Raw genomic sequence first — 54,326 nt, forward strand, 5'->3', positions numbered from 1 at the left:
TCTACTGGGACGTGATCCTCACCACCGACCAGGGGGAGAACGCGGTGCGCGACATCTTTATCTTCGTGGAGGATGATTGCGACCTGAAGATCCAGGTGGTGGCAGAGCACAACCGCTACGACGAGCAGCAGGACTACAAAAAACTCGGGGAGATCCTGCTGGAGCGGGGGGACATCACCACCGACGAGATGACGGCCGTCCTTTCCCGGCAGCGGCGCTTTGGCGAGCTCGCGGTCTCCGAGGGGATCCTGGACGAAGGGAAGGTTCAGGCCGCCCTGGCGGAACAAAAGCACGTCAAGGAGGTGCGCCAGGAGAAACAGGTGGCGGACGCCTCCTCCAGCATCCGGGTCCCGGCGGAGCGGCTCGACCTGCTGGTGAACCTGGTGGGAGAGATGGTGACGGTGCAGGCGCGCTTGTCGCAGACCGCCGCCCATCGCGACGACGCCGATCTCATCGCCATCGCCGAAGAGGTGGAGCGCCTGACCGCGGAATTGCGCGACAGTGCCCTCAACATCCGCATGCTCCCCATCGGCAGCACCTTCAACAAGTTCAAGCGCCTGGTGCGCGACCTCTCCGCGGAACTGGGCAAGCAGATCGAGATGACCACGGAAGGGGAGGAGACCGAACTGGACAAGACCGTGATCGAGAAGTTGAACGATCCGCTGGTGCACCTGATCAGGAACAGCATCGACCACGGCATCGAGCTCCCCGAGGTGCGTGAGGCGGCCGGGAAACCGGCGCGCGGCACCGTCCACCTTTCGGCGGTCCACTCCGGCGACAGCGTCCTCATCACCATAGCCGACGACGGCGCTGGGCTGGACAAGGAGGCGATCCGTACCAAGGGGATCGAGCGGGGCATCATCTCGCACAGCGCCGAACTCTCCGAGAAGGAGCTCTTCGGGCTCATCTTCGCTCCCGGCTTCTCCACGGCCAAGACGGTCTCGTCGATCTCGGGTCGCGGCGTCGGCATGGACGTCGTGAAGCGGGCCATCGAAGCCCTGCGCGGCAGCATCGACATCACCAGCGTGCGCGGCCAGGGAACCCGCATCATGGTGAGGATCCCGCTCACCCTGGCCATCATCGAGAGCCTGCTGGTGAAGATCGGCAAGGATGCCTTCATGATGCCCCTGGCCATGGTCGACGAGTGCGTGGAGCTGACCCGCGAGGACGTGGCGCGCTCCCACGGCAGGAACCTGGCCCGGGTGCGCGGGCACCTGGTACCGTACATACCCTTGCGGGAGCGGTTCGCCATCGCCGGCCCTCCGCCGGAGATCGAGCAGATCGTGATCACCCAGGTCAACGGTACCAGGGTCGGCTTCGTGGTGGACCACGTGCTCGGCGAACACCAGACGGTGATCAAGTCTCTCGGGCGCGCCTACAAGGACACCGAGGGAATCTCGGGCGCCACCATCCTGGGGGACGGCTCCGTGGCGCTGATCCTCGACATCCCGCAACTGGTGCAGGCGGTCGAGACGGAACAGAATTGACGAGTAGGGGAGGGCGTAGCGCCTATGCAAGCAGCGAGGGCCGTTAACATGGTAGAACCAGGCGTCATCGAGCACAGCGCAGCACTGTCGGCGCGCGACTTCGGCAGGCTGAGCCGGTTTATCTACGATACCTGCGGCATCAAGATGCCGGACGTGAAGAAAACCATGCTGGAGGCGCGTCTGCAGAAGAGGCTGAGGACCCTGGGTATCCACAGCTTCACCGAGTACTGCGACTTTCTCTTTTCCCCCGAGGGGATGGAGAAGGAACTGGTGCAGATGCTGGACATGGTCACCACCAACAAGACCGACTTCTTCCGGGAGCCGGACCATTTCCATTACCTGACCCAGACCGTGCTTCCCGAATGGGTGAAACGGCACCCGGGCCTCACGCTTTCCATCTGGAGCGCCGGGTGCTCCTCCGGGGAGGAACCCTACACCCTGTGCATGGTGCTCTCCGAATTCGCCCTGCGTAACCCCGGGTTCGACTTCAGGATCCTCGCCACCGACATCTCCACTCGCGTGCTGGAAAAGGCCAAGACGGCGATCTACACCGAGAGCCAGGTGGAGCCGGTCCCCATGGATCTCAAGAAAAAGTACCTGTTGCGCAGCAAGGACCGCTCCAGCGGCATCGTGCGCATCGTCCCGGAGTTGCGCGAGAAGGTGCGCTTTCGCCGCCTCAATTTCATGGACGACGACTTCGGCATGCGCGAGCAGTTGGACATCATCTTCTGCCGCAACGTCATCATCTATTTTGATCGCCCCACCCAGGAGAAGCTGCTGCAGCGCTTCCACCGCCAGATGAAGCCGGGCGCCTTCATCTTCATGGGGCACTCGGAGACCCTGAGCGGCCTCGACGTCCCGTTGGCGAGCGTCTATCCCACGGTCTATCGAAGGCCCAAGTGATCGCGCCGACCCAGGGCAAGGTCGCCTTCCTGAAACCGGGCCAGATAATGGTAAGCTCTGAGCCTGTGCTGGTGACGACCCTGCTTGGATCCTGCGTCGCGGTCACCATTTTCAATTATCGGCTCCGGCTGGGAGCCATCTGTCACGCCCAACTGCCGGGCAACGGAGATCGCTTCGATGGCACGCAGGACGGCCATCGCGGCAAGTACGTCGATACCGCCATCAGGGAGATGCTGGAGCGGCTGCTGCACCGGGGGGCGTTGCGCGGGGAGCTAGAGGCCAAGGTTTTCGGCGGCGCCGACATGTTCGATGCCCGCGGCAGGCTGCGCACCGTGGGGCGGCAGAACTCGGAGATGGCGCTCAGGGTGCTGGAGCATGAGGCGGTCAGGGTGGCCAAGCAGGACCTGGGAGGGGAATGCGGCAGAAAGATCATCTTCCACTCCCACACCGGAGAGGTTCTTCTGAAGCGCATGAGAAAATCAGGGGGTTGTTAGATGCCCAAGAAGATAAAGGTACTGATCGTGGACGACTCGGCCGTGGTGCGTCAGACCATGGTGGAAATCCTCTCCTCCGACCCGCAGATCGAGGTGATGTCTACCGCAGGCGACCCCTTCATCGCGGCGGAGCGGATCAGGCAGGAAGTTCCGGACGTGATCACCCTCGATGTCGAGATGCCCAGGATGGACGGGATCACCTTCCTGCACAAGATCATGAGCCAGCATCCCATCCCGGTGGTGATGTGTTCCAGCCTGACCGAAAAGGGATCGGAGACCGCCCTGAAGGCGCTGGAGTACGGCGCGGTGGAGATCATCCAGAAGCCGCGGCTGGGGACCAAGGCCTTTCTGGAAGAGTCCCGGGTGAGGATCTGCGACGCGGTGAAGGCGGCGAGCCAGGCCCGGTTGCGGCGCGTTTCCGCTGTGCCCCACCAGGTGGCGCCCAAGCTCACCGCCGACGTGATCATGGAAAAGCCCAAGACCCAGGCGATGATGCAGACCACCGAGAAAGTTGTGGTGGTCGGCGCCTCGACGGGGGGGACCGAGGCGTTGCGGACCTTTCTCGAATCGCTGCCGGCGGACTGCCCCGGGATCGTCATCGTGCAGCACATGCCGGAGGGATTCACCCGCGCCTTCTCGCAGAGGCTGGACGGCCTGTGCCGGATCACCGTCAAGGAGGCGGAGAACAACGACACCGTGGTGCGCGGCCGGGCCCTGATCGCCCCGGGCAACCATCACCTGCTCTTGAAGCGCAGCGGCGCGCGTTACTACGTGGAGATCAAGGACGGGCCGCTGGTGTCGCGCCACCGCCCCTCGGTGGACGTCCTGTTCCGCTCCGCCGCCCGTTATGCGGGCAAGAACGCGGTGGGGGTGATCATGACCGGCATGGGGGACGACGGCGCCCACGGCATGCTGGAGATGAAGCAGGCCGGTGCCCTGAACGTCGCCCAGGACGAGGCGAGCTGCATCGTTTTCGGGATGCCCAACGAAGCGATCAAGCTGGGAGGCGTCGATTACATCCGCCCCCTGGACGCCATCAGCCGGGAAGTGCTGAAGCTGTGCAACTAGACGGCTAAACGGCCGTTCAACGTTCAACGTTCGACGTTGGGCTGTTGTGCGGTGGCCGAACTTTTCCTCGCTACGGGTATCGTTGCAGTCACAGTGCAGGTGGGCCAGGGAGAGGGTAATATCGAAACGTTGAACGTTGAACCTTGAACGGGTGTTAGGGGTAGACATGGTTGAGGAAAAGTTCTTTCTGGGGCGCCAGCCCATTCTGGACCGGACCCAGCAGATCATGGGGTTCGAGCTCCTGTTCCGCTCGCAGGAGAGCCTGAACGTGGCCAACATCCTCGATGTGCAGGCGGCCAGCGCCAGCGTCATCGTGAACGCGCTGACCCAGTTCGGCATCCAGGACGTGCTCGGGCGCCACAAGGGCTTCTTCAACGTTACCCGCGAAGTGCTGATGAGCGACGCGGTGGAACTGCTGCCCAAGGACCGCGTGGTGATCGAGCTCTTGGAAAGCATCGTCGCCGACGACGAGGTCTTCGACCGTTGCCGCTCCCTCAAAAGACAGGGGTTCAGCCTCGCCCTGGACGACCACGTCTACTCTCCCGAATTCCACGACATCTATCCCCTGGTCGACATAGTGAAGGTCGACGTGCTGGAAACGCCGGCAGAGTCGTTGCCGGAGATGGTCGAAAAGCTCAGAAAGTGGCGCCTCACCCTTTTGGCCGAAAAAGTCGAGAACGCGGAGCACTACAAGTTCTGCTCGCAGCTCGGCTTTGACCTGTTCCAGGGCTACTATTTCGCCCGCCCGGTGGTGCTCAGACAGAACAAGATCGACATCGGCAAGATCACCATGATGCAGCTTATGAAGCAGGTGATGGCTGATGCCGAGTGGGGCGAGATCGAGGAGACCTTCAAGCAGAACCCAGGGCTCACCTACAACCTGCTGCGCCTGGTGAATTCGGTCGCCATCGGGCTTCGTGTACGCATCAAGACCCTGCGCCATGCCCTGACCGTGCTCGGGCTGGAGCAGCTCAAGCGCTGGATCACCCTCGCCCTGTACGCCAGCAACGATCAAAACGGCGTGCAAAGCCCGCTTTTGGAGATGGCGGCCACCCGCGGCAAACTGATGGAACTGCTCCTCATCGCCTCGCGGGGGCGGGGTGCCGCGGAGCTCGCGGACCAGGGCTTCATGGTCGGCATCCTCTCGCTCATCGACGTGCTCTTCGAGGATCCCATGGAAGAACTGGTCGGTAAGCTGAACCTGGTGGAGAACGTGAAGAGCGCGCTTTTGCACCGCGAGGGGGACCTGGGTTCCCTCCTGGTGCTGGCCGAGTTTCTGGAGCAGGCCGATTTCGCCGCGGTGAGCGAGCAGTTGGATATCTGCGAACTGGAACTGGACCAACTTCTCTCCGCCCAGCTGGAGACCTTCTCGTGGGCCGACAAGCTGAGCGCATCCCTCTAATTTCACTCCTTGACACGAACCTTTCTTTTGATGTAACTTGTTTCGTCCCGCCAGACAAGGGACGGAGCCAGGGTTCAGGCTGCGCTCCACCGGCTAAAATCGAAGCAAAAGCCAGCCACCAAAAATCACCAAACCACAACCGTAACAAGGACTCTATGCCGGCCTCGACCGGTGCGGGTCGTACTGAGACGCCAAATGAAAATAACCGCGGTAATTCCCGCCAGGTATGCTTCTACGCGTTTTGAGGGTAAGGCATTGGCGGACATCATGGGTAAACCCATGGTGCAGCATGTGTATGAGCGTACCTTGAAGGCCAACCTCGTTTCCGAGGTGATCGTGGCGACCGACGACGAGCGGATCGCCGCGGCGGTGCGCGCTTTTGGCGGTCGCGTGGAGATGACCTCGGCGGACCATGAGACCGGGACCGACCGACTGGCCGAAGTGGCGGGAAGGCTCGATGCCGACATCATCGTCAACGTGCAGGGGGACGAGCCGCTTATCGATCCCGCCATGATCGACCAGGCCATCGCTCCGATGCTGGAAGACCCGTCCATCCCGATGGCGACCCTCAAGTGCCGCATCAGGACGCTGCACGATTTCCTTTCGCCCAACGTGGTGAAGGTGGTAGCCGACCCCAAGGGGAACGTGCTCTACTTCTCCCGTTCGCCGCTGCCGTTTTTCCGCGACAAGTGGAACGACCTGAAGGACGACGCCTTCTGCTGCGGCAAGCTTTTGTGCTACAAGCACGTGGGGCTCTACGTGTACCGCAGGGAGTTCCTGCCGGTTTTCGCCGCGCTGCCGCCGAGCTACCTGGAGATGGCGGAGAAGCTCGAGCAGTTGCGGGTTCTGGAGAACGGCTACCGCATCAGGATCGTCGAGACCGAGTGCGAGTCGATAGGGGTGGACACCCCGGCCGACCTAGAGAAGGTGCTGGCCAAATTAAAAGGCTAAACACGTTCAACGTTCAATGTTCAACGTTTTTGGCTGCTGCTGTTTTCTGTATCAGGTTCTTCGCTTAAGGGTCACGTCACGGTGCGGCTGAAAGCTATCAGCGGTCTCGTCGAACGTTGAACCTTGAACGTTGAACTGTTTCTATTTCGGAGGTTTTTTCAGTGAAGACAAAATTCATCTTTGTTACCGGCGGCGTTGTCTCCTCCATAGGTAAGGGACTCGCCGCCGCTTCTTTGGGCGCTCTGCTGGAGGCACGGGGGCTTCGGGTCACCATCCAGAAACTGGATCCGTACATCAACGTCGATCCGGGCACCATGTCCCCGTTCCAGCACGGTGAGGTCTTCGTCACCGACGACGGCGCGGAGACCGACCTCGACCTCGGCCACTACGAGCGCTACACCTCCGGCAAGCTCTCCAAGAAGAGCAACTTCACCACCGGTCAGGTCTACTTCTCGGTCATCGAGAAGGAGCGCCGCGGCGATTACCTCGGCGGCACCGTCCAGGTCATCCCGCACATCACCGACCAGATCAAGGCCAACATTCTTGAGAACGCCAAGGGGAACGACATCGCCATCGTCGAGATCGGCGGCACCGTGGGCGACATCGAGTCGCTGCCGTTTCTCGAGGCGATCCGCCAGCTGAAAAGCGACCGCGGCCCGGGCAACGTGCTCTACCTGCACGTCACCCTGGTCCCCTACATCAGGACCGCCGGCGAGCTGAAGACCAAGCCGACCCAGCACTCGGTGAAGGAGCTGCGCGAGATCGGTATCCAGCCCGACATCCTTTTGTGCCGCTGCGAGCAGGAACTCCCCCAGGACATGAAGGCGAAGATCGCTCTCTTCTGCAACGTGGAGGAGAAGGCGGTTATCACCTCCCGCGACGCCGAGCACATCTACGCGGTGCCGCTGGCGCTGAACCTGGAAGGGCTCGACGACCAGGTGGTCGAGAAGCTGAACATCTGGACCAAGGCCCCGGACCTCTCCCACTGGCAGCAGGTGGTCTCCAAACTGACCAACCCGGGCTGCGGCGAGGTCCGCATCGCCGTGGTCGGCAAGTACGTCGACCTCAAGGAATCCTACAAGTCGCTCGCCGAGGCGCTCACCCACGGCGGCATCGCCAACGACTGCCGCGTGACCCTGGTCTACCTCGACTCCGAGAAGATCGAGGAGGAAGGCGCTGCGAAGTACCTCTCCGACGTGGACGGCATCCTGGTCCCCGGCGGTTTCGGTGAGCGCGGCACCGAGGGTAAGATCCAGGCCATCGAGTATGCCCGCGTCAACAAGGTACCCTTCTTCGGCATCTGCCTCGGCATGCAGATGGCTGCCGTCGAGTTCGCCCGCAACGTCTGCAAGCTCCCGGAGGCCTTCTCCAGCGAGTTCAAACCCGCCTGCACCAGCCCGGTGATCCACCTGATGGAGGGGCAGAAGGGGGTCGACAAGAAAGGGGGCACCATGCGCCTGGGCGCGTATCCCTGCTCGCTCACCAAGGGGACCTTCGCGCAGAAGGCGTACGGCGCGACCGAGATCTCCGAGCGTCACCGTCACCGCTACGAGTTCAACAACGCCTTCCGCGCCGCGTTGGAAGAGAAGGGGCTGATCATCTCCGGCATCTACAAGGAAGGAAACCTGGTCGAGATCGTCGAGTTGGGCGACCACCCCTGGTTCCTCGGGTGCCAGTTTCATCCCGAGTTCAAGTCCAAGCCGCTCAACCCGCACCCGCTGTTCAAGGCGTTCATCGGGGCGACCAAGGCCAGGAAAGGCAATTAAAACAGGGATAAAGGGGATGAAAGGGATAACTGCCTAAAGAAGGTTTGGTTGAACCAGCTTTCTTTGGTTTTATCCCCTTTATCCCTTTTATCCCTGTTAAACGTTTTTGGTTTCGACGACTAAAGGAGTAGATCATGGTCCATGAGGTCTCTGTAGGTAACATCAAGATTGGCGGCAACAGGCCGCTCGCGCTGGTCGCAGGCCCCTGCGTGATAGAGAACGAATCGGCGACGCTGCGTCACGCGGAGCGCCTGATGAGCATCTGCAACGGTGTCGGCATCCCGCTGATCTTTAAAGCCTCCTACGACAAGGCCAACCGCACCTCGGTCACCGCCTTCCGCGGTCCCGGCATGGAAGAGGGGCTGAGGATCCTGGCCAAGGTGAAGGAAGCGCTGGGCGTTCCGGTCCTCTCCGACATCCATTCCATCGAGCAGGTGGAACCGGCGGCCGACGTGCTCGACGTGCTGCAGATCCCGGCCTTTCTCTGCCGCCAGACCGATCTCCTGGTCGCCGCCGCCAAGACCGGCAAGGTCATCAACGTGAAGAAGGGGCAGTTCCTGGCGCCGTGGGACATGAAGAACGTGGTCGGCAAGATCCGCTCCTGCGAGAACGAGAACATCATCCTCACCGAGCGTGGCGCCTCCTTTGGCTACAACAACCTCGTGGTCGACATGCGCAGCTTCCCCATCATGCGCTCCACCGGCTACCCTGTGATCTTCGACGCCACCCACAGCGTCCAGCTTCCGGGTGGTGAGGGTACCTCGTCCGGCGGCCAGCGTGAGTACGTGGAATTTCTCTCCCGCGCGGCGGTCGCAGCCGGTATCGACGGCATCTTCATGGAAGTGCATGAGGACCCGGAGCGCGCCCTGTGCGACGGACCGAACTCCGTGCGCCTGGACGACCTGCCGGCACTTTTGAACAAGCTCAAAGCCATCGATGCCATCGCAAAACAGGCGTAAAGAAAAGCATTCAAACAGGGATGAAGGGGATGAAAGGGATAACTACAGAAAAGCGATCTTAACGCAAAGCCGCAAAGGCGCTAACAAAGATCGTTTCGGGTTAAACCCAAATCCTTTGTCTTCAAGTTTTTATCCCTTTTATCCCTTTTATCCCTGTTAATACGGGTTTTGTCTTTGCAAGGAGTTGATCTTGATTTTAGAAGAAGCGAAGCGGGTAATCAGAGTCGAGGCTGAAGCGCTTTTGAACCTGGAGGCGTCCATCGACCGGACCTTTGAGAAGGCCGTGGAGATGATCCTCAACACCACCGGCCGCGTCGTCGTAACCGGCATGGGCAAATCGGGCCTCATCGGCCAGAAGATCGCCTCCACCATGGCTTCGACCGGAACCCCCGCCTTTTTCCTTCACCCCGCGGAAGGGATCCACGGCGACCTGGGCATGATCATGAAGGGGGATGTCGTCATCGCCATCTCCAACTCCGGCGAGACCGACGAGGTGGTGCGCATCCTCCCGATCATCAAGCGACTGGGGGCAACCCTGATCGCCATGGCCGGCAACCCCAACTCCACCCTGGCCAAAAGCGGCGACATCTTCCTCGACATCTCCGTGAAGGAGGAGGCCTGCCCGCTGGGGCTCGCCCCGACCGCATCCACCACGGTGACCCTCGCCATGGGCGACGCCATCGCCGTGGCGCTCCTGGTGAGCCGCGGCTTCAAGGCTGAGGACTTCGCCATGTTCCATCCCGGCGGTGCGCTGGGGCGGAGGCTCTTGCTGAAGGTCGAGGACATCATGCACTCGGGCGAGGGGCTCCCGCTGGTCGGCTCCGAGACCCTTATGCGCGAAGCGCTCTTCACCATCACCTCCAAGGGGCTGGGCATCACCGGTGTCACCTCCGAAGACGGCGCCCTGGTCGGCGTCATCACCGACGGCGACCTGCGCCGGGCCCTGGGCCAGGGGCTCGATATCATCAACCTGCCTGCCTCGGCGCTGATGAAGAAAGGGCCCAAGCGGATCCGTCGCGACGAACTGGCGGCGCGCGCCCTGCAGCAGATGGAGCAGTATTCCATCACCTCGCTCTTCGTCTTTTCCGACGACAACGCCACCGCCCCGGTCGGCGTCGTGCACCTGCACGACCTCTTGAAGGCCGGCATCGCGTAACCAAGCAAAAGGGGATAGACATAAAGGATAAAGGCAGGGGCCATATTTAAACGCAAAGCCGCCAAGCCGCAAAGAAGAGGCTGAAAATACATAGAGCTCAAGGGTGTATTTTCTTGTTTTGGCAGTTACTCCCGATCCGTTTTTCTTAGCGTCTTTGCGTCATTGCGTTACCAATAGGTTTTGGTTCATCCCTTTTATCCGTTGTTATCCCTGTTAAACGGTTTTGCAGTTCATAGCGCCTTTGCGTCTTAGCGTGAGCAGGGGTGGTCAGTGAGGTTTCCATGGAAGAAAGACTTAAAAAGATCAAGCTGTTGATACTCGACGTGGACGGCGTCCTTACCGACGGCCGCATCATCTTCGACTCCAACGGCGTGGAGAGCAAGTTCTTCAACGTCAAGGACGGGCACGGTATCAAGATGCTGCAGCGCTCCGGCATCGAGGTCGGCATCATCTCCGGTCGCGAGTCCCAGGTGGTCTATAACCGCGCCGTGGAACTGGGCATCGGGCAGGTCTACCAGAAGTCCCTCGACAAGCTGGTGCCATACCGCCAGATGCTGGAGGCCACCGGGCTTTGCGACGAACAGGTCGCCTTCATGGGCGACGATGTCATCGACATCCCCCTCCTGAAACGGGTGGGCTTTGCCGCCGCACCCGCCGACGCCGTCCAGGAGGTGCTCCCCTTTGCCCACTTCGTCGCCAGGAACCGCGGTGGCTGGGGCGCGGTGCGCGAACTGTGCGACCTGATCCTGAAGGCCCAGGGATCGTGGGAGAGCGTGACCTCCAGGTATTACGTCTAAGGCGCACGGCAGAAGGGACTGGCTCCGCCAGGTGCCTGTCCCTTTAGCGGAACGCTTCTTTCAGCTCAGCCAGCTTCCCAAAAGCTCTAAGGGGCCAGGCACCTGGCGCAGCTCATACAGCCATTAATAATAGGGCACCGTGGGGATATCTCTCAATTGGGATATCCCTTTTTTGTTTGTAAATATCTTTTAACTATGGCGCGTCCCGCGTGTTTTCTGATATATTCCTGCATCTGGCTGTTAACAGTTAAATTTGACCCTGAGGAGAGCACCCCTGATGTCAAAGCACAACCGAATCGTTTCAGTTATAGGATTGGGCTATGTCGGCCTTCCGGTGGCGGTGGCCTTTGGCAAAGTACGCAAAAGCTATGGTTTTGACATAAACGCCACCCGCATCGAAGAGCTCAAAAAAGGGCACGACCGCACCGGAGAGGTGACCGCACAGGAACTGCGCGAGGCCGATATCGTCTTCACCGACAGTATCGATGTGCTCAGGGAGGCGGACTTCCATATCGTCGCGGTGCCCACCCCGGTCGACCCCGCCAACCAACCGGACCTGACCCCGATGCTGCGCGCATCCGAGACGGTGGGGAAGGCCCTGAAGCCAGGGGATATCGTGGTCTACGAGTCCACCGTCTATCCCGGCGTGACGCAGGACGAATGCGTTCCCATTCTGGAGCGCGTCTCCGGTCTGGTCTGCGGCACCGACTTCTTTGTGGGGTACAGCCCGGAACGCATCAACCCCGGCGATAAGGAACACACCTTCACCAAGATCAAGAAGGTGGTCTCCGGACAGGATGCCGCTACACTCGACATCGTCGGCGACGTCTACGCATCCGTGGTGACCGCCGGCGTGCACCGTGCCCCCTCCATCATGGTCGCTGAGGCCGCCAAGGTCATCGAGAACACCCAGCGCGACCTCAACATCGCCCTGATGAACGAACTGGCCCTCATCTTCGACCGCATGGGAATAGACACCAATGCCGTCCTGGAGGCGGCCGGAACCAAGTGGAACTTCCTCAAGTTCCAGCCGGGACTGGTTGGCGGGCACTGCATCGGGGTCGATCCGTACTACCTGACCCACAAGGCGGAGAAGCTCGGCTACATCCCTCAGGTCATCCTCGCCGGGCGGCGCATCAACGACGGCATGGGGAAGTTCATCGCCCAGCGCGCCGTTAAGGAGATGATCCGCGCCGGCCACAACGTGCTCGGGGTGCGCATTACCGTGCTCGGCCTCACCTTCAAGGAGGATTGCCCCGACCTGCGCAATTCCAAGGTGATCGATATCATCCACGAGCTCCAGGACTACGGCATCGAGGTCCAGGTCAGCGACCCCCTGGCCGACCCGGACGAGGCCCTGCACGAGTACGGCGTCACCCTGACCCCGGCCGACAAACTGCAGGTCGCCGAGGCGGTCGTCATCGCGGTGGCGCACAAGGAGTATCGCTGCCTGACCCCGGCGCAGCTCACCGGGATGATGAAAGACTCGCCGCTCGTCATCGACGTGAAGGGTATCTTCAAACCCGAGCAGATGGCAGAACACGGCATCCGGCTCTGGAGATTGTAGAAAGCGACGGCTAACGGCGGCACCGGTGTTCTTTTTGAACCTCGGTGCCGTAGTCAAAATTCAGACACTGATGCTGTCTTTGACACCTTTTATCGTCAAGTTCCCTCTCTCAGCTACTCTCATTACCTTCCTTCATTGCATGCTAGGTCACTTCTTAAATTTTTTTTTCCTGTTTATTCCTATTCGATTCTTTTCTGATACACTCTCACTCGCGTCATAAGTCTGCGAGGATGAGAAGAAAAAGAAGACGGCTCGCCAAGGGAGTCTGCTCACCCCTCAGTGGCCGTGTTCTTTAGGTCGTTTACATGAAAAAATACGGCACGGAACCTGCTCCCGTCACTACTGTCAAAAACGCGGTGCGGAGTCTGTCGAATCAAGACTACTGATCTTCTGATGCCGCAGTTTTTGCATTTACAACACTCTGTGTAAGTGGTATAGACTAGAGCCTGATCATTAGTAATGACTTTTGTTTTCCTGGGTTCAGTTGCGATCGGCTCTGCCCGCTGGGCAGTAACGGTAATGTCACAAAGAACGGCCTTCGTCTTTTCGCTGTGAGCTACTGTCTGATCTCCTACTGCTGTTCCCGCCTTAATTAGCAAACCACCCATCTGAGAAGAAACCCGTGCAGGTGTGAGATGTTGATTATCTGTTATTTTCCGGTAGTTTTCGTTTACATTTAAATGGGTACATGATATACGATACACCCTGTCACTGTTAAGTTTTGTGCCTTTTCATATGCCGTCTCTCGTGATTCCAGTTAGAGGTACAACTAAGCATGAAAAGAATTCTGTTTCTCGTGGTAACGCTTTCACTTCTGTCCATCGCAACCGCCTTTTCCGCCTCCATCTCGGAGGATGCCTCCTCCAGCGCGACTCCCGCCACAGCTAAAGAAGACAGCTCCTTCGCCGTTTCTTCCGACTACTTCAGCACCCCCAAAGATACCGAGGACGATTCCCTCAACCAGGACCAGGGCGACGATCAACGTCAGGGGTATCGACGCGGCGCGTCGTCGGTACGGGAACAAGAGGAAGGTGATGACACTGTCGAGGCGGGCACCCAGAAGCCGCTCCAGGAGCGCCCCGAGGAGTTGAGGGATGCCGGCGCCAAGGAGGAGCGGGAGCCCAAGGACGCCGTCGCCGCCACGGACGACAAGCAGGGGCGCGACGACAAGGACAAAAAAGAAAAGAAAGAGCGGAAAGCAAAGAAGGACAAGAAGACGACCGCGAAAGCGCCGGTCAAGAAGACGGTGAAGCCGGTGGTGGAGCCCTCGGTGCTGGAGAAGGCCATGGGGGAGAACCCCCTGATCATCGACAGGACCCGGCCGCAGCCTTATGGTTGGGATCAGCTGACCCAGTTCGGCTACAGCTTCTTCAAGCGCGGTAAGGACAGCTTCGCCAGTCAGACCGACGTCCCGGTCGGGGCGAATTACGTGGTCGGCCCGGGCGACCGCCTGGTGGTCACCCTCTGGGGGAGCATCAACGGCACCTACAAGCTCGATGTGAACCGCAGCGGCGAGATCGTGCTTCCCAAAGTGGGTGCCGTCAAGGTTGCCGGGGTGACTTACGGCGAGCTCCCGGCGGTCTTGAAGGCGAGCGTGGCGCGCATCTACAAGGACTTCCAGATCAACGTGAACCTGGACAAGCTGAGGCTGATCAAGGTGTACGTGGTGGGGGAGGTGGCCTCGCCGGGCGATTACAACGTGACCTCGCTCTCTACCGTGATCAGCGCCCTTTCCGCCGCCGGAGGCCCGACCAAAAGCGGCAGCCTGCGCAATATCCAGATCAATCGGGACGGCAAGGTGGTGGAGACCGTCGATCTCTACGACTTCTTCCTCAAGGGTGACAAAGGAAAGGACATCCGGCTGCAACCTGGGGACACCATCCTGGTCCCGGTCATCGGCCGCGTCGCCGGTATCGTCGGCAACGTGAAGCGCCCCGGCATCTACGAGCTGAAGGGGGAGACCTCGCTGCAGGACCTCTTCGCTCTCGGGGGCGGCATCAACCCGACCGGATATCTGCAGCGGGTGCAGCTCTACCGCGTGCAGGCGCATGACAAGAAGGTGGTTGACGACTTCAACCTCGACCTGAGCGGCGCGGCCGCCGAGCAGCGGAGCGCCTCCGTCAAGATGCAGGACCTCGACCTGGTCAACGTCCTCCCCATTGACAGCGTGCTGCGCGGCTATGTCAGGCTCGAGGGGCACGTTCTGCGCCCCGGCGACTACGCCCTGAAGCCGGGCATGAAGGTGAGCTCGCTGTTGCAGGGTGACAACCTCCTGCCCCAGTACCACGCCGGTGCCGGCCAGATCATCCGCCTCTACCCGCCGGACCTGCATCCCGAGATCGTCTATTTCGACGTCGCCGGGGCACTGAAGGGGGATCGCGCGCAGGACGTCGAGCTCAAGGAATTCGACCGGGTTAAGATCTTCTCCCGGGAGCAGATGGAGGAGACCCCTGTCGTCAAGGTGAGCGGCGAGGTTCAAAAGCCCGGTCAGATCCGTTACCTGGAGAACATGACCGTGCGCGACCTGCTGATGCAGGCGGGGAACGTCAAGCTGTCCGCATACTTGGGCAACGGGGAGATCACCAGGGTCAAGCGCACCGGAGGCACTGTCACTTCCTATTCCATCCCGGTGAACCTTGAGCAGGCGCTCAAGGGGGGCGAGGACAACATCAAGCTGGAGCCTTTCGACGAGCTCACCGTGCGCCGCATTCCCAACTGGGCCGAGGCGACCGACCGCTACGTCACGCTCAAAGGCGAAGTCATGTTTCCGGGCACCTATCCCATCTACAAGGGGGAGCGGTTGAGCTCCGTCATCGCCCGCGCCGGGGGCTTTACCGACTTGGCCTATCTGAGGGGCGTGCGCTTCACCAGGGAGAACGTCCGCAAACTGCAGCAGCAGCGTATGGACGAGGCTCTCGACCGGGCGCAGGACCAGATCATCAAGCTGCAAAGTAACGTCTCCCAGACCGCCGCCTCTGCCGAAGAGGTCGCGAGCTCCAAGACCACCCTCGACAACCTGATGCGTAGCATCGACATCCTGAAAACCAAGAAGGCGGAGGGGCGCGTGCTGATGGAGATCACTTCCATGCGTGACCTCAAGGGGAGCATGTACGACTTGGAACTGCAGGGGGGAGACCAGCTCAATGTCCCCAGCGACCCCGGTGGCATCAACGTGATCGGGGACGTCTACAACCAGAGCACCGTCGTCACCCAGCGTGGCCATGACCTTGAGTGGTACTTGAAGCAGGTCGGAGGACCGACCGGCGATGCAGACATGGACGGTATCTATGTGGTCAAGGTCGACGGCTCTGTCATCAGCCAGGCCAACTCCTCGAAATTCATGTTCTACAACTCCTTCTGGGGCAAAAAATTGGACTCCGGCGACACCATCATCGTGCCGAGGCAGTACGAGAAGACTGCCTGGCTCAGGGGTGCCAAGGACATCGCTTCTGTCATAGGCAATATCGCGGTTACGGCCGGGGTACTGGTGGCGGCCGGGCTGTAACGGGATATTTCTTCACGCAGGTTTGGGTACCTATGCAATCACCGGAAAAGAACCAACAGGAAATCAACTTGCTTGAGCTTGCGAACGTCCTCGCCAGGCGCAAGATGATCATCATCAAAATCACGACAGTGTTAGCGATAGCCTCCATCGCCTACAGCCTATTCCTCCCGAACGTTTACACAGCGACGGCTCGGGTGCTTGTGCCACAGAAAGAGGCGGGTAGCGGAATCTCCGCCCTTATTGGCCAAGCCGGAGGCATAGCGAGTCTCGCAACCGGCGGTCTGTCCGGCGGTGGGGACTTATATGTAGCTATAGTGAAAAGCCGTTCGGTCTCAGATGCCGTGATCAACAGGCTTGATCTGCGCAAGGTATACGAGAAGGACGACATGGAGAGGACACGTGACGCTCTTTTCGATGCAGTAAAGGTGCAAAGCAGCAAGGAAGGGATCATCACTATCTCAACGAGTGACAAGAACCCCCGCCGTTCCGCGCAGTTGGCCAACACTGTGGTCGACGAATTGGGCAAGGCAACCGTGCGCCTAAACCTCACCAAGGCGGGGGCGGAACGGATGTTCCTGGAAAAGCGGCTCGAGGTTGTCAAAAAGGACCTCAGCGTTGCGGAGGAAGCGGTAAAGAACTTCGCGACACAGAACAAGGTGGTGCACCTTGAATCCCAGGCCCAGGCATCTATTACCGGGATCGCACGGTTGAAAGCGGATCTTGCCGGAAAACAGGTCCAGCTTTCGGTGCTGCGCAACACCCGCACCGAGGAGAGCCCTGAGGTGAAGGCCGCCGAGGCCGGGATAGGCCAGCTCAAAGCAGAGATTTCCAGGATGACCGGCGCTGGGGGGGAAGGCGATAGCATTCCGTCGGTGGGACGTATGCCGAGCGTGGGGCTGGAGTACGCGCGCAAGCTGCGAGAGCTTAAGATTCAGGAGGCTGTCTACGAGCAGCTTACAAAACAGTATGAAATAGCAAAATTCAATGAATCAAAAGATTCATCCTCACTACAGGTACTTGATGAAGCCGTGGTGCCCACGAGAAAGAGTAAGCCGCTGCGCTCCCAACTGGTGATTATGGTCACCTTTGCGGGCCTCTTTGGCTCGACCATCCTTGTATTCCTGTTGGAGTTCCTCGACCGGTTACCTGAGGATGATAAGAAGTTGATGGGCAGGATACGGGAACAACTGCTGTCGCTGCGTTAGTCACTCTCACTTGCACAGTGGGTACAATGACCCAGTATTACACGGGTATGTTCTTGCCGCTCGAATCACGAAGACCCCTCCGTCGAAGCCTTGATTTAAAGTCGGTAAGTCGTATTTGCGGCGTAATGGTTGCGATGATTCGGGTGCCCCCTTTCAAAGGTTAGTTTTTCCATCATCATAAGGTCCGCACCCGCTTTGAAAGGTCCTAGATAGTGTCAGTTAAAAAGAACATCTTAGCGAATTACCTTGGTCAGGGGTGGAATGCTGCTGCGGGACTTTTGTTTACGCCGTTGTATATCAAGTACTTAGGGATGGAGGCATACGGTTTAATCGGTTTCTTTGGCGTTATGCAGACCTCGCTCATGTTGCTGGATATGGGAATGACGCCGACTTTGAACCGCGAAATGGCGCGATATTCAGCAGGGACATACTCATCCCAGTCTATTTCAAATCTTTTGCGCAGCGTTGAGATCGTTGCTCTGATTCTAGTGCTGCTCATTACAATTTTAGGTTTGGGTGGATCGGGTTATTTAGCTACCGACTGGTTGAAGCTGGATACACTTTCAGTTGATAGTGTTGCTAATGCTATTTCGATCATGATGGTAGTAGTTGCTTTGCGCTTTTTTGAAGGGATTTACCGTAGTTCACTGTTCGGGCTTCAGCAACAGGTACTTTACAACTCTGTTACTGCCATTTTAGCTACTGTTCGTCATACAGGTGCTGTGGTGGTGCTAGCTTTTTTTTCGCAGACGATCAGGGGGTTTTTCTTATGGCAGTTGATCATGTCCGTCGTAACTGTCACCGTTCTGTCTCGACGCGTGTATAACATCCTTCCGCAACCGCCCTTATCACCCAGATTCTCGAAGCAAGCTATTTTCGGGGTATGGAGGTTTGCCTCGGGCAGTATGATGATGATGATCCTCTCGTTGCTGGTTTCACAAGCTGATAAAGTGATCCTTTCGAGGATGTTGTCGCTTCAGTCTTACGGGTATTACACCATAGCAGCAACTCTGACCAGTGTACTATTCTTAGTCGTAAACCCGGTTGTGCAAGCTGTCTACCCGCGATTGGTAGAATTACACAGCAGAGGAGAGGATGCCGCTGTTGTTTCTGTCTATCACCGCGGAGCGCAAATAGTGACGGTTTTAACAGCGCCTGCTACTCTTCTTTTGTCCTTCTTTGGCGCAGGAATTATCTTTTTGTGGTCGGGCAATCCTCAATTGGCTCAACAGTCTGCACCTGTCCTCTCGGTAATGGTGATAGGGACTTTTTTAAACGGAATTATGAATATGCCTTGTCAAATCCAACTAGTTCATGGCTGGACCAGCTTGGCAATAAAGGTAAATATTATCGCTGTGCCAATTTTTATTACAGCTTTTTTCGTGGTGGTTCCCAGGTTCGGTGGAGTCGGAGCCGCCTGGCTCTGGGTTGCTCTTAACGCACTTTCCATTCCTTTCGTCATTTATTATATGCACAGACGCATTCTCCTCACAGAGCTTTGGCACTGGTGCTGGTCTGATCTGCTGCTTCCTATATCGGGTTCGGTAGTTGTAATGGCCATCGCAAAGTTTTTCCAGCCTATCCAGAGCGAAGGACGTTTACAGTGGTTTTTCTTCCTATCAGTAAGCGGCTTTACAGCACTTGCGGCTTCGTGTGCCCTCGCCACTGAAATAAGAGCTCTCATCGCGACTGCTTTTCGTCGGATGTTGCCTGCTACTGTTACAAGACAAAACAGCTCAATGTAAAGGTTGCAAATGCTTCTATGCAATAACACAGTTCCACGTTTGTTTGTGGGGCAGCCAGGGAAGGTAGGCTCTACAGAATCTGTAGATAATAATAGCATCGGCACAGAATGTGCGGCTAGCCGTCACTGAATGGACGCTATGACGAAAGCCGACGCTTGGCGACGAGAAGAAATGATGCTGCTTAAGTCATCATCATATCCACTTGCATCGATGTATTTGATTTTCCACTGAGGTTTGGCGCTAAATTGCCGTCATGTGGAATGCAGGTGCTTGGTGGGCTGTATGTGACGGTTCTCGCCACCCAAGCAATCAAAGGAGTGTGCAATGCTGCTCACTAAATCCGCACCAGCTAGCGCGTTTGCCACGGCCCCGCTGGTGACCATTGTGCTTCCCGTTTACAACGGCGCTCGTTACCTGCGCGAGGCCATCGACAGCATCCTGGGGCAGACCTTTTGCGATTTCGAACTCATCGTCATCAACGACGGCTCCCGCGACGATTCCAGCGTCATCGCGCAACAGTACGATGATCCCCGTATCCGTTTCTACACCCAGGACAACATCGGCCTCGCCGCCACGCTCAACCGCGGCATCGGACTTGCCAGGGGGCGCTACCTGGCCCGGCAGGACCAGGATGACATTTCCAAGCCGGACCGTCTAGAGCGGCAGGTAAGATTTCTGGAACAGCATCCGGAATACGGCATGGTGGGGACCAGAGCGGCCATCTGGGTGGAAGGCGAGGCTTCCCCCATCGAGTTCCTTCATCCGTGCGAGAACGAGGGGCTCCGCTTCAGGCTCCTGTTCAACAACCCGTTCGTGCACAGCTCGATGATGATCCGCATGGAGGTTTTCGCCGCCATCGGCACTTACTGCACCGACAAAAGCAGGCAGCCTCCCGAGGATTACGAGCTCTGGTCGCGGGTGACGCGCCGCTTCAAGGTGGGCAATCTGCCTGAGGTTCTGCACGTCTATCGCGAAACCGGCAGCAGCATGTCTCGGACCGGGATCAACCCTTTCCTGGAGAAGGTGGTGCGGATCAGTTCCGAGAACCTGCGCCACACGCTGGGCGACACCGTGTCGCAGCAAAACGTCGGGAACCTTGCCGCGCTCTATAACGGCGCCTTCGAACTGGTGCAGCCGCCTGTCCGTCCCGTAGCACTTGGCGGCGTACTGCTGCGGGCGCTCGTCAAGGTCGGAGGACCACGGACGCTCGCTCTTTTGTGGCGTGAGGGAGGGCGCAGCCTGGCAAAGCTTTACGGCCGCTATTTCCTCTATCTTTCGTTTCGGGTCAAAGCTGTGCGTACGTCCGGTGTGCACCAGGAGGGGGGCAAGTGACGAGGATATGCATCCTGGGTGGCACCGGCTTCATCGGTCACCACCTGATAAAGCAGCTGCAATCCCCCGCGAGGGAGATCACCGTCATTGGCAGGAACGCGGTTCCCACCCGGGAGCTGCCGGCTGGCATCGAGTACCGAAGCGGCGATTATGGGGACCGATACTTCCTGCGCGGCGTGCTGCGTGAGGCCCAGCAAGTCGTCGCGCTCGCCCACTCGACGGTTCCGAAGACCAGCTTCGATGACCCGGTCAACGACATTCTCACTAACCTGCCGTCAGCGGTTAACCTCTTCGATATCGCCTCCGACTGCGGCATCGAAAAGCTGGTCTTCGTCTCCTCCGGGGGGACCATCTACGGCAGGAACGACGCCGTTCCCATCGCTGAGAGCAGCTTGCAGAACCCGATCTCTCCCTATGGGATCACCAAGCTCACCATAGAGAAGTACGCCATGATGTTCAATGAGTTGAGGGGCCTCCCCTTTCTCTGCGTCAGGCCCGCCAACGCCTACGGCGAAGGGCAGATTCCGTTTTCCGGCCAGGGGTTCGTGGCCACCGCCATGGCCTCGATACTCGAGGATCGGGAGGTGGTGCTGTTCGGGGAGAGGGGGACGGTGCGCGACTACATCCACGTAAGCGACGTGGCAAGCGGCATAGTCGCGGCGCTGGAGCGGGGTAAGGTTGGCGAGTGTTACAACATTGCCAGTGGTGTGGGTAGAAGCAACCGGGATATCCTGGATGCCATAGCACCGCTGGCGCGTGCCATGGGGCTCACCCCGCGCATCAAGGTAGAGCCTACGCGCAAGTTTGACGTCCCGGTCAACGTCCTGGACCCGGCCAAGCTGGAGCGCGCCACCGGTTGGAGTCCCCTCGTTGAATTCGAAGCAGGCATGGCGCGGACGTGGGAGTGGCTGGTTCAGACCCGCTACCGGGGGGCGGGTGACGCATACCGCGCCGGGGGGGACGCGGCACCGGCATGATAAGCTTGAGAAACCTGCTCATATTTGCGCTCTTTCTGCTCTCCGGCACCCATGCCGTCCCGGCGTTGCGTGTCTCCATGCTGGGGTTTTCAACCCCGTACAGCATCCTGGTTTTTTACCTGATCATCTTTGTCGTGCTGCTCAAGGTCGTTGCCGACCGCGGACGCATCAGGTTTCCTGCAGCGTTAATGTGCGGTTTCGTAGTCTACTACTTCTCCGTCGCCGTCTCGAACTGCTTTGCAGTTGAGGTCGACAAGGAGGCGCTCTTCAAGTGGTTCTTCTTTCCTCTGATGCCGGTCTGCATTGCGCTGATCGCCGACCGGGTCGAACTACTCAAGAAGTCCCTGTTGCTCTTCGCGATTAGTGGTTTCTGCGTTTTCTGCTATGGCATTTACGGCTTTGTCACTTGGAACGTGGGCGACTTCTGGCAGCATACCCTTGGCTACTTCGGTGTCACCTATGAGGCCTCCTCGAGAAACGGGGACATGCTTTACCTGCAGTCGACCTTCTGGATCCTGGTAGCCATCGCGCTTTACGCCGATCGGGTGAGCGGGTGGCTGCGCCTTTTCTGCGCTGTTTTGGCTGCGATGGTTGGCATGGGGCTCGTGCTCTCACTGGCGCGCGGCGCCTGGATCTCGGGCGTGTTAACCGTCGTCGCCTTGGTAGTGGTCCAGCGCATGCTCAACAAGGAGCTGGGCGTGCCCCAGTCAAGCTATCTGAAGACCAAGCTGGTGGTCATCACGCTTTTGCTTGCCGGTCTTTTGTACCTGTTCACTTCGACGGTGGGGCAGGACTACCAGCAGCTTCTCTCCTCCCGGACGGACTCGATTTCCACGCTTTCCGAGGGAGGCGGCAATTCGAATCTTGCGCGTACGCGTCTGCTGATCCGTGCCGCTGAGGTAGCTGTCACGCATCCGTTGGGGGTCGGTATCTGGAACCTTAAGTATTATCTCGACAACTTTTACATCACTGGGCTAGCCAGCGCCGAGAACATCTACTTCCACATGGCTGCCGAGCAGGGGGTGATGGGGCTGGCAGCCTACCTCTTCATCTTGGGGTGGACCGGCCGGAGACTGTACCGCTATCTGGCGGTGACAGGTCACGGCTCCGACAAGTGGGTGGGGTGGTGCTTGTTGTGCATCCTTACCAACTGGTCCCTCTACGGGTTGTTCAACATCATGATAGAAACACTGTGGTACTGGTCGGGAATGAGTCTCGCCATTGCTGCCGCCACTTTGGTGGAACAGGGGCGTCTGGAGGCACCGGCCGGGGCCGGTGAGCAGAAACCGCTGGCGTTCGCGCTTGAATAGGATGGAGCTTATGAAAAATCAGCTGGCTAGAGTGAAGCGGCTTATGAGCCGTTACGGCATCGGGAAGGGACGTCACCTTGGTCTCGATGCATACCTGGCCCAGGGGCATGACCTGGGACAACTGCACCTGGGGTGCGGCAACATCCACCTCCCTGGCTGGTGCAACGTCGATGTCATCAATACCGGTGCTACGGACTTGGTGCTGGACATCCGGTCCCTGCCGGGGCTTCCGCGGGGCAGGGCCGAGCGGATCTACTCCTGTCATGTGCTCGAGCATTTTTCCCACGATGAGATTCCGGGAATCCTTGCGAGTTGGCATGAGGTGCTGAAGTCGGGGGGGGAGATCCGGCTTTCGGTCCCCGATCTGGACGCGATCACCAGAATCTATCAGGCTAACCTCGAGCACTTCAACGTTCCGGGGCATCAGCCCTGGATCGCCCTCATCTATGGTGGGCAAAAAGACGAGTATGACTTTCACAAAACCGGCTTCAACTTCTGCTGGCTGAAATACCTGCTCGAGCAGGCCGGATTCAGCAGCGTCGAGCGCTACCCCAACGAGCCACATTTTGTCCCGGGAGTGATCGATAACTCCATCGGAAAGGAACGTTTCGGCGAATATTTTTCGCTCAATGTGGTGGCCCGGAAGAGGGGGTAATCGATGCAGGTGGTTACAAGGCTCATGGGGGGGCTGGGGAACCAGCTGTTCCAGTACGCCGCGGGAAGAAGCGTCTGCGCCAGGCTCGGCGCCGAGCTCGTCCTCGACGACACCCTGCTCAAGCGATGCGACGACGCCATTACCTACCGTGACTTTGCCCTCGGCGCCTACCCGGTGCGCGCCCGCAGGATCACTCCTGCCGAGGCAGAACAGCTGTCCAGGCGGGTGGCGCGCCCCTGGCGTTACCTCTATGACCTTGGGATCATGCGGGCGCAGCACCGCTACTACCGCGAGCCGCACTTTCACTTTGATCCCGGCGTGGACCGGGTGCGCGAGCCGGTGATCCTGGAGGGATACTGGCAGAGCGAACGCTACTTCGCCTCCTTGGCCGACCAACTGCGGGAGGAACTGCAGCCTGTGGCGCCGCCGCATCCGACGCTACTTCCTTTCGCCGAAATGATCCACGGGCAGAACTCGGTGGGCCTGCACGTGCGGCGTGGGGACTACGTGGCCGTCGCGGCCAACGCCGCGCAGTACGTCGCCTGCGACCTCGATTACTACGTGAAGGCAGCCCGTTTCGTGGCGGAGCGCGTGCCGGATCCGGTCTTCTTCGTCTTCACCGACACGCCGGAGTGGGTGGCGGATCAGCTGAAGCTCGGGTTCCCCACGGTGTGCGTTTCAAGCCCGCAATCCCTGCCCGCTTACGAGGACCTGCGTTTGATGAGTGGCTGTGCCCATAACATCATCGCCAACAGCTCGTTCAGTTGGTGGGGCGCCTGGCTCAACCCCAACCCGGAGAAGGTGGTGGTGGCCCCCGCCCGCTGGTTCAGGACCGGTCGGGATACCTCGGACCTAGTTCCGGCGGAGTGGCAATTGCTGTAGCGCTTGCGCGCACATGTTTACAGACGGAGATAAAACCTGGAAAAGAGTGTCCTCATCTGCACCTTCACCTTCCCGCCGGAAAACAACGGTGTCGCCAATGCGGCCTTCACCCACGCGCGGATGCTGCGGCAACTGGGCTGCCGCGTGGAGGTAGTAACCGCAGGGGAACGCCTGTCGCAAGGCGAAGAGAACGGACTCCAGGTGGTCCGCTTCCCGGTGCGGGGACAGGGGCATCTTCTGTCTCCTTCCCGCGGGGCCGTTTCCGATCTCAGGGCGTTCCTGGCGCAGGGAAGCTGGGACGTGGTATTCACTCATTGCTGGCAGGCCTGGAACAGCAACGAGGTGCTCGACTTTTTCGGCGGCGCCGACCGGGCTGAAAAGGTCGTGCTGGTGAGCCACGGCCTGTCCACCGACAGCGACTCCCGCCCTTTTCCGCTCAACCTGGTGCGTCGGCTGATCTGGTGGCCTTACCGTCGCTTCCGGGTGCCCCGTTACCTGAGGCGACTGGACCGGCTGGTCCTGCTCTGGGATCACCAGGATCGGGATCGTTTTCTCGACCACCTGATGGCGCGCGAGTTGGGGGTGCCGGTTGCGGTCGTTCCCAACGTGGCGCGCTACGACGCTGTGGCGGCAAGGCGCCCTGCGCTCGCACTTGGCGCCGACGAGCTTGCCGGCGGATTCATGCTCTGTGTCGGGAACTACAGCAAGGAGAAGAATGAGGCCTTCGTCCTCGAGGCGTACCGCTTGAGCGGGAAGAAGCACCTGCCGCTCATATTTGTCGGGCACCGGAGGAACCCCTACTGCCGCGTCCTGGAGCACACGGCCCGTGAGCACGGGCTGCGGGTCGAGTTCTGCACCGGCCTCGACAAGCACGAGATCGACTGGCTGTACCGCGAGGCGTCGCTGTTCCTTTTTGGCTCCCGGACAGAGTGCCAGCCACTGGTGGTGCTCGATGCCCTAGCCTCGGGCACCCCCTGCATCTCGACCGACGTGGGCTGCGTCAGTTCGCTGGGCTGCGTCACGGTGGTCCGGTCGCCGGAGGAGATGGCGGCCCAGATCCGCCTCTACGTCTCGGACCCGGAACTGCGGCGCGAGAGGGGAGAGCAAGGGCGGGCACTCGCCGACCGGGAATTTTCCCTTTCCGCATGCGGCGCCAAATGGGGCCGTCTCATGAACGACCTCGGCGCACCGGGCGCGACGGAGTAAGCATATGGCGATGCACCCTTCACAACTGGCAATCCTCGTCATCTCCTGCGACAACTACGCGGACCTGTGGCGCCCCTTTTACACGCTGTTCCGGCGCTTCTGGCCGGGCTGCCCGTACCGGGTCTACCATGTCAGCAATTACTTAGAGCCGGGCGAAGAGGGGGGGGTGCCCCTGGCCATCGGCGCGGACAGCTCCTGGTCCGACAACGTCATCAAGGCACTGGCGCAGGTCGAGGAAGAGTACGTCCTCATGATGATCGACGATCTGTTCCTCACCTCGGCTCCGCGCCTCGACGAACTGGAGCGCGTCCTCGACTGGGTGGCCACCGAGCGCCCCAACTACCTGCGCCTGAACCCGGTGCCTCCTCCCGATCGACCTTGCACCGGGGAAGTCGGCGTGGTGTCCCCGGGGACCCTGTACCGGACCGGGACCGTGCTTGCCCTTTGGCGCAAGGAGGTGCTGCTTGACCTGCTGCAACCGGGTGAGAACGCATGGGAGTTCGAGCTGCACGGAACGGTGCGCTCGGACCGCTGGGGAGGTTTCTACAGCACGCACCGGCTGTTGCTCCCCTTCGTGAACGGTGTGATCAAGGGGAAGTGGCGGCGCAGCGCGCTGCGCACCCTTGCGTCGCTGGGCGTCGAGCCGGATCTTGAGCGGCGCAAGGTGATGACCTTCAGGGAAACGCTGCTGCTTAACTCCCAGCTTTTGCGCAGCCGGGCGCTACGCTGCCTTCCCGCCGGGTGCCGCAGGCAGGTCAAGGATCTGCTGTCGCGCGGCAAATGCAACTATTCGCTACTGAAATGACGGAAAGGGTGACCTGATGCAGATCTGGCTGATCAACCCGTACGGTCCGATTCCCAGCGAGAGCTGGCGCGACTACTGCTTCACCATGATGGCCGATGCCCTGGCCGCGGCCGGGCACGAGGTGGTTTGGTGGACCTCCAACTTCTCGCACCACTTCAAGAAGTTCCGCAGTGAAGGGTGGCAGGACGTGGAGGTGCGCCCGGGCGTCGTGCTCCGGCTGGTTCCGACCACCTCCTACCGCAAAAACATCGGCCTGGGGCGCGCCGTGCGCGACCTGGTGTTCGGGGTGCGCGCCTATCGCCGCGGGCGGGAGCTTCCCGCGCCGGACTGCATCATCTTTTCAGAGTCGCCGCTCACCTTCGGCTATGCCGGTTACATGCTTGCGCGCCACCACAACTGCCCGGTCATCTACCACCAGATGGACCTCTGGCCGGAACTGATCGAGAAGGCCTTCCCGAACTGGATGCAGCCGTTCATGAGGCTTTTGTTCACCCCCGTTTACCTGAACCGCAAGCTCATCTACGGCAAGCTGGACGCGGTGCTGGCGTTGGCCAGGCCTTACCTGGATGTGCCCTTAACCGAGGCCCCGGTGCTGCGCGGCAGGCCCAACGGGATCATCTACAACGGCATCGACGTTGCCAAGTTCCGCGAGTCGATGCGATCCCTGCAACTCCCCGCCGGGATGCTGCCGGAGAAGGAACCGGGCGAGGTGCGTGCGGTGTTCGCGGGTTCGCTTGGACCGTCCTACGATATCCTGGCCCTGATCAAGGTGGCGGAGCGGCTCGAGGGAAGCACCTCGAAACTGCGCGTCGTCATCGCCGGCGATGGCCCCCTGCGCCAGGAGGTGGAGCGCTACGTGCGTGACCCTAACCACACGAGGCTTTGCTACGTCGGCAAGCTCTCCCCCGAAATGCTGGCGCCGCTGTACCGGGTCTGCGACATCGGCCTGTGCGCCTACTCGACCGCCTCGAACGTGGAGATGCCGGACAAGATCTACGACTACACCGCGGCGGGCCTCGCGGTGGTCAACTCGCTGCGCGGCGAGGTGGCCGAGGTGATCAAAGAGATGGGCATCGGCCTGCAGTACCGTGGCGGCGACGTGGAGGACCTGCTGGGCAAGCTGACGGCACTGGCCGAAGACGCCCCGCTGAGGCAGGAGATGGCGGCGAGGTCATTCGAGGTGGGGATGCGCTACGACCAGCACCTCCAGTACGGCAAGCTGGTGGACGTGGTACACCAGGTCTGCGCGGCGGGGTGAGAACATGGTGAGAGTGGCGACGAAAGACGACGTGAAAAGGATGGTCGCGGTGCACCAGGAGAGTTTCCCCGGCTTTTTCCTCTCCGCACTGGGCGCACCGTTTCTATCTCAGTACTACCGCGGCATTCTGGCGGCACCGGAGGGGATCGCGTACGTCTACCTGAACCAGGCCGGTGAGCCGGCCGGTTTCGTCGCGGGGACTGCCAACCCGCGCGGCTTCTATCGCCGTCTGCTGCGCAGGTCCTGGCACAAGTTCGCCCTGGCCGCGCTCGTGCCGGTACTCAAGCGCCCCAGGATTGCGGGACGGGTGGCACGCGCGCTGGTCCACCCCTCGGGAAACCCGGTGGGAGACCACGTGGCCGGGCTGTATTCCATCGGGGTGCTGCCCGAGTTGCAAGGGACCGGTGCCGGGAAGAAGCTGGTGGGGGCATTTCTCGACGAGGCAGCGCGCAGAGGCTGCCGTCGGGTTTTTCTCACCACCGACCGCGACGGCAACGACCCCGTGAACGCCTTTTACGCCGGGCTCGGGTTCCAGGTGGAGCGTCATTTCGAGACACCGGAAGGGCGTCGCATGAACGAATACTGGATCACCCTTGGAGGAGAGACGTGACAGATTTTCTACCCTTTGCCCTTCCCGACCTCGGCGAGGAGGAGATCGCCGAGGTGTTGCACTCGCTGCGTTCCGGCTGGCTTACCACCGGGCCCAAGGCGAAGCGTTTCGAGGAGGAGTTCGCGGAGTTTATCGGCACAGGTGTCGAAGCGATCGCCGTGAATTCCGCCACTGCAGGCCTGCATCTTGCGTTGGAGGCCGCCGGCATCGGGCCGGGGGACGAAGTGATCAGCACCCCCTATACCTTCACATCCACCTCGGAGGTGGTGCGCTACCTGAACGCCGACCCGGTCTTCGTCGATATCGACCCGGTCACCTTCAACCTCGACCCGGAGCGTATCGAGGCGGCCATCACCCCCCGCACCAAGGCCATCGTGCCGGTCCATTTTGCCGGGCTTGCCTGTGACATGGCGCGGATCCTGGAGATCGCCCAGCGGCACGGCCTGAAGGTGATCGAGGACGCCGCGCACGCGCTCCCCACCACCTGCGGCGGCCAACTGGTCGGCTCACTCGGCAGCGACGCCACTGTGTACAGCTTTTACGCCACCAAGACCATTACCACCGGCGAGGGGGGGATGGTCGTGACCAGGGATGCCGAGATGGCACGACGCTGCCGCGTGATGCGCCTGCACGGCATCAGCCGGGATGCCTTCGACCGCTACACCTCGACCAAGCCCGCCTGGCACTACGAGGTGGTCGCGCCTGGATGCAAGTACAACATGACCGACATCGCAGCCTCCATCGGCATCCACCAGCTCAAGAAGGCCTGGCGTTTCCAGAAGCGCCGCTGCGAGATGGCAGCCCGCTATGACGAGGCCTTCGCCGACCTGCCGGTGACCCTCCCCCCCAAGCCCCATGGCGCAGACATCCATGCCTGGCACCTTTACGTCCTGAGGCTTGCCGATGCCGCTCCGGTGGACCGCGACCGTTTCATCGAGCTGATGTCCGGCAAGGGTATCGGCTGCAGCGTTCACTTCATCCCCCTGCACCTGCACCCGTACTGGAGTGACCGCTACGCCCTGAAGCCCGACTCGTTCCCCATCGCGCTGGACAGTTACCGGCGCGCGGTCAGCCTGCCGCTGTTCACCAAGATGACCGATGCCGATCAGCAGCGCGTGATCGATGCGACAAGGTCCATCCTGGCATGCTAGCCAAGCGGCTCTTTGACCTGTTCTGGGCTGTGCCGGGGCTTATCGTCCTCTCCCCGCTTTTCCTGGTCCTTGCCCTTTGGATCAAGCGCGACTCCAGTGGTCCGGTCTTTTTCAGGCAGGTGAGGGTGGGGAGGGGGGGGAGGCACTTTAGCATCTACAAGTTCAGGACCATGTGCAGCGATGCCGAGGCTAAGGGACGCCAGATCACGGTGGGAGCCGACCCGCGCATCACGCGTTCGGGGTCCTTTCTCAGGAAGTACAAGCTGGACGAGCTGCCGCAACTGATCAACGTGGTGCTGGGGGATATGAGCCTTGTGGGGCCGCGGCCGGAGGTGCCGCGCTACGTGGAGCTTTATCCGGAGCGGGTGCGTGAGTTGGTATTGTCCGTCCCCCCCGGCATCACCGACTACGCCTCGCTGGAATACCGCGACGAGAATGCCATCCTCGGCCGCTCCCCCGACCCGGAGCGCGCCTACATCGAGGAGGTCATGCCGGCCAAACTTCGCTACTGTGAGCGCTACGTCAGCGAGCGGTCGCTGTGGGTCGATCTCAAGCTGATACTCGCGACCCTTTACGCGGTGGCCGCCCGCCGTTAACGGGGCGGGGGGGAGAAGAGGGCGTACCCGGCGCTTCGTTTGCCCCAGGAGCTCGTTCACGATGAGTTCCGGCAGCGCCGGGACGTAACATCCTTAGGTGTCTCGAAATGGGTTAGCTCAGCTAGAAAAATCGAGACTGTATCGCCACCGCGCTACCTATTTCCCGCCAGCATCTTCTGGTTGTTGTGCCACAGCCTCCCTTTCTTTGTAGGGTATCGCCACCCGAACTTGCTCCAGCAGGTCCTTGTGCCAGTTTTTTCGCATGCACGGCTTCTCGATCCAGATGAACAGCAGCGTGCTGAAAAAGAGAACCAGCGGGAGGAGCAGCCCGCTTGCCGCCAGCATCACCACCCCGAAGGGAGCGTTGCGCACCGCGTCATGATCCAGCAAGACGCGGCCGAAGCCGGTGATGATCTGGCAGTGGTAGAGATAGATGGTGTAACACATACCGCCGATGGTGTAGATGGCAGGGGTGCAGAAGAAACGGTTACTCCAGGTCCCCTTAAAAGCGGCGCAGTACGCGAGGAAAAGGGGGATGACGGCAAAGGCCCGCGCTGCTCCCCCCTGAACCAGCAAGGCAAGCATGAGGGGCCAGCACAAAAGCGACACCAGGTCCCAGGCCGCCGTTGGTCGCGGTTGCTGCTTCCAGTCCGACAGGTAGACGTCTATCAGCAGGAAGCCGGTGAAAAAGAACTGAATGTGGCCGGGCAGGGCGAGTTCGTACCTGGGGGAGTTCGTCATCAACTGGTTCAAGGCCGAGAATGTCGCGATCAATGCTACCAGCAGGGCCCGGCGCCATACCTTTGAGCCGAGCGTGAACACCCGGCAGAAAAGGGGGGCCAGCAGGTAGAACTGCAGTTCTATCTCCAAAGACCAGGCAACGCTGTTGATGGTGCTCATGGTGCCGTAGAGGACGTTGTGCAGGTAGGCGGCACTGGCGAGCAGGTGGGGCGACAGGTTGGTGGCATGGTGGCCGAACAGGCGTAACAGCAGATAGACGAGCACCATGTTGATGAGGTACGGTGGTTCGAGCCTGGTGAGCCGACGGGTAAAATACTGGCGCAGTCGCGGCGGCCTGTTCCCGTCCAGGTGGGCCTTGGCAAAGGGAAGGGCGATCACCGCTCCGCTGATCACGAAGAAGAGTTGTACTCCGAAGGCCCCTTGGTAGAGGAGTTTGACCATTCCTTCCGGCGGGGTGTGTTTCCCCGTCATGTGCTCCAGGTATCCAGCGATGTGGAACAGGACCACGGACATGATGGCGATGAAACGCAGGCCGTCAATTTCGGCAAGAAACAGACCCGACGTAGTGTCTCTGGATGCCCTCGACACGACCCATTCCGCCAATCGCCTCAGTGGCATACAGGACGCCTCCCCCTGGCTCAAAAAATATAGTGACTTTAGTTAAGACTAGCGCAGCGGTTCAGTTACCAAACACTTGACGTCACTGTTGACTCTCATCCGGCAAAGTTGAAGCCGCGGACTTTGCTCATCCTTTACTCGCCAACACGTAAACGACCTGATCCTTCCAGTACGGTTGCCAGTACGTATCCTTAACTTCAAATCCATTGTCTGTTATAAGCTTCAGCAGATTTACATACGTCGGATGCCAGGTATGCGAGTCTTTGTATTTCTTCATGCCAACAAAACCCAATGTTTCTTTGACGATGTCTTTCGCTAATCGTATCGGGGCCTTCCTGCCAGACTTTCCACCCTCTACAGAAAGGCCTATCAGCAAAGATCCGTCAGGCTTTAACACACGATAAGCTTCTCTCAAGGCTAAATCGGGGACCTGAACATGGTCGAGCATCGAGCGCATGTGGACCCAGTCGAAACTCTCGGCTCGAAAGGGGATAAACTCGGCTACAGCGCCGACGAAATTGCATCTTTGCTTTAAACACTGGTATGCCTCGATCTTGGTTTTGGCGGTCTTTAAAAAGGCATCGATAAAAGGATCTATTGAAACATATCTGCAATCTTTTGAGAGAAATTCTCGAACGGTTCCTGTCAGTCCGCCAACATCAAGTATGTCGCCCGCCATTTTGAAACGATCGTAGACAGGCATGTCGTTTTCTATTTCCTTCTTATATGCCTCAAGTCGGCTTTGATAAAAAGTTTCATTACGTTCCCAGCTTTCATAAAAATCCTGTCCACATTTCCAGTCGCTGTAACCATACGTGTTCTTCAGATACACACGGGCATCGATGACCCCGTTTTCCAGCTTGAAATTGTCAACGGCGCAGGGTGTCTTTTTGACCGGATCGGCTAGGATGCTTATTGCCCACTCATCAAGGTGTTCGTTCGTGAGTTCGGTTGCACCTGAAAAAGTGATAGTTGCTGCATTTTCTGGTATGCCAGGCTGCATTGAGGCTTCTCCTTTAAAATTGGCAGGGCGTAGCGATGGTGGTGGGGGCGCCCCCCCAACCAGGCAGATCGATAGGTGGCAACTTATCATGAAGTTTTAATGTTTTCAATGCGAAATGGGTTGAAGAAGGGCTTGGTCTGGGGCTATGACGCACAAATCGCATCAGTTACGCCCATCTCCCCTCTTGAAGGCGACCAGTTGCCTATGGCTGATTCGCCCTACATCGAGAATTATAGCTATGGCTGCCGCAGCAGCTCCGCTGCCAGCCGGCGTAGCCGCTCCTTCCGTTGTGACTCGCTCCCGGCGAGGTTGCGGCTTTCTTTCGGGTCTCTCTCCACGTCAAACAGCAGTTCGGTCCCGTCGCCGAGATACCGGATGTACTTGTAGCTCCCTTCCTGCACCGCCACACTTCCCCTAACAATATGCCCCTTGGTGGGGTTACCCTCGAGGTTCATGCTGAAGATCGGACGTGACGCGGCGGGGGCTCCGTCTAGTTCCCGGCGCAGGCTCCGTCCGTCCATGGATGGGGGGACGGGGCATCCCGCAAGATCGAGCAGGGAAGGGGCGACATCTGTCTGCGATACCGCCTCACGCAGCAGGCGGGTTTCCTTTTGTCCCGGCAGGTGGATGAGCAGCGGGATGTGCAGCACCGGTCGGTACAGCGGCATGAGCCCGTGAGAAAAGAAACCGTGGCTGAACGATTCGCCATGGTCCGCGCAGATCACGACGATGCTGTCGTCGAGTCTCCCCGACTCCCTGAGAAAGCGCAGGTATCTTCCAAACTCGTCGTCTGCGTACCGGATGTTTTCGTCGTAGCGCAGGCGTATCTGGTTCATCGCTCCCTGGTCCTTCTTGTCATAGAAGAAGCCGTACCGTATTTGGGACATGCTGTCGGTAAACCGATCTCCCGGCAGGAAGGTTCCTTTGAAGGGGCCGGCTAGGTACGGACCGTGCGGGGGGACGGTGTGCAGCCAGAGAAAAAACGGATTGTCGTCGCGCCGGGAAGCAAGATCCCGCGCTTGGTCGAAAATCAGGTGCGGGGGCATGGTTGGTCGCGTTGCCGGGAAACGCGGGTCGAGATACCACGCGAAGCCGTTGTAGATCTCGACGAACCAGAACGGGGCACTCAGGTGCAACCGCGACTGCAGGAGGAGCGACAGCTGGGTGAGGTACAGTGCCGGGCGCTGGTGCGGCGGGACATGGCTCATGTCGAAGCCGGTGAAATCCTTGTTGTCGAAATAGCGGTAGGTCCCGTTGACGTAGGGGTGGGCATAGTTCCAGTTCACGCAGAGTGCGGAGGTGGTGTACCCGGCGCGTTTCAGTACCGCGGGGAGCGAGTCGGGCTGCGGCGGCGCGTTGCCCCAGGGACTCGTGTTGATCATGCGGTGCGTGACAGGGAGTTTGCCCGTCAGAATGGACGCGACCCCCGGCTTGGTCCAGTTCGCGGCGGCGACGGCATTGTCGAAGATGTAACACTCTTTGGCGAAAGCGTCGATGTTGGGGGTGGTAGGAAGGTGATAGCCGTACAGCGACATGTCCTCGGCGGAGAGGGCATCGAAAGTGATGAGTATCATGTTGGGACGCTTCCCATTGGCAGCGGGCGTCAGGTGGGCAGAGGGGAGGGGGGCTTCGCGAAAGGCCTCAGCACCGGCATAAAGAGTGGTGACCACCAGCGCGGCAGCCGTAAACGCAGCGATAAAGCGGCGGCCGGCCACCACTTCCACCAGGCGGCGCGCCTCTGCGTGGAAGTTGCCCCTCGACCGGTACAGCACGGCGCCCCAGAGCAAGCTCCCCGCCAGAAGTGGAAAATAGGAAACGTTGATCGGATAACCGATCTTAAGGAAAAACACCTTGGCGACGCGGGCGAAGTTGCAAGCGAAGAGGAAAAAAAGTGTAACCTCGGTTAGCAGGCCCACCTGCTCGTCGGTTCTCAGGCCACATGCGGCCGCCAAGCGCGAACATGCCAGCGAGCAAACCGCGGCGGGGAGCGCTATCACTGCGGCCAGCAGCACCATGATGAGCCCCAGCGCCGCCCCGTTTACTGCGACTTGCAGCGGTGAGAGCGACAGCAGGAGGGAGTCGAGCCGGTAGACGAGGTCGAGCGGGACCACGCCCAGCAGCAGAAAACAGCACCAGAGCCTGAAAAGGTAAAGGAGGCGATCGGGAAAGCTTACTGGCATCGGGAGCTCGGTGTGAGGGTGGCGATCAATTCTGCAACATCCGTGACACAGGGGGAGGCCAACGAAAGTGGAGCATTCGAGAAAATTACCCCGGGGACCAGGCTCGCATCGCAGCAGTGGTCGCCGCTCCACTTCTTCAGGTTATCCTCGACCACGTCCCCTGCGGGTGCGCCGCCAAGCGCGGTCTGCCAGGATGCGCGATAACCCGCAGCGAAGCCCGGCACGAGGTCCGGCCCCGCGTTGCCGCCAGGCGAGGTGGAGACATCATGAACCTGCAGCACGGCCTTTTGTCCGCGGTCCTTGAACTCTTCCAGTTCCTTTATCAGACGTTCCTTGAGGGCTGGTGCCTCCTGTGGCGCCAGCGACCCCTTCTGTTCGCGTCCCTTGATGTTGAGGTAGATGCTGGTAAAGCCGATGGCGTAGGCTGTCGTTTTGGCCCAGTCCACCCCCTGAAGCAGCGCGCCACCTTCCGTCGTGCCCGGCTGCAGGGCGAGGTAGCCCCGCTGCGCAAGCCAGCTGTTCAGGTGCACCGACCGCCGGAAACTTCCGAAGCCGTGATCGGAACAACACATCACGGGGACCTTCGGCGCCCGTTCCATGACCACGCCGAGTATGCGGTCCATCCACCGGTAGTAACGGGGGATCACGTCCCGGTAGCGTTGGGCGAGTTTTTCGTCATAGGCGGGATGATCCTGGTCGTGCATGCGCCAGAAGATGTGCTGGATACGGTCGGTGGTGTCGAAAACGCAGGCGAGGAGCCCCTCGCGGAAACGCCCAAGCTCGTGCAGGAACATCGCCTCCCGCTCCGCCATGATGCCGTCGCACAGCGAGATGAAAGCATCCTCGTCGAGGGCACCGTCGTTGACCGCGTTGGTGTCTTCGGCCATGCCGAGGGTGGCATAGTCTCCGATCGCCCCGGCAAGCTCGGAAGCGTACTGCGGGGGGTGGGACACGGGGAACTGTTCCGCCTGGTAAGGGACGTTGACCGGGGTCATGTAGAGCGCGAATTCGGGGTGGACGCTGCGCAGGAAGAAGCGGCACAGGCCGGATACACTGCTGAAGAGCCCGGTGTCGAAGGGGATCGAGATCCAGGGGCTCCACTGTCCGGTCGCGACCGTGAAGCTTTGGCGCCCGATGCGGCAGACGATGGCGTCGCCGTCGATGGATATCCGCAGCGGGGCCGATGCGGTTTTCCGGCCGGTGAGGCCGACGGTGAAGGGACCGGCAATATCGGTCTGGATGACACAGTTGCGGCTCGCGATAGGGACCACGCGGCCCTTGGCGTCCGCCGGCAGGTGCTCCGGGGCCGAGGTGTACAGGGAGTAGCTGCCCAGCATCCCCCGCAGGTCGGGTACGCCCAGTCCCGCGAGCATCCGTCCCGCGAAGGGGCGGGGAGGAAACCCCATCGGCCACTTGAGCAGGGTGGCATCCCTTCCCTGGCGTGCAGCCTTTTCCCAGAAGGTTTCCCCGTTTACGGGGTTCACGTAGCGTCCCTGCTCCATACGGTGCAGAGACAGGTACGGGCGGTAGGTTTGCGGATCGCGATGAATGAAATCGTGGATGCCGTGCTGCCCCGGCGACAGCCCCGTGGCGATGGAGGACCACACCACCGGTGACTGCGGAGGGTTGAGAGTGGCGAGACGGCTGTAGCTCCCGCGGGCCGCCAGTCGCTCGAAGTTGGGCAGCTCACCACGCCCGAGCATGGCGTCCGCTATGCCGGGGTCCATCCCGTCGATGCCGATGAGGATGGCACCACTCAACGGAAAATCCCCGCGCCCGCGGGGATGCCGTCGTGCTCCACCACGAAGCGGCCCATCTCGGGAAGCAGTGACGGGTCGTCGCAAACGAGGTCGCCCCGGGTCTCGATGGTGCAATGCGCCGCCTCGCCGACGCAGATCAAGTCGCAAGGAAGTTCCGCCTCGGGCTGTGCCGGATCGAAAACCTGCCTCAGCGCGATCGTCCCCTCGACGGCTTGAGTGGCGCATCGGATGGTGACCGCATCGCCGTCGCTGTACTCGCCGAAAAACCAGAAGATGGTTGCGGCGAAGCTGGAGCCGTGCCGTGGAAGTTCGCCGTGGGCGAGCACCGTCCCCCTTGCCGTTACCGCAGCGTCGGCGCCTGAAAGGGTCAAGCCGACGGCTTCTCCGTATCTGGCGCAAGGCGCGCATTCCTCTGGAAAGCTGAGGATTTTTTCGACCGTCGCCTGATCGCCCCGCGGCAGCAAGCGCACCTTGTCGCCGGGGCGCACGCTGCCCGATTCGACCCTACCCACCAAGATCCGCTCCCCCGACTTCTGGTAAACGTCCTGCACCGGGAACCGGAACGCTCCTTCCTCGATGGGCGTGTAGTGCAGGTTGTCCAGGACATCCATGAGGGGCGCAATCCGGCACCAGGGCATGTTGTCCGAGGGCCCGACGATGTTGTCGCCGTGGCGGGCAGATATGGGGACCACGGCGCTAGGCGAAAGCCCAAATTTTTCAAGTAACGCTTCCGCGGAGGTGCGTAGTTCCTGGAAACGCTCCTCGCGATACCCCACGGCATCCATCTTGTTGACCGCGACACAGACATCCCTGATCCCGACGATACTGAGCAGCCAGGCGTGGCGGTACGTCTGTTCCTGGACCCCTTCGGTGGCATCCACAAGCAGCACCGCCGCCTTGGCATAACAGGCCCCGGTGACCATGTTGCGGATAAACTCCCGGTGGCCCGGGGTGTCAATGATGACGTAGGGGCGAAGCTTTGAGCTGAAGAAGATCTGGGAGGTGTCGATGGTGATGCCGCGCCGGCGCTCCTCCTCGAAGGCGTCCAGAACAAACGCGAATTCGTCTTCGCGGCTGGTCTCGCAGGAACTTTGCACCATCTCCTGGTAGCGCTCGCTTTGGAGGGTCCCGGTATCGTAGAGGAGTCTACCGACGAGGGTGCTCTTGCCGTGGTCGACATGACCGGTTATCACGATGGGAAAGACCGATTGAATCTGTTCCTCAACCATAGGCGTTTGCTGCATCACATGTACCCCAGCGACCGAAGTTTTTGCATGGTATAAAGGTTTTCCTTGTCCTGGGCCCTGCCGGCCCGCTCCGATTGGGTGGACGTTTCGAGTTCCGCGATGATCTCCGCCACTGTCGATGCCTGTGATGGCACCGGCGAACAGCACGGGACGCAGCCGATACTGCGGTACCTCGCGCCGTTGTTGCTGCGGTAGAGATCGACGATGGGGATGTTTTCCCGCTGCACGTAACGCCAGATGTCCAATTCGGTGAAATGGAGGATGGGATGGATCCGGTAGTGTTCGTCCTCGCGCAGGAACGAGTTGTACTGGTCCCAAACCTCGGCTGGCTGGTTTTCGTAGTCCCACTGGAACTCCGCGTCGCGTGGGGAGAAATAGCGCTCCTTGGCACGGATGCCATGCTCGTCCCGGCGGATGCCTAGCAGGATGGACTGGAAGCCATGCCGCTCGACCACCTGCTTCAACGCGTTGGTCTTCAACTCGGTGCAGCAGTCGAGCTTCATACCGGTGCTGGGTCCCATTCCCTGCGCCAACTGGTGGTCGTTGCTGGCGACGATCAGTTCGAAGCCCCATTCCTTGGCCAAGCGGTCGCGGAACTCGTACATCTCGGGGAACTTGTAGCTGGTGTCGATGTGGATAACCGGAAAGGGGATCTCCCCGAAGAACGCCTTGCGTACCAGCCACAGCAGCGTGGTGGAGTCTTTTCCGACCGACCACAGCATCGCGATGCGGCCGTTGAACTTCTGGTAGGCCTCGCGGATGACATAGACGCTCTTCGATTCAAGCGCCTGATAGTAGTCCATGCTTTTCTCCTGCGGCTTTCGATCTATTTGCTTTTGAAAAGGTTCAGGAACTTTTGGATCAGCAAGCCGGCCTGCCTCTTGAAGAAGAGGAAGATCCCCGCGATCGCTGAGATGATCGGGAAGAGGACCTGGAACACATATCCGCCCGTATTGGGATCGACATAGGCGTGGACAGGCCCCGCGGCAACAAAAGAAACCGCGATAGTTAGTACTGTGATACGAAGTGCGAATTTGATCGATGGTGTAGGCATAGTGGGCTCTTATCGCGGGTTGATAAAGTGAGAAAATTTAGCACCGGTTTCTGATGCCGTCAAGGTAGGTCCTGCTTTAGATTTGCGCTCCCGTAGGTCCAGTATCGCTCTGAAACCAGCACTACGTGGTTACCTGACAGTGCCACTGGTAGCAATGTCAGTTCGATCAAAGTGAAGGCTAGCGTTGACTAACATAATTTTGAGGGACATTCAATTGATATTTCCTCAGGTACCGCGTTTCCTCAGGTCACTTTGAAGATTAATTATTTGTCCCAGCCTCTTTCCGCCGGGGCGGGGTGCGCACGGATCCTTTTGCGGTCCACTTTTACTGTGTGGCTGATTTGGCGGTTGCTTTTGCAGTTACTGATGCTATAATCGCGTTCTTTTTAATGTGTGCATGTTATTCGTTGAGCCGCAGTTATAGATCAGCAACTGAGTGGAGGGTGAATGAAAAAGGCTTTGATTACCGGCATCACTGGTCAGGACGGTTCTTATCTGGCTGAACTTCTGTTGGGAAAAGGTTACGAGGTTCATGGCGTTATCCGCCGCTCTTCTTCTTTCAATACCGGCCGCATCGACGGCATCTACCGCGACCCGCACGACCCGGAGACGCGGCTGTTTCTCCACTACGGGGACCTCAACGATGCAAGTTCGGTGAACCGATTGTTGCGCGACATTCGACCGGACGAGATCTACAACCTCGGTGCCCAAAGCCATGTCCGCGTTTCGTTCGATATCCCGGAATACACCGGGGAGGTGGACGCCCTCGGAGCGGTGAGGATTCTTGAAGGTATCAGGGAAGCCGGCCTGGGCACGCGCTTCTACCAAGCTTCGTCCTCCGAGCTCTATGGGAAGGTGGTGGAAACTCCGCAGAGGGAGACGACGCCCTTCTACCCGCGCTCTCCCTATGCCTGCGCCAAAGCCTATGCTTTCTACATCACCATGAACTACCGGGAAAGCTACAACATGTTCGCCTGCAATGGCATTCTCTTCAACCACGAGTCCCCCCGCCGTGGCGAAACCTTCGTGACCAGAAAGATTACCCGGGCCGCCGCGCGGATCAAGCTGGGGCTCCAGGACTGCCTCTACTTGGGTAACATCGATGCCAAAAGGGACTGGGGCTTCGCCGGCGATTACGTCGAGGCGATGTGGCTCATGCTGCAGCAGGACCAGCCCAACGACTACGTCGTCGCCACTGGCGAGACCTACATGGTGCGCACCTTCGCCGAACTGGTCTTCTCTCGTCTCGGCATGCCGCTTGAGTGGAAAGGGGAGGGGGTGGACGAGGTCGGCATCGACACGACCACGGGACGGACGGTGATCCGGATCGATCCGCGCTATTTCCGGCCCGCGGAGGTGGACCTCCTTCTGGGGGACGCGACGAGGGCTAAGGAGCAACTCGGCTGGCGGTTGAAAACCACCTTCGAAGATCTGGTCAACATGATGACAGACGCCGATCTCAAACTTGCCGAACGCGAGAGGAGAGCCAATGGATAAGCATGCGAAGATATTTCTGGCGGGGTCGAATGGGTTGGTCGGCAGCGCGCTGCACCGCTGCCTGAAGGCTGCCGGCTACACCAACCTCGTCACCCCGGAGATCGACCAACTGGACCTCACCAACCAGCAAGCGGTGGCAGATTTCTTCCGGGCGGAAAAGCCCGAATACGTCATGCTGGCCGCTGCCAAGGTGGGAGGTATCCATGCCAACAACACCTATCCGGCCGAGTTCATCTACCTGAACCTTGCCATCCAGAACAATGTGATCCACAACGCATACCTAAACGGGGTTAAGCGGCTCCTGTTCTTGGGGTCCTCCTGCATCTACCCGAAACTGGCTCCGCAACCGATGAAAGAGGAACATCTCTTGACCGGCCTGCTTGAGCCGACCAACGAACCCTACGCCATCGCCAAGATCGCCGGGATCAAGATGTGCGAATCCTACAACCGCCAGTACGGCACCAAGTTCATCGCCGTGATGCCCACCAACCTCTATGGCCCGGGCGACAACTTTCACCCGGAGAACAGCCACGTCCTCCCCGCCCTGATCAGGCGCTTTCACGAAGCCAAAGTCACCGAAGCACCCGAGGTTGTCGTCTGGGGGAGCGGGACACCCAAAAGGGAACTCCTTTACGTGGAGGACATGGCTGCAGGGTGCCTGCACCTGATGGAGCTGTCGGACGAGACCGTAGCGCGGGAACTGCTGAATTATCCTGCTCCATGCTTCGTGAACCTTGGCACTGGTGAGGACGTCACCATCCGTGAGCTCGCCGAGACCGTGGCACAAGTGGTTGGATTCCGTGGCAACCTTGCCTTTGACGCGAGCAAACCTGATGGGACGCCGCGCAAGCTGCAGGATGTATCTCGCATGCAACAACTCGGTTGGCGCCACACCGTTGGGCTGAAGGAGGGGGTAGCACGCACCTACCAGTGGTACCTCCAGAACTATCGTCAAGGCTAACTGGAATTAGTGCCGGGAGGCGTAGCAATTGGAGGTAGATACAATACCGCCTCTTCTTGCAGTCTGCCATGGAAGTAACAGCATTGCGCTGTCGTGGGCATAGCTATCTAATTTGGACATTATAGTGTCACTATGAAAGGCACCATGATTCTAACCTGTCCGTTTGGGTATTATAGGTAATGCAGATTAGAGTTTGCTTTTTTTGGGCCGAGTGTTATAGTTAGCCTCTGTTTCTGCTAATGTACGCCTGTTAGCCTTATTATGTGTTGTACCGCTGTGGGGGAAACATGTTCCGTGCCAGAAGGATGTTGGTTTTCTTCCTCGATCTCGTTTTGATCGCAGCCGCACTCTCCCTCTCCTTTCTGCTCCGTTTCGATTTCCAGATCCCTTCCGAACAGTGGCATCACCTGTTGCACGGGCTGGCGGTGGTAATGCTTGCCAAGCCCGTGATGTTCGTGGCCTCCGGCATGTATCGCAGCATATGGCGTTACGCATCCCTTCAGGATGCTTACGAAATCTTTAAGGTTGTTACCTTTTCGTCAGTCGTTTCCGCTTGCCTCATCATTTTCCTTCACGGTCCATTCGTTCTGCCGCGTTCCATTTACTTCCTGGATTGGTTTCTCCTCTTTTCTTTGGTAGCTGCCAGCCGGTTGGTGTGGCGCATCTACCGCGAGACCAAGTTCATCCCATCCCTGCGCAAGGGGAAAAAGACCCTCATCATCGGGGCGGGAGAAGCGGGCAACCTGCTGCTTCGGGAGATCCGTAAACAAAGCGATTCCACATACAACGTGATAGGTTTCGTCGATGATGACCCGGAAAAGCGCGGGCTTCGGCTTGCGGGGATCAGTGTCCTTGGGGAAACAACAAGACTGTGTGCCCTGATCAGGAAGTACAGTATTGAGGAGGTCATCTTCGCCATCCCCTCCGGCGGGCCGGAGTTGATGCGCCGCGTGATCACCAACTGCGAGCGGGCCAAGGCGCGTTTCAAGACTCTGCCGGGGATCACCGACATCATCGACGGCAAGTTCTCCATGAGCCAGATCAAGGACGTGGAGATCGAGGACCTGCTGGGGCGCGACCCGGTGGTGCTGGACCAGACCGCGATCCGCAACTATCTCACCGATAAGAGGGTACTGGTGACCGGCGCCGCGGGGAGCATCGGCAGCGAAATCTGTCGTCAGGTTGCGCTTTTCAAGCCGGCCAAGCTGGTGCTGTTCGACCACGCCGAGACGCCGCTCTTCTACATCGAGAAGGAACTCGCGGCCGCCTTCCCGGACCTGCGCATCATCCCGATGGTGGGGGACGTGAAGAACCAGGAGCGGGTCGAGACCGTTTTCGATGAGTTCGGTCCGGAAGTCGTTTTTCACGCCGCGGCGTACAAGCATGTGGCCATGATGGAGTACAACCCCGCCGAGGCGGTGCTCAACAACGTGCTGGGCTCCAAGATCGTGGCGGATGCCGCGCACAAGTTCAAGGTGCGCAACTTCGTCATGGTCTCCACCGACAAGGCCGTCAACCCGACCAACGTCATGGGGGCCACCAAGCGGAGCGCCGAAGTCTACGTGCAGGGGCTCGCGGCGCGGAGCCAGACCAAGTTCACCACGGTGCGTTTCGGCAACGTTTTGGGGAGTAACGGCAGCGTCATCCCGCTCTTCAAGGAGCAGATCCGCAAGGGCGGGCCGGTGACGGTTACCGACAAGGATGTGGTGCGCTACTTCATGACCATCCCGGAAGCGTCGCAACTCGTGATGCAGGCAGGCTGCATCGGGCATGGCGGCGAGATCTTCGTTTTGGACATGGGGGAACCGGTCCGCATTCTTTCGCTCGCCGAGGAACTGATCAGGCTCTCCGGTTTCATTCCGCACAAGGAGATCGAGATCCAGTTCACCGGGTTGAAGCCCGGCGAGAAGCTTTTCGAGGAGCTTTTGATCGACGGGGAGGGGATCAAGCCCACCAGTCACAAGAAGATCAGGGTCATGGCGCCGGTTGAGACCGATCTGAAGAAGATCACGGCCGACCTGGACGAGCTTTTCAGCCATGCCCGGGCTCATGACCTTGGGGCGCTGCTGGCCTCCCTGCGCAGCATCGTGCCTGAGTTCGTGCCGCGCTACCAGTTCGACGTGGCGCCGCCCTTTGCATTCCAGCGGGTCAGGCCCGACCTGTTCCCGCCCCAGAAGCTCACCTTCATCAGGAACCTCCGCGTAGCCGGCGCCAGCGAGGGGACCGCGGCGTAAAACCTTATTCGAACAGGGATAAAAGGGATGAAAGGGATGAAAGGGATAAAAGGGATAAATCTAACACTAGACTCCTTATATTAAGCAGCTTCATGGAATCGCCGTACACGAACTTCTGAATCTAAGGGGGCTGCCTGTGATTTATGAGGACTTGACTCGGAAGATTCTGGCAGCGTGCTTCGACGTGAGCAATGAACTTGGCAGCGGGTTTCTTGAGTCTGTTTACGAAAAATCTCTTTTGATAGCTCTCGCAGAAGCCGGCCTTCAGGCACAGGCGCAAGTTCCACTGAAAGTCTTTTATCGTAACAAGAACGTTGGTGATTTCTACGCGGACGTTATAGTCGAAGGAACTGTTTTGCTGGAGCTCAAGGCTGTAAAGGTTTTGGCTCCGGAGCATCAAGCTCAGATTCAGAACTATCTGAAAGCGACCGGCATCGGCGTCGGGTTGCTGGTCAATTTTGGATCTTCAAAGTTGGATTATAGAAGATTAGACAACAGATTAAGCAGTTAGCCTTATCCCTTTTATCCCTTTTATCCCTGTTAAATGATTGAGAATAAAATGAAATTCTCCAAGTTTATCGTGTTCGCGGCATGCATAGTCATCCTATACCCCTGTCTTGCCTTTGCGCTCTCTTCCCCCAACATCCCGCTGGACAGCCCCATCTATTCATACCTTGAGAAGCTCTCCGGGTTCGGGCTCATCACCTCGGACGTGAAGGGTATCCGTCCCTTCTCCAGGGCCGAGGCTGCACGCCTGGTGAAGGAGGCCGAGTCACGGGCTGCCGTTACCACCCCCTCCGCCCTGGCCACGGAACTGCTCGACCGCCTGAGGGAGTTGCTGCCGCGCGAACTTGCCTACTATGGCCGGGACGAAGCCGCGCCGGCATTCGATTACGACCCGCTCAAGACGGCACGCCTGCGCTATGTCTACCTGGAAGGCACCCCCAGAAGCTACTTCCGCGCCGTCCACGACCCCGGTAACGACGGCGTCTTCGGTATCGGCAGCGGCCTCAGGCCCGCCACACCTTACCCTAATCCCGTGCAGCAGCGCGGCAGTGAGGGGACCCCTCTCTTCGAAAACAACGACGGCGTCGTGTACCGGGCCGGCTCGAACCTCGACCTGCGCGGCAGCGGCGAGGTGTACTTCGGCTCGGTAGCTTCTGCAGCCGTCGAACCCATGTTGCTGTGGTCCGAGCAGAGTGACGAGGCGACCCTGAGACTGAACCGGGCCTATGCGAAGCTGGGCGGGAAGGGGTTGGAGTTGGAGGTAGGCCGCGACGAGAACTGGCTTGGGCCCGGCTACCGCGGGGCGATCACCCTCACCAACAATGCCAGGAACTTCGACATCATCAAGCTTTCCAGCCCGGAGCCCGTGCAGTCCAAGTACCTGTGGGATCTGAAATACTCCCTCATCTTTTCCCGCTTCGAGAAGACGGTAACCGAAGGACAGGAGCGGCGGCCTTACCTTTTCGCCGGGAAGTTGTTGATGAAGCCGCTCGACCACCTGGAATTCGGCATCAACCTGGGGCGGCAGGTGGGCGGCCCGGGCGTCAACAACAGCTTTGGCACCACCGTCCGCGGCATGGTTGGCGGCACCAGTGACGACAACTCCAACACCCTGGCAGGGTTCGATATGCGCCTTCGGTTCCCCTCGCTACGCAACACCGAACTCTACGGTGAACTCTCCGGCGAGGACTCCGCTGCCTTTTGGCCCATCGTGGAGAGTTACGTCGCCGGGTTCTATATGCCCAGGCTGAGCGAAAGCGGCAACGACGATCTTCGCTTCGAGTACTTCCGTGGACACCGCATCCTCTACACCAACGGCACGTTCAAGGAAGGCTACCTCTACCACAACATGCCCATCGGACACTCACAAGGTGGCGCTACCCAGGATTTCTTCCTGCGCTACAGCCACTGGTTCTCGGTTCGGAACAACCTCGCATTTGAGGCCTTCCACACCAGGCGTGGCGACTATGGCCGGATGACGGTCGACGCAGAAGGCCGCTTTGATGCGGCGGGCGTGATGCAGGCCATCGAGCGCAAGAACGCCCTGCGCGCCTCCTGGACCTTCCCCTTCGCCAAGGATTGGAGTGCCCTGCTTCTCTACGGGCAGGAGTGGATCCACAACTTCGAGCTACGCGCCGGCGATACGCAGATGAACCGGCTCCTGCGCGCTGAACTTTCCTATCGGTACTGATGCGTTGCAGACTGCTTTTCTAGCTCTGCAAGCTTGCAAAGGACCTTTGCGTGTTACTTTTACCGCAAAACGAGCTGCTTTTGGACCTTTGTAGCGCTGCAAAGGTAGAAATCCGCTCCGTTTGGACAAAAAGCGTGCCGCAATGACCCTTCCCGTTCTTCATTTCCGCTGAAAATACGTGTTTTTACTATTTATAACCGCGCATACGGCCAAAGTCAGCTCGCAAAGTATCTCTGCACGCTTGCAAAGGTACTTTGCGTGCTTGCAGAGGTAAAAAGTCAGCTTGCAAAGGTGGAAAGTAAGCACGCAAAGCGCCAAAGTCAGCGCGCACACGGCTTTTACAAAGAGGATGGACCTGGTAAGCAGATGACGCCGGCGGGGATGCTGCTGGTGGGAAAATGGAAACGCCCGCTGACGCGGGCGTTTCGGCGGGTAGTTAGTTAGGTGGGCATGAAGAAGATGGGAGGGGTCCAGGGACCAGGCCCCTCAGGCATGATCCACCTCATCCTGAAGGCGTACTGCTGCCCTGGGGTCAATCCATCCAGTTCCATGTTTTTGAACTGGCCGAACACGGCCTCATGCTTCCAGTTTGCCTCCACCGAGGGGTCGCCTGTGGTGGAGTGGAATTCGCAGCTTCGGGCGCGAGGATCCTTCCTGGCCTTGCCGACGATCCCGCCCCGTTTTACCCCTTGGAACAATGCCACGTCGGGATAGGTCGCCTGATGTTTCACCTGGGAGGATGTCTCCTTGGTGTAGTCAAAGCCGCTGGATTCGAGAATCTCGATATTCCCCTTGGCGATAATGTTAACGTAATCCGCCAGTTCATGAAGCTCTTTGAGGAACTGAACGCGCAGACCTTTCCGCAGGGCGACACTCTGCTTTGCACGGCTGCGAGCTTCAAGGCAGGCGTTGTCGAATCCCTCCAGTGTCGCCTTTACTTGTCCCAACTGGGTGACTCCCTCCGGGTACGGTTCCGTGATAAAACGGTTGCCGGTTAGCGAGGTTACGACTCCTTTCCCGAACGAGCTCAGGCCGGGGTCGTCCAGGCGGCTGAAGTTGCATTTGACCTTCACTTTTTTGCCCATGTGTCGTCTCCTTTTGTATTGGATTTTGCTAATATAATGCCGGAAGTGTCGCACGATTACTCCGAAATGCAAGTCGCTAAAAACTTAAGCCGCGCCCCTTGTCGCAACTGCCGCTTGGACGGCGGCTGTGGCCCTTGCCTTGCTCGCATGGCTGTGTGATAATCGCCGGCATCCACTTGTACCCCGACAGTCCTACCGGCGAGGCGGCCGTGAAAAAAGAGAATCTTGAGGTGCTGTTGACCGAGTTAAACAGGAAGCTGGACCTTGTGATAGGGGCGCAGGAACGCCTTCGCAGTGAGATCCGTGCTTGGAATCGCAAAATGTGCAACAGGGATGGAAGGGATGACGGTCTTACTCTGGAGCAGCGCTTGGACTTGTACGATCCACAAAGACATGCTGGCGAAGCGATGGTGGCCTCCAAGCCGTAAACCTTCACACCCACATCTCACCCCTTTCCCCTTTATTTTCCGCCAGATTCGCGCTATATTCTCTCCCTCGATTACGGCAACCGTCATAAGGGACCCACATGCCTGCGATGTACTGTGAGTTTTACGGCTTCAGGGAGAGCCCGTTCACCATCACTCCCAATCCCCGCTTCCTGTTCATGAGCGAGCAGCACCGGGAGGCTTACGCGCACCTGATCTACGCGGTGGACAACCGCGCCGGCTTCGTGGAACTGACCGGCGAGGTCGGCACAGGGAAGACCACGCTCTTGCGCACCTTCCTGAACCGTCTGGACCAGGAGGGGCACCGCACCGCCCTCATCTTCAACCCGTGCCTCTCGGACCTGGAGCTTTTGAAGAGCGTGAACCGCGAGTTCGGCCTTGTCTGGGAGTCGGAGAGCAGGGTGGAACTGTTGCAGGTGCTGAACGCGTTCCTTTTGGAGCAGAAGCAGGCCGGGCGCAGCGTGGTGCTGGTGATGGACGAGGCGCAGAACCTCCCCATCGAGGTGCTGGAACAGATTCGACTCATCTCCAACCTGGAGACGGAAACCGACAAGCTGCTCCAGATCGTTCTTTCCGGGCAGCCGGAGTTGCTTTCCGTGCTCGGGCGCAAGGAACTGCGCCAGCTTAACCAGCGCATCACGGTGCGTTACCATCTGCTCCCCATGGACTTCGACAGCACCCAGTCCTACATCGACCACCGCATGGAACTTGCCGGTTGCTACCGTGCCGCCGAGTTCTCCAAGCCCGCCATGAAGCACATCTACCGCTTCTCGGGAGGGGTGCCGCGGTTGGTCAACGTCGTTTGCGATCGCGCCCTGTTGATCGGTTTCACCGAGGAGGCCCGGACCATCACGGGAAGCATGGCGGCCCAGGCCGTTACCGAGGTCGGTGGCCGTTCTCCCTACGGGCTTGTGGCGCAGGTGCTGCGGCGCCTGACCGGCGCCCTCCAGCGCTAACGCAGCTGATTATTAACTATTCGAGGGATTTATGAGTTCGATACTGAAGGCATTGGAGAAAGTCGACGAGTCGCAACGCTTTCGTCGCCCCGCCGGCACCGGAGGGCTTCCCAAGGCCAGGGGGCGTCGCCCGGCATGGATGATTCCGGTCTGGACCCTCGGGGGAGCGGCCATCGCCACCCTGGCGACCTACGCCATCATGGGCGGCTTCTCCCGTCAAGCCGCACAGGTTACGCCACAGGCTCCCGGCGCGGTGGCGACGGCTGCGGCTCCGGTTGTTCGTCTCGAGCCCAAAGAGGTCGTCACGGAGCAGCGCTCTGCCGCTGCGGCAGCCGTACCCGCGGCGGCCGTTAAACCGGTCCGGCCTCTCGCCGGGGCTGCCAAGGTTGCTGCTAAACCGGCTCCGGGTCCTGGCGCAACGGCGGCCAAACACGTGGCTCAGCCGGTGGTGAAACCGGTCACCCAGGCGGCGGCCAAGACCGCTGCCCAACCCCAGGTTTCGGCCAAACTCGCCGCGAAGCAGCTGGCCCAACCCTCCGGCGCGGGCAAGGCTGCTGCCGTTGCCCAGCCGGCTCCGGTGCACCCGGCAGCCGTGCAACCGGTACCGGTCGTTGCCGCATCCGCTCCAGCCGCAGCCCCGGTGGCCCAGAAGTCGCGACCGGAAATCCGCGTGTCCGGCATCGCCTGGCAAAACAGCAGCGAGTCGAGCTTTGCGATGATAAACGGGAGTGCCATGCGCCAGGGCAATGTGGTGAATGGCTACAAGATCGAGCAGATCTACGAAGACAGCGTCCGGTTTTCCAACAGCAAGGGGAACACGTTGGTAGTGCCGCTGGGGGCGGGCGAGGAGTAAACACAGATGTCATCAGGACCCGAGATGGACCAGCAGCAGTGGGAGGCCCTTTGCGAGCAATGCGGCCTTTGCTGTTTTGAGAAGCTGGAGGATGAAGACGGCAGGATCATGTTTACCTCGACCCCCTGCCGCTACCTCGACATCACCACCAGGCGCTGCAAGATTTACAAGAAGCGTTTCAAGATCTTCCCCGAGTGTGTGCAGCTCACCCCGGAGCTGGTCAAGGAGCTGAAGTGGCTGCACCGAAGCTGCGGCTACAAGAAGGCCATGCGCAAAGGCATCCTTTAACTACATTCAACAGGGATAAAAGGGATAAAAGGGATAGAGGCATAAATCGTCAAGCGTAACCACCGCAATGACGCGAACACTGCATAAACCTGAATCAATTGGTAACGCAAAGACGCAAAGGCGCGGAGAAAACATAAATACGGGTGCGGGGGGAGCGGATGACAATAATGGGTTTATCCCTTTCATCCCTTTTATCCCTGTTAAGAACGGTTTTAAGGGAGTGTAATGTCAGATAAGAAGCAGCTAGCAGCGGTAAAACTTTCCGAGCGCGATTTCCAGGCGCTTTCCTTCCAACAGAAAAAAGAATACCTGGGCACGGTGTCAGGCAAAGCAAAGATGGACCTGATCGTCGCCGACTCCGACGCCAGGAGGCTTGCCGCCGGTCTGCAGCCGCAGGAATTCTTCTGGCTCATGAAAGAGGTGGGTGAGGCGGATTCCGTTGATCTGCTGCGCCTGGCATCCCCGGAGCAGTGCGTCTTTATCTTGGATATTGAGCTTTGGGACGGCTGGACCTTCTCCGAGGACCAGGCCTGCCATTGGCTCACCTATTTCATCGAGGGGGGCGAGGCGCGCGTTCATGAGCTGCTGAAACATCTCGACTTCGAGCTGCTGCAACTGCTGTTGAGCCGCGAGATCATAGTCGGCGGCGGCATTGGCGACCAGGGCAACGACGACGAGCGTCAGGGCGACTACGACCACACCTTCGACGACGTCTTCATGATCAAGTTCAAGAACCCCACGCACAGCCAGTTGATCGGCACTTTCCTCTCCATGCTGGTCAAGCTGGACAACGCGTTGTACACCGCTCTCATGGAAGGGGTGAAAGGGGACATTGACCTGGAACTCGAGGAGGAATGTCAGCGTTTCCGTACCGGCAGGCTCGGGGACTTGGGCTTCCCGCCGCTGGACGAGGCGCTGTCAATCTACGCCCGCATCCATCCGGACCGTTTCGAGCTGCAGGGGGGGAAGGATCTCGCTTCGGCAGGTGAGGGGGGACATCTGATGCCCGTCTTCGCCGACGAGGAAACCCTGCTGTCCCGTGCGCTGGCACTGGCCGCTTCCGAAATCGTAGCGCAGGAGCTGAATTACTTGGTCAACAGCGCCCTCGTCGCGGAAGGGCAGGCCTTTCACGAGCCCGAGTCCATGCTCGCGGTGATGCACCGGGTGTGCGGCTACCTCAATATCGCGCTGGAGACGCTCGCGCCGGGGGATGACAGCAAGGCCGCCCAGCTTCTGGTTGAGGAGGAGCTGAAACGGTTGTTCCAACTGGGGTACAGCATCGTCCTGCAACTGAAGTTCGTCGCACGCGACACCGAGACGGTCGACTATGCCACCGGTAAGCTCCTGGCGGGTCTGAAGTCGAAGCGCCCCCGTTTCTACCGCGGGCTCGATGCCGACGGCGTCGACGGCTACCGCGAGTTCCGCGACCTCGAGGACGTGCGGAGGGTTGCCGACCTGCTGGGGCAGTTGCAGGGATAATCAGACCTTTTTTAACAGGGATAAAGGGGGTAAAAGGGATAAAGGCGATTACACCGCGCCTTTGGTTCCTATCCCCTTTATCCCTTTCATCCCTGTAATTCTTGCCTTTCCCCCCCGTTTATCTCCCTCACCCTTGTACGTTGCAAACTTGCCCCTCATTGGTATTATTTTACGCATTTGTTTTGCCCAGCATGAGACGTCGATCGCATCAGCCGCAGCCGCTAAGGGGGTAGGATGAAGGTCCTGGTCGTCGACGATTCCAGAAACGATCGCAAGATCATCCGCTACAACTTCGAGTGGCACGGCTGCCATGTCGTCGAGGCAGCCAATGGCAAACAGGGGCTCGAAGTCGCTGCGGCCGAACTCCCCGACCTCATCATCTCCGACTGTCTCATGCCGGCCATGGACGGCTTCCGATTCCTCCACGAACTCAAGAAATTCCAGGAACTCAGCAGGATCCCCTTCATATTCTATTCGGCAATCTATACCGGCAGCCGGGAGGCTGAACTCGCCGCCTCGCTGGGGGCAACGGCCTTTCTGGAGAAGCCGATGCGGCCGGATGAGTTGTGGGACGAGGTGGGGCGGCTTTGGGCCGCGGAACTGGCCAGCGAACGCGAGACGGAACCGCGCCCGATGCACGAGGAGGAGTTCCTCAGGGACTACAGCCAGGTGGTCGCCACCCGGCTGGAAGAGAAGGTCCGGGAACTGACCGAGGAAAACGAGAGCCTGCTCAGGTTGAACGGGGAACTGGAACGGAGGGTGGTGGAGCGTACCACGCAACTGGAATCGGCCAACCGCGACCTGGAGATGTTCAGCTACTCCGTTTCCCATGACCTGCGGGCGCCCTTGCGCCACCTGGAGGGGTTCAGCCAGGCGCTTACCGAGGAGTACGCAGCCAAGCTGAACACCATAGGCAACGACTACTTGGACCGCATCAGGAGGTCCAGCCGCCGCATGGCGGACATGCTGGATGCGATCCTGGAACTGTCCCGCAGCGCCAGGGGAAAGCTCGCCAAGGAGGACGTCGACCTGAGCGCGCTGGCCAGGGAGGTCGCGGGGCAACTGGCGCGTTCGCAACCGGAGCGGGAAGTCGATGTGCGGGTGGCGGAGGGAATGACGGCGCGTGGGGATGCGCGCTTCTTGAAGGTGGTGCTGGAGCACCTGGTAGGAAATGCCTGGAAGTTCACCCAGCCCAAGGAGCAGGCCGTGGTGGAGATCTTCCCCACCGAGTGGGAAGGACGTTCCGCCTTCGCGGTCCGGGACAACGGGACTGGGTTCGACATGGCTTACGCCGACAAGCTGTTCTCGCCGTTCCAGCGCATGCACAGCCAGGATGAATTCCCCGGGAGGGGCATCGGGCTGGCCATCGTCAAGCGCATCGTCAGCCGCCACGGCGGCAAGGTGAAGATAGAAGCTGAAGTGGGGCAGGGCACCACGGTGACCTTCACCGTCTAGCGCGCGGTCAGTCTGCCTGTCAATTCTCCGCCGCGGGTCCCGGTGATCAGTACGGCGACCTCCTGGTTCACCAAACCTTCACACTCCTCGATGAGCACCGGAAGGTAGTTCCTGGATAACCCTTTGCGCCCACCCTCGTCCTTTTGCACCAGCACCTGCAGTTCCCGCCCTACGAAGCGCGCTGCGTACTCAGCCTTTTTCTTTTCCGACAGGATCCGAAGCGCCTCGGCCCGTTCCTTGATCACCCGCGGCTGGACCTGGGCCGCCATGGTGGCCGCCGGTGTCCCGGGACGCTGCGAGTAGGGGAAAACGTGCAAATAGGCCAAGGGGAGCGACTCGATGAAGGAGAGCGTCTCCTGGAACTCCTGATCGGTCTCGCCGGGGAAGCCCGCGATGACGTCGGAGCCGATGCTGACGTCGGGCATGGCCGCGACCAGCGCCTCGACCACGGAGCGGAACAAGGCCGTGTCGTAGCCGCGGTTCATGCGGGCCAAGACCCCGTCGGAGCCGCTTTGCAGCGGCAGGTGCAGGTGAGGGCAGACCATCTTCGATTCCGCCATGAAGTCGATCATTTCCGCGGGGACCTCGGTGGGTTCCACCGAGCCGACCCGAAGCCGCCTTACCACTCTCTGACGCTCCGCCAGACGCATCAGCCCGAGCAGGTCGGTGGCCGGTTCGAGGTCGAGGCCGTAGGCGCCCAGATGGATCCCGGTCAGTACGATCTCCTGGAACCCCTTGGCGGCGAAGGCTGCCATGCCGTCCAGCGCCTCCTGGGGCGCAACACTCCGACTGGCCCCGCGGGCGAAGGGGACGATGCAGTAGGCGCAACGCGCGTCGCAGCCGTTTTGGACCTGGAGGAAGGCGCGGGTGTGTTCGGCGAAGCTTTCCAGTTGCGTTCTCTCTCCCGAGCGCTGCTGGAAAATGTCGCTCACCACCGCCTGCGGCTCATCACGGAGACCCTTGATGAAGCCGACGATGTCCTTCTTCTCGCTGTTGCCGAGGATGAGGTTCACCCCCGGGAGCTTCAAGAGGTCGTCGCCCGCCATTTGGGCGTAGCAGCCGGTGATCACCACGCGTGCCTGCGGGTTGATGCGCGTGGCGCGCCTGATCAGGCGGCGCGATTCCGCGTCGGTCTTGGCGGTGACGGTGCAGCTATTGATGACGTAGATGTCGGCGCTTTCGGAGAAGGGGACGAAACTGTAGCCTTCCTGTTCCAATGCCTCGGTCATGGCGGCGGATTCGAACTGGTTGATCTTGCAGCCGAGGGTGGTGATGGCGATTCTTTGCATACCGTAAAACAAACCTCAAAACATGGTTAACAGGGATAAAAGGGATAAAAAGGATGAAAGGAAAAAGATCTTTTTTTAACGCAAAGCCGCAGAGGCGCAAAGAAAATCTGGAGACACAAGACTTGGGTTACCCCTGCATCTTTTGTTCGGGTTATATCCCTTGTATCCCTTTTATCCCTGTTTAAATGGTTTTACCCGATCTTCTTCTTGAGCGCCTCGTGCTCCGCAGCGAGGACGGCGTACTTCCTCTCCAACTCCCTGATCTGATCGAACAGGCAGGAGATTGCCTTCGCCTCCGGGTCGGGCATCTTGCCGTGCTCGAGGTCGAGTCGGTCCTGCGGCTTCTCGGTCGCCATTACCACGCGTCCCGGTATGCCGACCACGGTGGAGTTGGCCGGGACTTCCTTGACCACGACGGAGTTGGAGCCGACCTTGCTGTCCTTGCCCACGGTGAAGGGGCCGAGGATCTTCGCCCCGGAACCGATGACCACGTTGTCCATCAGGGTCGGGTGGCGCTTCGTCTTCTCCCAGCTGACCCCGCCCAGGGTGACCCCGTGGTAGAGGGTGACGTTGTCGCCGATCTCCGCGGTCTCCCCGATGACCACCCCCATGCCGTGGTCGATGAAGAACCCCTTGCCGATGGTGGCGCCGGGGTGGATCTCGATGCCGGTCATGAAACGGCCGATGTGGGAGGTGAAGCGTCCCAGGAAATAGAGCTCGTGCGTCCAAAGCCAGTGCGCGACCCGGTGGAACCAGAGCGCATGCAGGCCGGGATAACAGAAGATCACCTCCAGCACGCTTCTTGCCGCCGGATCCCTGTCAAACACCGCCTTAATGTCCGATTTCAGTCTTGCAAACATCGGTACCCTCCCTGGCTCTCAGTACGTTAACGAAACAAGCACCATATGCTTCGCCTTTTTTTCGTAACATACCACACTGTTTACGTCAATAATTAACTGCCGGGATCGCCTCACGCTAAAGTAAAACCAAAACAAAAGCATTTAACAGGGATACAAGGGATAAAAGGGATAAACCCTAAATCAAAAGATCTTGGGTTGAACCAAACGTGTTGTCAGTTGTGCCTGACTTTGCGCCTTTGCGTAAGTAAAACCAAAAACAAAAAGCATTTAACAGGGATACAAGGGATAAAAGGGATAAACCCTAAATCAAAAGATCTTGGGTTGAACCAAACGTGT

General features: G+C 59.5%; 46 protein-coding genes (1 of these 46 only partly in view). 36 read left to right on the forward strand and 10 right to left on the reverse strand.

All coding sequences use genetic code 11. From position 1 onward, the window contains the following. The 25 genes from JFN90_RS17470 to JFN90_RS17590 form a co-directional block, all read left to right on the forward strand. Positions 1 to 1,487, forward strand: partial view of a chemotaxis protein CheA gene (locus JFN90_RS17470; protein WP_199396401.1) — the 3' portion only. Its footprint begins 604 nt before the window's first position; the window shows 1,487 of its 2,091 coding nt (coding positions 605-2,091); its start codon lies beyond the left edge, outside the window; the stop codon is at positions 1,485 to 1,487. A gap of 48 nt (positions 1,488 to 1,535) precedes the next feature. Next, a complete protein-coding gene (locus tag JFN90_RS17475) occupies positions 1,536 to 2,390 on the forward strand; it encodes a CheR family methyltransferase (protein WP_407931932.1) in 855 nt (284 codons plus the stop codon). Further along, a complete protein-coding gene (locus JFN90_RS17480; RefSeq protein WP_328755761.1) occupies positions 2,387 to 2,884 on the forward strand; it encodes a chemotaxis protein CheD in 498 nt (165 codons plus the stop codon). Before JFN90_RS17475 ends, JFN90_RS17480 begins: the two co-directional genes overlap by 4 nt. Next, the gene (locus JFN90_RS17485) at positions 2,885 to 3,952 is read left to right on the forward strand and encodes a protein-glutamate methylesterase/protein-glutamine glutaminase (RefSeq protein WP_199396403.1); all 1,068 of its coding nucleotides are present in this window, start codon (positions 2,885 to 2,887) and stop codon (positions 3,950 to 3,952) included. 166 nt (positions 3,953 to 4,118) lie between these two features. Further along, on the forward strand, positions 4,119 to 5,354 hold the full coding sequence (locus JFN90_RS17490; protein ID WP_199396404.1) for an EAL and HDOD domain-containing protein: 1,236 nt from the start codon (positions 4,119 to 4,121) through the stop codon (positions 5,352 to 5,354). A gap of 195 nt (positions 5,355 to 5,549) precedes the next feature. Then, complete coding sequence (gene kdsB, locus JFN90_RS17495) at positions 5,550 to 6,305, forward strand: 3-deoxy-manno-octulosonate cytidylyltransferase (protein ID WP_199396405.1); 756 nt, start codon at positions 5,550 to 5,552, stop codon at positions 6,303 to 6,305. Between the two features lie 161 nt (positions 6,306 to 6,466). Continuing rightward, positions 6,467 to 8,071: a CTP synthase gene (locus tag JFN90_RS17500; RefSeq protein WP_199396406.1), complete on the forward strand. Its 1,605-nt coding sequence runs from the start codon at positions 6,467 to 6,469 to the stop codon at positions 8,069 to 8,071. A 134-nt stretch (positions 8,072 to 8,205) separates the two neighbouring features. Then, positions 8,206 to 9,030, forward strand: coding sequence for a 3-deoxy-8-phosphooctulonate synthase (gene kdsA / locus JFN90_RS17505; RefSeq protein ID WP_199396407.1), 825 nt, complete (start codon positions 8,206 to 8,208; stop codon positions 9,028 to 9,030). A gap of 190 nt (positions 9,031 to 9,220) precedes the next feature. Next, positions 9,221 to 10,186: a KpsF/GutQ family sugar-phosphate isomerase gene (locus JFN90_RS17510; RefSeq protein ID WP_199396408.1), complete on the forward strand. Its 966-nt coding sequence runs from the start codon at positions 9,221 to 9,223 to the stop codon at positions 10,184 to 10,186. A 281-nt stretch (positions 10,187 to 10,467) separates the two neighbouring features. After that, positions 10,468 to 10,983, forward strand: coding sequence for a KdsC family phosphatase (locus JFN90_RS17515; protein WP_199396409.1), 516 nt, complete (start codon positions 10,468 to 10,470; stop codon positions 10,981 to 10,983). A 277-nt stretch (positions 10,984 to 11,260) separates the two neighbouring features. Further along, positions 11,261 to 12,550, forward strand: a complete 1,290-nt coding sequence (locus tag JFN90_RS17520; RefSeq protein ID WP_199396410.1) for a nucleotide sugar dehydrogenase — start codon at positions 11,261 to 11,263, stop codon at positions 12,548 to 12,550. 775 nt (positions 12,551 to 13,325) lie between these two features. Next, positions 13,326 to 16,055, forward strand: a complete 2,730-nt coding sequence (locus JFN90_RS17525; protein WP_199396411.1) for an SLBB domain-containing protein — start codon at positions 13,326 to 13,328, stop codon at positions 16,053 to 16,055. 68 nt (positions 16,056 to 16,123) lie between these two features. Further along, on the forward strand, positions 16,124 to 17,260 hold the full coding sequence (locus JFN90_RS17530) for a GumC family protein (RefSeq protein WP_236019045.1): 1,137 nt from the start codon (positions 16,124 to 16,126) through the stop codon (positions 17,258 to 17,260). Positions 17,261 to 17,472: 212 nt separating this feature from the next. Further along, positions 17,473 to 19,005 carry an oligosaccharide flippase family protein gene (locus JFN90_RS17535; RefSeq protein WP_199396413.1) on the forward strand — a complete coding sequence of 511 codons (1,533 nt, stop codon included), beginning with the start codon at positions 17,473 to 17,475 and terminating at the stop codon, positions 19,003 to 19,005. Between the two features lie 324 nt (positions 19,006 to 19,329). Then, a complete protein-coding gene (locus JFN90_RS17540) occupies positions 19,330 to 20,337 on the forward strand; it encodes a glycosyltransferase family 2 protein (protein ID WP_199396414.1) in 1,008 nt (335 codons plus the stop codon). After that, positions 20,334 to 21,314: an NAD-dependent epimerase/dehydratase family protein gene (locus tag JFN90_RS17545; protein WP_199396415.1), complete on the forward strand. Its 981-nt coding sequence runs from the start codon at positions 20,334 to 20,336 to the stop codon at positions 21,312 to 21,314. The genes JFN90_RS17540 and JFN90_RS17545 overlap by 4 nt, the downstream gene beginning before the upstream one ends. Next, positions 21,311 to 22,624, forward strand: a complete 1,314-nt coding sequence (locus tag JFN90_RS17550; protein WP_199396416.1) for an O-antigen ligase family protein — start codon at positions 21,311 to 21,313, stop codon at positions 22,622 to 22,624. Before JFN90_RS17545 ends, JFN90_RS17550 begins: the two co-directional genes overlap by 4 nt. A 10-nt stretch (positions 22,625 to 22,634) precedes the next feature. After that, positions 22,635 to 23,279, forward strand: coding sequence for a class I SAM-dependent methyltransferase (locus tag JFN90_RS17555; protein ID WP_199396417.1), 645 nt, complete (start codon positions 22,635 to 22,637; stop codon positions 23,277 to 23,279). 3 nt (positions 23,280 to 23,282) lie between these two features. After that, complete coding sequence (locus JFN90_RS17560) at positions 23,283 to 24,161, forward strand: alpha-1,2-fucosyltransferase (RefSeq protein ID WP_199396418.1); 879 nt, start codon at positions 23,283 to 23,285, stop codon at positions 24,159 to 24,161. Positions 24,162 to 24,215: 54 nt separating this feature from the next. Continuing rightward, entirely contained in the window at positions 24,216 to 25,367 is a 1,152-nt protein-coding gene (locus JFN90_RS17565) for a glycosyltransferase family 4 protein (RefSeq protein WP_328755762.1), read from the forward strand. A 4-nt stretch (positions 25,368 to 25,371) separates the two neighbouring features. Beyond that, complete coding sequence (locus JFN90_RS17570) at positions 25,372 to 26,172, forward strand: hypothetical protein (RefSeq protein ID WP_199396420.1); 801 nt, start codon at positions 25,372 to 25,374, stop codon at positions 26,170 to 26,172. A gap of 16 nt (positions 26,173 to 26,188) precedes the next feature. Continuing rightward, positions 26,189 to 27,430 (forward strand): glycosyltransferase family 4 protein, encoded by a 1,242-nt coding sequence (locus JFN90_RS17575; RefSeq protein WP_199396421.1) that lies wholly within the window; start codon positions 26,189 to 26,191, stop codon positions 27,428 to 27,430. Positions 27,431 to 27,434: 4 nt separating this feature from the next. Next, complete coding sequence (locus JFN90_RS17580) at positions 27,435 to 28,040, forward strand: GNAT family N-acetyltransferase (protein ID WP_199396422.1); 606 nt, start codon at positions 27,435 to 27,437, stop codon at positions 28,038 to 28,040. After that, positions 28,037 to 29,191, forward strand: a complete 1,155-nt coding sequence (locus JFN90_RS17585) for a DegT/DnrJ/EryC1/StrS family aminotransferase (RefSeq protein WP_199396423.1) — start codon at positions 28,037 to 28,039, stop codon at positions 29,189 to 29,191. The genes JFN90_RS17580 and JFN90_RS17585 overlap by 4 nt, the downstream gene beginning before the upstream one ends. Beyond that, positions 29,185 to 29,787, forward strand: coding sequence for a sugar transferase (locus tag JFN90_RS17590; protein WP_199396424.1), 603 nt, complete (start codon positions 29,185 to 29,187; stop codon positions 29,785 to 29,787). Before JFN90_RS17585 ends, JFN90_RS17590 begins: the two co-directional genes overlap by 7 nt. A 156-nt stretch (positions 29,788 to 29,943) precedes the next feature. On the opposite strand, the gene JFN90_RS17595 is transcribed toward JFN90_RS17590, so the two are convergent. From JFN90_RS17595 to JFN90_RS17625, 7 genes are all read right to left on the reverse strand, one after another. Continuing rightward, on the reverse strand, positions 29,944 to 31,146 hold the full coding sequence (locus tag JFN90_RS17595) for an acyltransferase family protein (RefSeq protein ID WP_199396425.1): 1,203 nt from the start codon (positions 31,144 to 31,146) through the stop codon (positions 29,944 to 29,946). A 127-nt stretch (positions 31,147 to 31,273) separates the two neighbouring features. Continuing rightward, positions 31,274 to 32,149 (reverse strand): class I SAM-dependent methyltransferase, encoded by an 876-nt coding sequence (locus JFN90_RS17600; protein WP_199396426.1) that lies wholly within the window; start codon positions 32,147 to 32,149, stop codon positions 31,274 to 31,276. Positions 32,150 to 32,385: 236 nt separating this feature from the next. Next, the gene (locus JFN90_RS17605; protein WP_199396427.1) at positions 32,386 to 34,329 is read right to left on the reverse strand and encodes a sulfatase; all 1,944 of its coding nucleotides are present in this window, start codon (positions 34,327 to 34,329) and stop codon (positions 32,386 to 32,388) included. Then, entirely contained in the window at positions 34,320 to 36,089 is a 1,770-nt protein-coding gene (locus JFN90_RS17610; RefSeq protein WP_199396428.1) for an alkaline phosphatase family protein, read from the reverse strand. Before JFN90_RS17610 ends, JFN90_RS17605 begins: the two co-directional genes overlap by 10 nt. Then, a complete protein-coding gene (locus JFN90_RS17615) occupies positions 36,086 to 37,318 on the reverse strand; it encodes a GTP-binding protein (protein ID WP_199396429.1) in 1,233 nt (410 codons plus the stop codon). The genes JFN90_RS17610 and JFN90_RS17615 overlap by 4 nt, the downstream gene beginning before the upstream one ends. Positions 37,319 to 37,332: 14 nt before the next feature. Next, positions 37,333 to 38,139, reverse strand: a complete 807-nt coding sequence (gene cysD / locus JFN90_RS17620; protein ID WP_199396430.1) for a sulfate adenylyltransferase subunit CysD — start codon at positions 38,137 to 38,139, stop codon at positions 37,333 to 37,335. Positions 38,140 to 38,162: 23 nt separating this feature from the next. After that, positions 38,163 to 38,390, reverse strand: coding sequence for a hypothetical protein (locus tag JFN90_RS17625; RefSeq protein ID WP_199396431.1), 228 nt, complete (start codon positions 38,388 to 38,390; stop codon positions 38,163 to 38,165). A gap of 447 nt (positions 38,391 to 38,837) precedes the next feature. Here JFN90_RS17625 and gmd point away from each other — a divergent pair, with 447 nt between their 5' ends. From gmd to JFN90_RS17650, 5 genes are all read left to right on the forward strand, one after another. Next, complete coding sequence (gene gmd, locus JFN90_RS17630; protein ID WP_199396432.1) at positions 38,838 to 39,887, forward strand: GDP-mannose 4,6-dehydratase; 1,050 nt, start codon at positions 38,838 to 38,840, stop codon at positions 39,885 to 39,887. Beyond that, on the forward strand, positions 39,880 to 40,848 hold the full coding sequence (locus JFN90_RS17635; protein ID WP_199396433.1) for a GDP-L-fucose synthase family protein: 969 nt from the start codon (positions 39,880 to 39,882) through the stop codon (positions 40,846 to 40,848). The genes gmd and JFN90_RS17635 overlap by 8 nt, the downstream gene beginning before the upstream one ends. A 287-nt stretch (positions 40,849 to 41,135) precedes the next feature. Beyond that, positions 41,136 to 43,082: a polysaccharide biosynthesis protein gene (locus JFN90_RS17640; RefSeq protein WP_199396434.1), complete on the forward strand. Its 1,947-nt coding sequence runs from the start codon at positions 41,136 to 41,138 to the stop codon at positions 43,080 to 43,082. Between the two features lie 136 nt (positions 43,083 to 43,218). Beyond that, positions 43,219 to 43,593 carry a GxxExxY protein gene (locus JFN90_RS17645; RefSeq protein ID WP_199396435.1) on the forward strand — a complete coding sequence of 125 codons (375 nt, stop codon included), beginning with the start codon at positions 43,219 to 43,221 and terminating at the stop codon, positions 43,591 to 43,593. A gap of 48 nt (positions 43,594 to 43,641) precedes the next feature. Continuing rightward, positions 43,642 to 45,279: a capsule assembly Wzi family protein gene (locus tag JFN90_RS17650; protein ID WP_199396436.1), complete on the forward strand. Its 1,638-nt coding sequence runs from the start codon at positions 43,642 to 43,644 to the stop codon at positions 45,277 to 45,279. 440 nt (positions 45,280 to 45,719) lie between these two features. Here JFN90_RS17650 and JFN90_RS17655 read toward each other — a convergent pair whose 3' ends face one another. After that, entirely contained in the window at positions 45,720 to 46,364 is a 645-nt protein-coding gene (locus tag JFN90_RS17655) for a hypothetical protein (RefSeq protein ID WP_199396437.1), read from the reverse strand. A 209-nt stretch (positions 46,365 to 46,573) separates the two neighbouring features. On the opposite strand from JFN90_RS17655, the gene JFN90_RS17660 reads away from it, so the two are divergent. From JFN90_RS17660 to JFN90_RS17685, 6 genes are all read left to right on the forward strand, one after another. Next, entirely contained in the window at positions 46,574 to 46,792 is a 219-nt protein-coding gene (locus JFN90_RS17660) for a hypothetical protein (protein WP_199396438.1), read from the forward strand. A gap of 98 nt (positions 46,793 to 46,890) precedes the next feature. After that, positions 46,891 to 47,766 carry an ExeA family protein gene (locus tag JFN90_RS17665; protein WP_236019046.1) on the forward strand — a complete coding sequence of 292 codons (876 nt, stop codon included), beginning with the start codon at positions 46,891 to 46,893 and terminating at the stop codon, positions 47,764 to 47,766. 31 nt (positions 47,767 to 47,797) lie between these two features. After that, positions 47,798 to 48,619, forward strand: coding sequence for a hypothetical protein (locus tag JFN90_RS17670; protein WP_199396439.1), 822 nt, complete (start codon positions 47,798 to 47,800; stop codon positions 48,617 to 48,619). Positions 48,620 to 48,625: 6 nt separating this feature from the next. Continuing rightward, positions 48,626 to 48,907, forward strand: a complete 282-nt coding sequence (locus JFN90_RS17675) for a YcgN family cysteine cluster protein (protein WP_236014975.1) — start codon at positions 48,626 to 48,628, stop codon at positions 48,905 to 48,907. Between the two features lie 225 nt (positions 48,908 to 49,132). Then, positions 49,133 to 50,386 carry a DUF6178 family protein gene (locus JFN90_RS17680; RefSeq protein WP_199396440.1) on the forward strand — a complete coding sequence of 418 codons (1,254 nt, stop codon included), beginning with the start codon at positions 49,133 to 49,135 and terminating at the stop codon, positions 50,384 to 50,386. Positions 50,387 to 50,620: 234 nt separating this feature from the next. Further along, positions 50,621 to 51,841 (forward strand): hybrid sensor histidine kinase/response regulator, encoded by a 1,221-nt coding sequence (locus JFN90_RS17685; protein ID WP_199396441.1) that lies wholly within the window; start codon positions 50,621 to 50,623, stop codon positions 51,839 to 51,841. Here the strand turns inward: JFN90_RS17685 and mtaB are convergent. Then, the gene (mtaB, locus tag JFN90_RS17690) at positions 51,838 to 53,130 is read right to left on the reverse strand and encodes a tRNA (N(6)-L-threonylcarbamoyladenosine(37)-C(2))-methylthiotransferase MtaB (RefSeq protein ID WP_199396442.1); all 1,293 of its coding nucleotides are present in this window, start codon (positions 53,128 to 53,130) and stop codon (positions 51,838 to 51,840) included. The two genes, JFN90_RS17685 and mtaB, sit on opposite strands and share 4 nt — an antisense overlap. Positions 53,131 to 53,321: 191 nt before the next feature. Beyond that, positions 53,322 to 53,990, reverse strand: coding sequence for a serine O-acetyltransferase (cysE, locus tag JFN90_RS17695; RefSeq protein WP_199396443.1), 669 nt, complete (start codon positions 53,988 to 53,990; stop codon positions 53,322 to 53,324). Positions 53,991 to 54,326: the final 336 nt, after the last annotated feature.

This window comes from Geomonas propionica (genome assembly GCF_016458235.1).
Taxonomy (GTDB): domain Bacteria; phylum Desulfobacterota; class Desulfuromonadia; order Geobacterales; family Geobacteraceae; genus Geomonas; species Geomonas propionica.

Coding starts and splice junctions, on each gene's coding strand:
- JFN90_RS17540 (WP_199396414.1), top strand. CDS start 19,330: ATGCTGCTCACTAAATCCGCACCAGCTAGCGCGTTTGCCACGGCCCCG.
- JFN90_RS17490 (WP_199396404.1), top strand. CDS start 4,119: ATGGTTGAGGAAAAGTTCTTTCTGGGGCGCCAGCCCATTCTGGACCGG.
- cysD (WP_199396430.1), bottom strand. CDS start 38,139: ATGGACTACTATCAGGCGCTTGAATCGAAGAGCGTCTATGTCATCCGC.
- JFN90_RS17485 (WP_199396403.1), top strand. CDS start 2,885: ATGCCCAAGAAGATAAAGGTACTGATCGTGGACGACTCGGCCGTGGTG.
- JFN90_RS17640 (WP_199396434.1), top strand. CDS start 41,136: ATGTTCCGTGCCAGAAGGATGTTGGTTTTCTTCCTCGATCTCGTTTTG.
- JFN90_RS17600 (WP_199396426.1), bottom strand. CDS start 32,149: ATGCAGCCTGGCATACCAGAAAATGCAGCAACTATCACTTTTTCAGGT.
- JFN90_RS17580 (WP_199396422.1), top strand. CDS start 27,435: ATGGTGAGAGTGGCGACGAAAGACGACGTGAAAAGGATGGTCGCGGTG.
- gmd (WP_199396432.1), top strand. CDS start 38,838: ATGAAAAAGGCTTTGATTACCGGCATCACTGGTCAGGACGGTTCTTAT.
- JFN90_RS17605 (WP_199396427.1), bottom strand. CDS start 34,329: ATGCCAGTAAGCTTTCCCGATCGCCTCCTTTACCTTTTCAGGCTCTGG.
- JFN90_RS17550 (WP_199396416.1), top strand. CDS start 21,311: ATGATAAGCTTGAGAAACCTGCTCATATTTGCGCTCTTTCTGCTCTCC.
- JFN90_RS17635 (WP_199396433.1), top strand. CDS start 39,880: ATGGATAAGCATGCGAAGATATTTCTGGCGGGGTCGAATGGGTTGGTC.
- JFN90_RS17590 (WP_199396424.1), top strand. CDS start 29,185: ATGCTAGCCAAGCGGCTCTTTGACCTGTTCTGGGCTGTGCCGGGGCTT.
- cysE (WP_199396443.1), bottom strand. CDS start 53,990: ATGTTTGCAAGACTGAAATCGGACATTAAGGCGGTGTTTGACAGGGAT.
- JFN90_RS17525 (WP_199396411.1), top strand. CDS start 13,326: ATGAAAAGAATTCTGTTTCTCGTGGTAACGCTTTCACTTCTGTCCATC.
- kdsB (WP_199396405.1), top strand. CDS start 5,550: ATGAAAATAACCGCGGTAATTCCCGCCAGGTATGCTTCTACGCGTTTT.
- JFN90_RS17670 (WP_199396439.1), top strand. CDS start 47,798: ATGAGTTCGATACTGAAGGCATTGGAGAAAGTCGACGAGTCGCAACGC.
- JFN90_RS17675 (WP_236014975.1), top strand. CDS start 48,626: ATGTCATCAGGACCCGAGATGGACCAGCAGCAGTGGGAGGCCCTTTGC.
- JFN90_RS17655 (WP_199396437.1), bottom strand. CDS start 46,364: ATGGGCAAAAAAGTGAAGGTCAAATGCAACTTCAGCCGCCTGGACGAC.
- JFN90_RS17625 (WP_199396431.1), bottom strand. CDS start 38,390: ATGCCTACACCATCGATCAAATTCGCACTTCGTATCACAGTACTAACT.
- JFN90_RS17515 (WP_199396409.1), top strand. CDS start 10,468: ATGGAAGAAAGACTTAAAAAGATCAAGCTGTTGATACTCGACGTGGAC.
- JFN90_RS17520 (WP_199396410.1), top strand. CDS start 11,261: ATGTCAAAGCACAACCGAATCGTTTCAGTTATAGGATTGGGCTATGTC.
- JFN90_RS17595 (WP_199396425.1), bottom strand. CDS start 31,146: ATGCCACTGAGGCGATTGGCGGAATGGGTCGTGTCGAGGGCATCCAGA.
- mtaB (WP_199396442.1), bottom strand. CDS start 53,130: ATGCAAAGAATCGCCATCACCACCCTCGGCTGCAAGATCAACCAGTTC.
- JFN90_RS17685 (WP_199396441.1), top strand. CDS start 50,621: ATGAAGGTCCTGGTCGTCGACGATTCCAGAAACGATCGCAAGATCATC.
- JFN90_RS17555 (WP_199396417.1), top strand. CDS start 22,635: ATGAAAAATCAGCTGGCTAGAGTGAAGCGGCTTATGAGCCGTTACGGC.
- JFN90_RS17560 (WP_199396418.1), top strand. CDS start 23,283: ATGCAGGTGGTTACAAGGCTCATGGGGGGGCTGGGGAACCAGCTGTTC.
- JFN90_RS17650 (WP_199396436.1), top strand. CDS start 43,642: ATGAAATTCTCCAAGTTTATCGTGTTCGCGGCATGCATAGTCATCCTA.
- JFN90_RS17615 (WP_199396429.1), bottom strand. CDS start 37,318: ATGGTTGAGGAACAGATTCAATCGGTCTTTCCCATCGTGATAACCGGT.
- JFN90_RS17680 (WP_199396440.1), top strand. CDS start 49,133: ATGTCAGATAAGAAGCAGCTAGCAGCGGTAAAACTTTCCGAGCGCGAT.
- kdsA (WP_199396407.1), top strand. CDS start 8,206: ATGGTCCATGAGGTCTCTGTAGGTAACATCAAGATTGGCGGCAACAGG.
- JFN90_RS17475 (WP_407931932.1), top strand. CDS start 1,536: ATGGTAGAACCAGGCGTCATCGAGCACAGCGCAGCACTGTCGGCGCGC.
- JFN90_RS17570 (WP_199396420.1), top strand. CDS start 25,372: ATGGCGATGCACCCTTCACAACTGGCAATCCTCGTCATCTCCTGCGAC.
- JFN90_RS17665 (WP_236019046.1), top strand. CDS start 46,891: ATGCCTGCGATGTACTGTGAGTTTTACGGCTTCAGGGAGAGCCCGTTC.
- JFN90_RS17575 (WP_199396421.1), top strand. CDS start 26,189: ATGCAGATCTGGCTGATCAACCCGTACGGTCCGATTCCCAGCGAGAGC.